55 protein-coding genes, 1 tRNA gene and 1 riboswitch (2 of these 57 only partly in view) are annotated in these 55618 nt (G+C 70.7%); of the genes, 39 read left to right on the top strand and 17 right to left on the bottom strand.

Annotated elements, in window-relative coordinates:
- Both N799_RS02880 and olsF read right to left on the bottom strand, forming a co-directional pair.
- A protein-coding gene (locus N799_RS02880; RefSeq protein ID WP_036207565.1) for a UDP-2,3-diacylglucosamine diphosphatase crosses the window boundary here: on the bottom strand, positions 1–626 show its 5' portion. The gene continues 196 nt to the left of window position 1, outside the view; only the first 626 of its 822 coding nucleotides appear in the window; the start codon lies at positions 624–626; the stop codon falls past the left edge of the window.
- Positions 623–2362 (bottom strand): bifunctional ornithine lipid synthase OlsF, encoded by a 1740-nt coding sequence (gene olsF, locus N799_RS02875; RefSeq protein ID WP_203225019.1) that lies wholly within the window; start codon positions 2360–2362, stop codon positions 623–625. The genes N799_RS02880 and olsF overlap by 4 nt, the downstream gene beginning before the upstream one ends.
- A gap of 197 nt (positions 2363–2559) precedes the next feature.
- On the opposite strand from olsF, the gene metK reads away from it, so the two are divergent.
- Entirely contained in the window at positions 2560–3771 is a 1212-nt protein-coding gene (metK, locus tag N799_RS02870; RefSeq protein ID WP_036207560.1) for a methionine adenosyltransferase, read from the top strand.
- 106 nt (positions 3772–3877) lie between these two features.
- Here metK and N799_RS02865 read toward each other — a convergent pair whose 3' ends face one another.
- Genes N799_RS02865 through N799_RS02850 form a run of 4 tightly spaced genes read right to left on the bottom strand, consistent with a single transcriptional unit; the run spans position 3878 to position 9564 of the window.
- Positions 3878–6547, bottom strand: a complete 2670-nt coding sequence (locus tag N799_RS02865; RefSeq protein WP_036207558.1) for a DEAD/DEAH box helicase — start codon at positions 6545–6547, stop codon at positions 3878–3880.
- Positions 6547–8079, bottom strand: coding sequence for a site-specific DNA-methyltransferase (locus tag N799_RS02860; protein WP_036207554.1), 1533 nt, complete (start codon positions 8077–8079; stop codon positions 6547–6549). The genes N799_RS02865 and N799_RS02860 overlap by 1 nt, the downstream gene beginning before the upstream one ends.
- 27 nt (positions 8080–8106) lie before the next feature.
- Entirely contained in the window at positions 8107–9210 is a 1104-nt protein-coding gene (locus tag N799_RS02855) for a HigA family addiction module antitoxin (RefSeq protein ID WP_160279949.1), read from the bottom strand.
- A 12-nt stretch (positions 9211–9222) separates the two neighbouring features.
- Positions 9223–9564 carry a type II toxin-antitoxin system RelE/ParE family toxin gene (locus tag N799_RS02850; RefSeq protein WP_036207548.1) on the bottom strand — a complete coding sequence of 114 codons (342 nt, stop codon included), beginning with the start codon at positions 9562–9564 and terminating at the stop codon, positions 9223–9225.
- Between the two features lie 224 nt (positions 9565–9788).
- Positions 9789–9868, top strand: a riboswitch (S-adenosyl-L-homocysteine riboswitch).
- 49 nt (positions 9869–9917) lie between these two features.
- On the opposite strand from N799_RS02850, the gene ahcY reads away from it, so the two are divergent.
- The 5 genes from ahcY (at position 9918) to N799_RS02825 (ending at position 14846) form a co-directional block, all read left to right on the top strand.
- The gene (gene ahcY, locus N799_RS02845) at positions 9918–11381 is read left to right on the top strand and encodes an adenosylhomocysteinase (protein WP_036207545.1); all 1464 of its coding nucleotides are present in this window, start codon (positions 9918–9920) and stop codon (positions 11379–11381) included.
- Positions 11382–11529: 148 nt separating this feature from the next.
- Positions 11530–12354 (top strand): methylenetetrahydrofolate reductase [NAD(P)H], encoded by an 825-nt coding sequence (gene metF, locus N799_RS02840; RefSeq protein WP_036207542.1) that lies wholly within the window; start codon positions 11530–11532, stop codon positions 12352–12354.
- Between the two features lie 107 nt (positions 12355–12461).
- Positions 12462–13097, top strand: a complete 636-nt coding sequence (locus N799_RS02835; RefSeq protein WP_036207539.1) for a hypothetical protein — start codon at positions 12462–12464, stop codon at positions 13095–13097.
- Positions 13098–13176: 79 nt separating this feature from the next.
- Positions 13177–13866, top strand: a complete 690-nt coding sequence (locus tag N799_RS15605; protein ID WP_160279948.1) for a hypothetical protein — start codon at positions 13177–13179, stop codon at positions 13864–13866.
- A 53-nt stretch (positions 13867–13919) separates the two neighbouring features.
- Positions 13920–14846 (top strand): branched-chain amino acid transaminase, encoded by a 927-nt coding sequence (locus N799_RS02825; RefSeq protein WP_036207533.1) that lies wholly within the window; start codon positions 13920–13922, stop codon positions 14844–14846.
- A gap of 9 nt (positions 14847–14855) precedes the next feature.
- Here N799_RS02825 and N799_RS02820 read toward each other — a convergent pair whose 3' ends face one another.
- The 6 genes from N799_RS02820 to N799_RS02795 all read right to left on the bottom strand — a co-directional run bounded on the left by N799_RS02820 (position 14856) and on the right by N799_RS02795 (position 20758).
- Positions 14856–16211, bottom strand: coding sequence for a sensor histidine kinase (locus N799_RS02820; protein WP_036207530.1), 1356 nt, complete (start codon positions 16209–16211; stop codon positions 14856–14858).
- Entirely contained in the window at positions 16198–16881 is a 684-nt protein-coding gene (locus tag N799_RS02815; protein ID WP_036207781.1) for a response regulator transcription factor, read from the bottom strand. Before N799_RS02815 ends, N799_RS02820 begins: the two co-directional genes overlap by 14 nt.
- 371 nt (positions 16882–17252) lie before the next feature.
- Entirely contained in the window at positions 17253–18158 is a 906-nt protein-coding gene (gene rimK, locus N799_RS02810) for a 30S ribosomal protein S6--L-glutamate ligase (protein ID WP_036207528.1), read from the bottom strand.
- A complete protein-coding gene (locus N799_RS02805; RefSeq protein WP_036207525.1) occupies positions 18155–18643 on the bottom strand; it encodes an ATP-dependent zinc protease family protein in 489 nt (162 codons plus the stop codon). Before N799_RS02805 ends, rimK begins: the two co-directional genes overlap by 4 nt.
- Positions 18644–18738: 95 nt before the next feature.
- Positions 18739–18812, bottom strand: a tRNA-Gly gene (locus N799_RS02800).
- 77 nt (positions 18813–18889) lie between these two features.
- Positions 18890–20758 carry an autotransporter domain-containing esterase gene (locus N799_RS02795; protein ID WP_036207522.1) on the bottom strand — a complete coding sequence of 623 codons (1869 nt, stop codon included), beginning with the start codon at positions 20756–20758 and terminating at the stop codon, positions 18890–18892.
- Positions 20759–20926: 168 nt separating this feature from the next.
- On the opposite strand from N799_RS02795, the gene thiS reads away from it, so the two are divergent.
- From thiS to N799_RS02775, 4 genes are all read left to right on the top strand, one after another.
- Positions 20927–21127: a sulfur carrier protein ThiS gene (gene thiS, locus N799_RS02790; RefSeq protein WP_036207779.1), complete on the top strand. Its 201-nt coding sequence runs from the start codon at positions 20927–20929 to the stop codon at positions 21125–21127.
- Positions 21128–21191: 64 nt separating this feature from the next.
- Positions 21192–21998: a thiazole synthase gene (locus N799_RS02785; RefSeq protein WP_036207519.1), complete on the top strand. Its 807-nt coding sequence runs from the start codon at positions 21192–21194 to the stop codon at positions 21996–21998.
- The gene (trmB, locus tag N799_RS02780) at positions 21998–22771 is read left to right on the top strand and encodes a tRNA (guanosine(46)-N7)-methyltransferase TrmB (RefSeq protein WP_036207516.1); all 774 of its coding nucleotides are present in this window, start codon (positions 21998–22000) and stop codon (positions 22769–22771) included. The genes N799_RS02785 and trmB overlap by 1 nt, the downstream gene beginning before the upstream one ends.
- Positions 22772–22783: 12 nt before the next feature.
- Complete coding sequence (locus N799_RS02775) at positions 22784–24622, top strand: SLC13 family permease (RefSeq protein ID WP_036207514.1); 1839 nt, start codon at positions 22784–22786, stop codon at positions 24620–24622.
- Between the two features lie 3 nt (positions 24623–24625).
- On the opposite strand, the gene N799_RS02770 is transcribed toward N799_RS02775, so the two are convergent.
- Entirely contained in the window at positions 24626–24955 is a 330-nt protein-coding gene (locus N799_RS02770; protein WP_036207512.1) for a Rieske (2Fe-2S) protein, read from the bottom strand.
- Between the two features lie 132 nt (positions 24956–25087).
- On the opposite strand from N799_RS02770, the gene N799_RS02765 reads away from it, so the two are divergent.
- The 5 genes from N799_RS02765 to N799_RS02745 all read left to right on the top strand — a co-directional run bounded on the left by N799_RS02765 (position 25088) and on the right by N799_RS02745 (position 29919).
- Positions 25088–25384: a hypothetical protein gene (locus N799_RS02765; protein ID WP_036207509.1), complete on the top strand. Its 297-nt coding sequence runs from the start codon at positions 25088–25090 to the stop codon at positions 25382–25384.
- A 47-nt stretch (positions 25385–25431) separates the two neighbouring features.
- Positions 25432–26148, top strand: coding sequence for a fumarylacetoacetate hydrolase family protein (locus N799_RS02760; RefSeq protein ID WP_036207506.1), 717 nt, complete (start codon positions 25432–25434; stop codon positions 26146–26148).
- 48 nt (positions 26149–26196) lie between these two features.
- The gene (gene mscL / locus N799_RS02755) at positions 26197–26616 is read left to right on the top strand and encodes a large conductance mechanosensitive channel protein MscL (RefSeq protein ID WP_036207503.1); all 420 of its coding nucleotides are present in this window, start codon (positions 26197–26199) and stop codon (positions 26614–26616) included.
- 126 nt (positions 26617–26742) lie between these two features.
- Complete coding sequence (locus N799_RS02750) at positions 26743–28176, top strand: M28 family peptidase (protein ID WP_036207502.1); 1434 nt, start codon at positions 26743–26745, stop codon at positions 28174–28176.
- Between the two features lie 9 nt (positions 28177–28185).
- Complete coding sequence (locus N799_RS02745; RefSeq protein ID WP_052101103.1) at positions 28186–29919, top strand: EAL domain-containing protein; 1734 nt, start codon at positions 28186–28188, stop codon at positions 29917–29919.
- A gap of 6 nt (positions 29920–29925) precedes the next feature.
- Here N799_RS02745 and N799_RS02740 read toward each other — a convergent pair whose 3' ends face one another.
- From N799_RS02740 to flgA, 4 genes are all read right to left on the bottom strand, one after another.
- The gene (locus N799_RS02740) at positions 29926–31167 is read right to left on the bottom strand and encodes an ATP-binding protein (protein WP_238978700.1); all 1242 of its coding nucleotides are present in this window, start codon (positions 31165–31167) and stop codon (positions 29926–29928) included.
- Positions 31164–31505, bottom strand: a complete 342-nt coding sequence (locus N799_RS02735) for a flagellar protein FlgN (protein WP_052101153.1) — start codon at positions 31503–31505, stop codon at positions 31164–31166. Before N799_RS02735 ends, N799_RS02740 begins: the two co-directional genes overlap by 4 nt.
- 20 nt (positions 31506–31525) lie before the next feature.
- Positions 31526–31837, bottom strand: a complete 312-nt coding sequence (gene flgM, locus N799_RS02730; RefSeq protein WP_036207499.1) for a flagellar biosynthesis anti-sigma factor FlgM — start codon at positions 31835–31837, stop codon at positions 31526–31528.
- Positions 31838–31958: 121 nt separating this feature from the next.
- Entirely contained in the window at positions 31959–32624 is a 666-nt protein-coding gene (flgA, locus tag N799_RS02725) for a flagellar basal body P-ring formation chaperone FlgA (RefSeq protein WP_036207495.1), read from the bottom strand.
- 139 nt (positions 32625–32763) lie between these two features.
- On the opposite strand from flgA, the gene N799_RS02720 reads away from it, so the two are divergent.
- From N799_RS02720 to fliG, 24 genes are all read left to right on the top strand, one after another.
- Positions 32764–33693 carry a chemotaxis protein gene (locus N799_RS02720; protein WP_036207492.1) on the top strand — a complete coding sequence of 310 codons (930 nt, stop codon included), beginning with the start codon at positions 32764–32766 and terminating at the stop codon, positions 33691–33693.
- A gap of 90 nt (positions 33694–33783) precedes the next feature.
- Positions 33784–34152: a flagellar basal body protein gene (locus tag N799_RS02715; protein WP_036207489.1), complete on the top strand. Its 369-nt coding sequence runs from the start codon at positions 33784–33786 to the stop codon at positions 34150–34152.
- Positions 34153–34163: 11 nt separating this feature from the next.
- Entirely contained in the window at positions 34164–34571 is a 408-nt protein-coding gene (gene flgC, locus N799_RS02710) for a flagellar basal body rod protein FlgC (protein WP_036207486.1), read from the top strand.
- A gap of 27 nt (positions 34572–34598) precedes the next feature.
- Complete coding sequence (locus N799_RS02705) at positions 34599–35267, top strand: flagellar hook assembly protein FlgD (protein ID WP_036207483.1); 669 nt, start codon at positions 34599–34601, stop codon at positions 35265–35267.
- Positions 35268–35353: 86 nt separating this feature from the next.
- Complete coding sequence (gene flgE, locus N799_RS02700) at positions 35354–36574, top strand: flagellar hook protein FlgE (protein ID WP_036207480.1); 1221 nt, start codon at positions 35354–35356, stop codon at positions 36572–36574.
- Between the two features lie 124 nt (positions 36575–36698).
- Complete coding sequence (locus N799_RS02695; protein ID WP_036207763.1) at positions 36699–37445, top strand: flagellar basal body rod protein FlgF; 747 nt, start codon at positions 36699–36701, stop codon at positions 37443–37445.
- Positions 37446–37475: 30 nt separating this feature from the next.
- Positions 37476–38261: a flagellar basal-body rod protein FlgG gene (gene flgG, locus N799_RS02690; protein ID WP_036207477.1), complete on the top strand. Its 786-nt coding sequence runs from the start codon at positions 37476–37478 to the stop codon at positions 38259–38261.
- A 2-nt stretch (positions 38262–38263) separates the two neighbouring features.
- Positions 38264–39019, top strand: a complete 756-nt coding sequence (locus N799_RS02685) for a flagellar basal body L-ring protein FlgH (protein WP_036207474.1) — start codon at positions 38264–38266, stop codon at positions 39017–39019.
- 20 nt (positions 39020–39039) lie between these two features.
- Positions 39040–40134 (top strand): flagellar basal body P-ring protein FlgI, encoded by a 1095-nt coding sequence (locus N799_RS02680; protein ID WP_052101101.1) that lies wholly within the window; start codon positions 39040–39042, stop codon positions 40132–40134.
- 9 nt (positions 40135–40143) lie between these two features.
- Positions 40144–41178, top strand: coding sequence for a flagellar assembly peptidoglycan hydrolase FlgJ (gene flgJ / locus N799_RS02675; RefSeq protein WP_052101099.1), 1035 nt, complete (start codon positions 40144–40146; stop codon positions 41176–41178).
- Positions 41179–41189: 11 nt separating this feature from the next.
- Complete coding sequence (gene flgK / locus N799_RS02670; protein ID WP_152597791.1) at positions 41190–43058, top strand: flagellar hook-associated protein FlgK; 1869 nt, start codon at positions 41190–41192, stop codon at positions 43056–43058.
- 21 nt (positions 43059–43079) lie between these two features.
- Positions 43080–44273 (top strand): flagellar hook-associated protein FlgL, encoded by a 1194-nt coding sequence (flgL, locus tag N799_RS02665; protein WP_036207467.1) that lies wholly within the window; start codon positions 43080–43082, stop codon positions 44271–44273.
- Between the two features lie 174 nt (positions 44274–44447).
- A complete protein-coding gene (locus N799_RS02660) occupies positions 44448–45611 on the top strand; it encodes a flagellin (protein ID WP_036207465.1) in 1164 nt (387 codons plus the stop codon).
- 259 nt (positions 45612–45870) lie between these two features.
- Positions 45871–47223: a flagellar filament capping protein FliD gene (gene fliD, locus N799_RS02655; protein WP_036207463.1), complete on the top strand. Its 1353-nt coding sequence runs from the start codon at positions 45871–45873 to the stop codon at positions 47221–47223.
- A 1-nt stretch (position 47224) separates the two neighbouring features.
- A complete protein-coding gene (gene fliS, locus N799_RS02650) occupies positions 47225–47638 on the top strand; it encodes a flagellar export chaperone FliS (RefSeq protein WP_036207460.1) in 414 nt (137 codons plus the stop codon).
- Positions 47635–47916, top strand: coding sequence for a hypothetical protein (locus N799_RS02645; RefSeq protein ID WP_036207457.1), 282 nt, complete (start codon positions 47635–47637; stop codon positions 47914–47916). Before fliS ends, N799_RS02645 begins: the two co-directional genes overlap by 4 nt.
- Positions 47913–48470 carry a PilZ domain-containing protein gene (locus N799_RS02640; protein WP_036207454.1) on the top strand — a complete coding sequence of 186 codons (558 nt, stop codon included), beginning with the start codon at positions 47913–47915 and terminating at the stop codon, positions 48468–48470. Before N799_RS02645 ends, N799_RS02640 begins: the two co-directional genes overlap by 4 nt.
- A gap of 236 nt (positions 48471–48706) precedes the next feature.
- Positions 48707–49339, top strand: a complete 633-nt coding sequence (locus tag N799_RS02635) for a response regulator transcription factor (RefSeq protein WP_036207451.1) — start codon at positions 48707–48709, stop codon at positions 49337–49339.
- Positions 49340–49571: 232 nt separating this feature from the next.
- Positions 49572–50957 carry an RNA polymerase factor sigma-54 gene (gene rpoN / locus N799_RS02630; protein WP_036207448.1) on the top strand — a complete coding sequence of 462 codons (1386 nt, stop codon included), beginning with the start codon at positions 49572–49574 and terminating at the stop codon, positions 50955–50957.
- Between the two features lie 13 nt (positions 50958–50970).
- The gene (locus tag N799_RS02625) at positions 50971–51363 is read left to right on the top strand and encodes a response regulator (protein WP_036207445.1); all 393 of its coding nucleotides are present in this window, start codon (positions 50971–50973) and stop codon (positions 51361–51363) included.
- A 6-nt stretch (positions 51364–51369) separates the two neighbouring features.
- Positions 51370–52797, top strand: coding sequence for a sigma-54 dependent transcriptional regulator (locus tag N799_RS02620; RefSeq protein WP_036207443.1), 1428 nt, complete (start codon positions 51370–51372; stop codon positions 52795–52797).
- A 106-nt stretch (positions 52798–52903) separates the two neighbouring features.
- The gene (gene fliE / locus N799_RS02615; RefSeq protein WP_036207440.1) at positions 52904–53284 is read left to right on the top strand and encodes a flagellar hook-basal body complex protein FliE; all 381 of its coding nucleotides are present in this window, start codon (positions 52904–52906) and stop codon (positions 53282–53284) included.
- A gap of 81 nt (positions 53285–53365) precedes the next feature.
- Positions 53366–55018 carry a flagellar basal-body MS-ring/collar protein FliF gene (fliF, locus tag N799_RS02610; RefSeq protein WP_036207436.1) on the top strand — a complete coding sequence of 551 codons (1653 nt, stop codon included), beginning with the start codon at positions 53366–53368 and terminating at the stop codon, positions 55016–55018.
- A protein-coding gene (fliG, locus tag N799_RS02605; RefSeq protein ID WP_081974663.1) for a flagellar motor switch protein FliG crosses the window boundary here: on the top strand, positions 55011–55618 show its 5' portion. The gene runs 415 nt beyond the window's last position; 608 of the gene's 1023 nt are visible here — the first part of the coding sequence; the start codon lies at positions 55011–55013; its stop codon lies off the right edge, out of view. Before fliF ends, fliG begins: the two co-directional genes overlap by 8 nt.

The raw sequence follows: 55618 nt of genomic DNA, 5'->3' as shown, positions 1-55618 counted from the left end.
CCGCAGACGAGTCCGTCCAGTCCGCGCCGCGCGGCGTCGTCAAACCCCGCTTGGACAAACCGTTCGACGTACCGCCCGGCGGCCCCGCTGCGCGCCTTGAGGAACTCCGCGAGCGACCAGTAGCGCAGTCCGAGCCGGCGCCGGGCATGGTTGAGCAGGCGGTTGCCGGCGAGGATGCGGTAGTACAACCAGTCGCCGAAGCGCTCCTGCAGGCCGCCGAACTGGGTGGCGGCGTCGTAGTCGTCGCCGTGGGTCACCAGCAGCCGCCGACCGTCGGCGGTGACGTGGATCGTGCGCCGGCGCACCTGCATGCGCGGCAGCACGAGGCCGCAATAGCGGCGCACCGGACGGTCGTGGTTGCCCGGCACGTAGATGATCCGGGTCCCGGCGCGGGCCAGTGCATGCAGGCGGTCGACCACCCGCTGGTGGGCGGCGCCCCAGGTCGCGCGCCGCTGCGCGAGCCACCACAGGTCGATGATGTCGCCGACCAGGTAGAGGCGGTCGCAGCGCAGCCCGGCGAGGAACTCGGCCAGTTCAGCCGCGTGGCAGTACGGCGAACCCAGGTGCACATCGGAGATGAAGACGCTGCGGTGGCGGACCGGCAGCGTGGCCACCGGCGCGGTCATCGCGCGTCCCCGCCGGCGGCCGCGACGGACTCCGCGGCCCGGCCCAGGTAGCGGGCACGCTTGCGCGGCCGCATGCGTTCGATATCCACCTCGATCAGGCCGTCGACGGCATCGCCGAAGCCGGGGTCGACGCCGAACGCGAGGAACCGGGCGCCACCGGGTTCGCACAGCTCGGTGTACTGCTTGTAGAGCATCGGCAGGGTCGCGCCGAGTGCATCGAGGTTGGCCCGCAGCACCTGGAAGCCGGTCGCCACGTCGAGGTGGTCGAATCGCGGCGGTGCCGCGCGGTACCGGAAGGGCCGCATCGATTCGACGTCACGCCGCTCGCTGCCGTGGTGCTGGGCGTAGTAGGCGACGATCTGCTCGCGCGCGGCGACCGGCAGCGCGTTGCTGATCGACACCGCGCCGAACAGGTAGCGGACGTTGCGATGGCGCGCGAGGTAGGCACCGATGCCCTGCCACAGGTAGTCGATGCTGCGCCCGCCCCAGTATTCGGGCGCGACGAAGCTGCGGCCCAGCTCCATGCCGGCGGCAAGGCGCGGGATGGCATCGTCGGCGTAACGGAACAGCGAGGCGGTGTACAGGCCGTCCAGGCCGCGGCTGGCCAGCACCGGTGCGCCCCGGGCAACCCGGTAGGCGCCGGCGACGCGCGCGGCCTGCTCGTCCCACAGCACGATGTGCTCGTACCAGCCGTCGAAGGCGTCCACGTCACGCGCGCGGCCGGTGCCCTCGCCCACCGCGCGGAAGGTGGACTCGCGCAGGCGGCCGATCTCGCGCATCAGCGGGTTGCCGGCATCGAGCCGGCCGGCGCGGATCTGCATGCCGTCGGCGGTGCGCCCGAGCAGCTCCAGCCCGAGGATCGCGATGCCGAGGGCCGCGGGATCCTCCGCCGCCGCCACCGGCCGGGGACGGGTTGCCACGGCCGGCGTCCGCGCCTGCGGGCCACGCCCGAGCGCCTGCAGCGCGGCACGGACCTCGCGCAACTGCCGTCGCGGGTCGCCGGTGGGCGGCAGTTGCATCGGCCATCCGATCCGCAGCGCCAGCGGCCGCGAGCGGCGTTCGAACATCTCGCGCGCCAGCAACGCGGTCCCGGCCGGCCGGAACACCGCCGACGCGCCATAGAACAGGGCCGAGTTGCGCGCGCGGATGTGCACCGGCACCACCGGCGCACCGCAGCCGCACGCGAACCGCAGGAACCCGCGCTGCCAGCGTCCATCGGTGACCCCGCGCCAGCCCATCCGCGCCACCTCGCCGGCCGGGAATACCACCACGCACTGCCCCGCCCCCAGCGCCGCGTCGATCGCACGCAGGCTCTCCACGCCGGGCCGGCCACCGAGTATCCGCACCGGCAGCAGCAGCGGCCGCAAGCCTTCCAGGCACCACAGCAGATCGTTGGCGACCACCCGTACGTCGCTGCGCACCCGCCCCAGCGCGTCCAGCAGCGCCAACGCGTCCAGCGCCCCGGAGGGGTGGTTGGCGACGACCACCAGCGGACCGTGGGCCGGAATCCGCCCCAGTTCGCTGTCGTCCAGCCGGTAGTGGACCTGCAGGTACTCCAGCGCGGCGCGGACGAAGTCCTGCCCTTGCAGGTGGGCGTTGCCGGCGATGAAACGCTCCAGCGCGTCGAACCGGGACCACCGCCCCAGGGTCCGCAGCAATGGCCGCGCCAGATGCGCACGGCGACCTTCGAACCAGCGTGGGAAACGGGCTTGGACCCTAGCCTGCAGTTGCAGCATGCGCGTATGGGGCTGGCGGCGTCGGGCGCAGGGTGCGCCGCGGATGCGACAGTCCGATGGCGCCACCACGACCGTCAGGTGACAGCGCCCGCCGCCTTAACCGCAGGCATACCCCGATGCGGGCACAATGCGACGGGCGCGCCGACTCTGTATGATTCGCGCCCATCCTTTTATCCGAATGCAAGGATATAGACCCGATGTCCAGCACCCTGTTCACCTCCGAATCGGTGTCCGAAGGCCACCCGGACAAGATCGCCGACCAGATCTCCGACGCCGTCCTCGACGCCATCCTGGCCCAGGACAAGCGCGCCCGCGTGGCGTGCGAGACGATGGTCAAGACCGGCGTGGCGATCGTCGCCGGCGAGATCACCACCTCCGCGTGGATCGACCTGGAAGCGCTGACCCGCAAGGTGATCCTCGACATCGGGTATGACTCCTCCGACGTCGGCTTCGACGGCGCCACCTGCGGCGTGCTGAACCTGATCGGCAAGCAGAGCCCGCACATCGCCCAGGGCGTGGACCGCAAGAAGCCCGAGGAGATGGGTGCCGGCGACCAGGGCCTGATGTTCGGCTACGCCACCAACGAGACCGACAGCTACATGCCGGCGGCGATCCACCTGTCGCACCGCCTGGTCGAGCAGCAGGCAAAGGTCCGCAAGAAGCGCAACTCGCCGCTGCCGTGGCTGCGCCCGGACGCCAAGAGCCAGGTCACCCTCCGCTACGAGGACGGCAAGGCGACCGCGATCGACGCGGTGGTGCTGTCGACCCAGCACGCGCCGGGCGTCAAGCACAAGGACCTGATCGAAGCCGTGCGCGAGGAGATCCTCAAGCCGGTGCTGCCGGCCAAGTGGCTGCACAAGGGCACCAAGTTCCACATCAACCCAACCGGCAAGTTCGAGATCGGCGGCCCGGTCGGCGACTGCGGCCTGACCGGCCGCAAGATCATCGTCGACACCTACGGCGGCTGGGCGCGCCACGGTGGCGGCGCCTTCTCCGGCAAGGACCCGTCCAAGGTCGACCGCTCGGCCGCCTACGCCGCGCGCTACGTCGCCAAGAACGTCGTCGCCGCCGGCCTGGCCGACCGCTGCGAGGTGCAGGTCAGCTACGCGATCGGCGTGGCCGAGCCGACCTCGATCTCGGTCACCACCTTCGGCACCGGCCGGATCCCCGACGAGCAGATCGAGAAGCTGATTCGCCGCCACTTCGACCTGCGCCCGTACGGCATCATCAAGATGCTCGACCTGGTGCACCCGATCTACCAGTCGACCGCCGCCTACGGCCACTTCGGCCGCAAGCCGAAGGAGCTGGGCTACACCGACTCGGCCGGCGTCACCCACACCGCGACCGCGTTCTCGTGGGAGAAGACCGACCGCGCCGACGAGCTGCGCAAGGCCGCGAAGCTGAAGTAAGCCGCACTTTGTGCCCTCTCCCGCCTGCGGGAGAGGGCCGGGGTGAGGGCGCTTTTGACTCATCGGAAACGGACCGCATCGCGGTCCGTTTCCTTTTGGCGGAGGCCTACCCGATAGCCGCCTGCATCTGCGCCTTCACTGACCGGCCGGCCGTCGCCACATCCGTAACCATCGCGAACACGCAGCGCCCGCCGCTCGCCGAAGCCCACACCTGACCTATGTCGCGCTTCTCGCGCGAATCGTCGTTGCTGTAGCGGTCGCCACCCTTGTACTCGACAACGAAAAGGCGACCGTCGCGTAGTTGAGCCACGAAATCCGGATAGAAACGGTCGGTCGAGGTCGGCAGCCAGAACGCCGCTGTCGGCTGTCGCTCCAGATTACGCACCCACCACTTCACCTCTGCCATGGCGTCAAACTCGATCGCACAGGCGGTTTCCTCGGCATCGTGTTCGGGTTTCAGCTCGCCGGGCAGCGGATAGTAGTGGCGACTGAAACGGTGCCGGCCGGCGTACAACCAGCGTGCCGGATAGCTGCGCGGGTCATAGCGGAAGCGAAAGGCATCGGCCAGCGTCGGCGGCTGGTCGCCCAGCAAGGCCTGCTGGAATACCTGCTTCTGCGCGCCCTGCAACAGCTGGGTCAGTCGCTGCGCGCAGGCATCGGCCAGCCGGTTGATATGGCGCGCCAGGTAGGTCAACTCGAAGCCACGCGCCAGCAGCCCGTCCAGCACCCGGCCCAGCCAATTGATCATGTCCGGTTGCAGGATCGGGTTGCGGCGCAGGCGCCGCTCCAGCTCGCGGATCACGTCCTCGCGACGGATGCCCTCGCTGGCCGCGTCGATGTTCAACTCGTACTGCGGCTCGTCCTCGCGCACGCGCAGGCGTCCGCGCTCGACATCGATCAGGTACGAGGTGGCCGTGTCCTCGCGCTGGAAACCCGACAGGTCGGTGGCGAGTCCGGCCAGCGAATAATCCATCAGTTCCGCCAGCAACCCCGATTCGAACAACAGCAACTCGTCCTGTACCGGCAGCACCAGTTGCGGCACCTCGGCGAAGGATTCCCCGCGCTCGCTGGGCGCGGCCGCGGTCAGCGCGCGGGCCTGGTGGCGCTCCAGCACGGCGCCAAGGGCGGCACGTTCCCGCTTCGGCACGGCATCGATCGCCCGCTCGATTGCCTCCGCCGGCAGCACGCCACGCAAGGTCAGGAGGGTCGCGCCGGCATCCGCGGGGTCGGGCAACGCCTGCGCCGCCCCGGGCAATGCCGCTGCCACGGCGCTCGCGACTGCGGCGGGCACATCGGCCACCGACTCCACCGCCTCCGGCCGTGGCGTGGGTTCGGCGAACAGATCACGGTCCAGATCCGGCTGCAGGAACTGTGCGACCTCCATCTGCTCGAAACCCATCTGCACCAGTCGGTCGCCAAGCTGATTGGCGACCCGCGCAGTGCTCGGCGCGCAGACGTGGGCGTAGGCGCGGCTGAGGTGTTCCGAGTGCCGCGGTCGCGCATACGGCAGCCGCAGCACCCGCCCGAGCAGCTGCTCCATGTCCTTGGCCGAGCGCACGTTCTGCACCGTGCAGAACACGTAGGCGAACGAGCAGTCCCAGCCTTCCTTCAAGGCCTCGACCGTGATCACGAAGTCGATCGGGCAACCGCGCTCGAACAGATTGATGTCTTCCAGCTCGCGCTGCTTGCCGGTCGCCACCGCGATGCGCGTGCGCGCAATCTGCAGGGTGTCGGTCAGGTGTGCCAGCAACACCTCCACCGGCGCCTCTCCGTCCTTCGCGTCGGCCTGGAACAGCACGATCGGCCGCACGTAATCGGTCTCGCCCTGCGCCTCGGTCGCCAGCGTCTCGCGGGTCAGCACCGCGTCGCGCACTGCCTCGTGCCAGTTGGGGTGCGAGGCCAGCACGATCGGCAGCTTGATCATGTGCTCGGCCTTCAACTCCTGCGCCGAGACGTGGTACAGCACGTTCTGCTCGCGCGCCGGAGTCGCGGTCCACTCGATCACGCAGGCCGGGCGGATACGGCGCAGCACCTCGAACGACAGATCCGAACGTGCGTTATGGGCCTCGTCGACGATCACGATCGGCCGATGCCATGACAACAGGTTGGCGAAGCTGCGCTTGACCTTGCCCAGGTCGGCGCGGGTCAGGTACGGCTGCGCGGCCAGGTCGCGCTCGCTCACGCGCTCGAAGAAGTCGGCCTCCGGCAGAGCGGCGAAGTGCGGCTCGAATGCCTCCTTGTAGGCGTAGACCTCGCGGCCCACGGTGTTCTCCACCCGCAGCGTCTGCAAGGTGCCGACCACCACCACCGCCGCGCCCTCCAGGTCCTGCGGGCGCAATTGCGCGCAATCGGCGATGTCGAGCACGCGCAATCGGTCGGCCGGGTAATAGCGCAACAGCGCCTCGCGGTAGGGGTGGCCGGGGGTCTTCAGCGCATCCAGCGTCTGCGTTCGGATCGCGTTGCTGGGCACCAGCCACAGCGCCAGCGGGGCGTGCGGGCGGCCAACGTACAGCCGCGCGGCGCGCTCCACCGCATGCGCGGCCAGCAGGGTCTTGCCGCCACCAGTGGGGATGCGGATGCAACATTGCGGCACCGACGGCAGGTCGGCCGGCGAGTGGTACGACACCCGCGGCGCGCTCTCGCCCAGTACCTCGGTGCGGGCGGCGTGGAAGGCGGCAGCCAGCGCGGCTTCGTCCTGCGCGCCGCGGGCACCAGTCAGGAACGACTCCAGCGCTGCCAGCGCGTTGTTCTGATAGGTCTTGAGGGTCAGCGCCATCAGCGGATGCCCAGCTCGTGCGGGATATAGCGGAAGTCGATGCCGGCGCGTTTGCAGGTGTCGGCCGCCAGCCGGCAGGCCTCGCCGAAGATGACCCAGGGGCCATCATGCCCCGGCAGCAGTTGCGCCACGTCCTGCCAGACGGCGCGGGTCAGCACGTTGCCACCTTGCGGGCGCTTGTCGCCTAGGATGCCGTTGTAGAGCAGCACGAACGCGGTGCCGTCGTGCACGCCGAGCAGCGGCGAGTCGAACCGGCCGTCCGGGTGCGGCGCGCGGGTGTGAGCGAACCACAGCCACGATGCCAGCGGCGCGAACCGCACGGTTTCGGCGATGCGGCCGTACTCGTCGAACACCTCCTCGCCGAGCTGCACGAACGAGAAGCCGCCGCCGCCCTGCCAGCCGACCGCCTGTGAAATGCCGCCCTGCTCGCCGGTGACTACCTTCTTCAGGCGCGGCAGGCAGTGGGTGCGGGCGTGCTCGCCCATCTCGATGCCGATCCAGCGCCGGCCCATCTTGTGCGCGACCGCGGCGGTGGTGCCGGAGCCGAGGAAGGAGTCGAGGACGATGTCGTTGGGCGTCGTCGCGATCTCAAGAACCATCTTCAACAATTTTTCTGGCTTTGGCGTATCAAACTTCAGGTCGATGCCCGCCGCCTCGGCAATTTCCTTGGCTTCCCGATTCGCCTCACGATTATCTCCGGCCTCTTGGTAGCCCCACCAAGTCCAAGGGACCATCTTGTTCTCCGACTCGTTCCAGAACTTCTTCCTTTGAGCCATGCCGTTGCCATCCAGCCCGAAATAGACCCTATTGTCTGCAACTAGTTCGTCGAACTTCTCCTTTGTCGTACTCCAACACCGTCCCTTAGGCGGCCATAGCGACCTGCCACCTGGCGTAAGGATCTCGTACGTCAGGTTCGGTCGAATGTTGGGCGCGTGGAATGGCACTGCCAACCAATCCCCTCTCGGGTCGTTGTCCCGATTTGTATAAGTGGCCCTTTGCTTTTCGCCCGCTTCCAGCTTATTGACCGCAAATTGATCGAACGACTTGGCGTATGCCAGCACATGATCGTGTGCATTCGATAAGGCGCGAGCGTCGTTCCGGCGAGTAAGCGTCTTCTGCCAGACAACGTTCGCGACAAAATTCCGCCGCCCAAACACCTCATCCATCAACACCTTGAGGTAGTGCGCCTCGTTGTCGTCGATCGTCACCCAGATGCTGCCGTCCTCGCTCAGCAAATCGCGCAGCAGCGCCAGTCGCGGAACCATCATCGACAGCCACTGGCTGTGTTCGAGGTTGTCGTCGTAGTGCTCGAACGCGCTGCGGGTGTTGTATGGCGGGTCGATGAAGATGCACTTGACCCGGCCGGCGTACAGCGGCAGCAGCGCCTTCAGCGCTTCGAGGTTGTCGCCCTGGATCAGGAGATTGCCGTTGGCGTCGTCGCCGACCTGCTCGACCGGCTGCAGCAGGCGGTGGGCGACGTGGCGGGCGGCACGGCGGGCCTTGCGGTCGCCCAGCCAGTTCAGTTCAGGCATCGCGGTTATCCAATGATCGGAGGGCGTTCAAGCGGCGCGGGTTTCATGCTGCCAGCGGAAGCTGGTTTTGAGCTTGCTCAACGGGCTGGCAAACGGCACCAAGCGCCGGTGTTGCAGCTGGCCGACGACGATGCCATCGGCCACACCCTGCGCCGCCGCGAACGCCTGCACTGCCGCACGCGAGAAGTCGCCGGAGGCGACGAAGCGGGTCATTTCCGCTGGAGCGATCAGCTGGCGCGCGGCGAAGTCGTTGGCTTCGCGCTCCTGTTCGCTGGGGTCGCGCGTGCGCTCGAAGTCGATGAACTGCTCGCGCTTGCCATGCAGAAGCACGTGCCCGAACTCGTGGAACAGGGTGAACCACAGCTGGTCGTCGGTCTTGTAGCGCAGGCTCAGCTGCACCAGCACCTTGTCCTTGGTCAGCCAGCGGGTAGCCCCGCAGACGCGGGCGCCATCCGGTGCCGGCAGCAACACGAGGACGACGCCAAGGGTGGCGCAACGGTCGACCAGCGGCGCGACGAATTCGATGCCGGGCAGGCGCGACATCGCCCGGATCTCCGGCAGCGCCGCGCGCAGGGCCGCGCCGTCGAAGGGTCGACAGGCGATGGCTTCGGCTTCGCGTTCGCCCTGTGCCAGCCAAGCCAGCATCGCCCACTCGTGGGAGGCGAACGCATCGGTCTTGCGGTACGCAGCCTGCACATCACCCCAGACCCCGGGCAGGAAGGCCAGCGAGCCGACACCGAAGAAGGTTCGCAGGGCGCGTACCAGTTCGGTCCCCCGCAAGCCCTTCGGCAGCCAGCCGAGCTTTGCCAGCGAACGATGCGGCAGCTGCTCCAGCCAGGGCAACTCGGCGGCCAGGCTCTGCTCCTCCATCGCGCGTGCCAGATGCTCGCGGTAGCGTGCTTCCATGCCGAGCCAGACGTGTGCCGGCAGGCCGAACACGGTTTCCAGCTTCAGCGCGGTTTCCGGGGTGACCGGCTCCTGTCCGCCCAGCAGGCGGTTCACGTGTTTGGTGGAAAACCCCATGCGTTGGGCCAGTTCGGCCTGGGTCATGCCGGCCGCGTCGCGGTGCTCGTCGAGCACCGCACCGGGCGCGACGGCATAGTTGGGCTGGAATCGGGTCTGGCTGTTCATGCACATGCCTGGTCAATGGGTGTCGGCGATCGCGACGATGAGGATGCGGGTGACCTGTCGCCAGTCGAGTCCGCCTTCATCCCGGGTGGGTGGCGGGTCGTGGTCGGGCCGCAGGATCAGGCGGTACGGCTGGTCGAGATCAATGGATAGCTGTCCTGCGCGGTCGCCGGTCAGTTCGTGACAACGCATCGGACCCCGGTAGGGCGGGCCGATGTCGGCCAAGGTGGCAGCGCTGGCAAGCACCGTTAGACGGGTCATCAGAAGCTTGGCCCGGCGCTCGCCGTGGCGTCTCTGCAGGAGGCGCGCATCGTTGCATTCCTTCTCCAGCCTGCGGTCGGCGAAACGGATATCCATCCATGGCCTCTGGTTTATAACCAATGAGGTTACACGAAATATGGCACTGGCGCAGGCCTCGGTCGCTCGCGGTCTTCGATGTAGCGGCGCCGCTGGGCCGCCCGGGCCTTTGAAGCCAGCCCCCATTCACTTTCAAAACTCGGCCCACTCGGGTGGCGGACTTTGAATCCAACCATTTCAATCCAGTCATGGGACACCGTTGTTCATCCCGGTACAATGTCGAGTCCACCGAGGGGCGCTGCGACCGCGACATAGAACGCGGCCAGGCTCGGTGGAATCCACGCATCAACGGCGCCCGGTTGCTTACACCAGCCCTCCCGCAAGTGGATCGGCGCATAACCGGAGCTTCACCCATGAACGCTGTAGCCAAGCCTGCTTCTACCAGGCAATTCTCGATGGATGGCGACTACAAGATCGCCGACATCTCGCTGGCCGACTTCGGCCGCAAGGAAATCGACATCGCCGAGCACGAGATGCCCGGCCTGATGTCGATCCGCCGCAAGTACGCCGCGCAGGCGCCGCTCAAGGGCGTGCGCGTCACCGGCTCGCTGCACATGACGATCCAGACCGCGGTGCTGATCGAGACCCTGAAGGACATCGGCGCCGACGTGCGCTGGGCCTCGTGCAACATCTTCAGCACCCAGGACCACGCCGCCGCCGCGATCGCCGCGACCGGCACCCCGGTGTTCGCCTGGAAGGGCGAGACGCTGGAGGAGTACTGGGACTGCACGCTGGAGGCGCTGAGCTTCCCCGACGGCAACGGCGGTTACCTCGGCCCGCAGTTGGTGGTCGATGACGGCGGCGACGTGACCCTGCTGATCCACAAGGGCTACGAGCTGGAACAGGGTGACGAGAGCTGGGTCAACAGCGCCTCGGGCAGCCACGAGGAGCAGGTCATCAAGAACCTGCTCAAGCGCGTGCACGCCGAGCGCCGCGGCTTCTGGACCACCGTCGTGCGCGACTGGAAGGGTGTCTCGGAAGAGACCACCACCGGCGTCCACCGCCTGTACCAGCTGGCCGACGCGGGCAAGCTGCTGATCCCGGCGATCAACGTCAACGACTCGGTCACCAAGTCCAAGTTCGACAACCTGTACGGCTGCCGCGAGTCGCTGGCCGACGGTCTCAAGCGTGCGATGGACGTGATGCTGGCCGGCAAGGTCGCGGTGGTCTGCGGCTACGGCGACGTCGGCAAGGGCTGCGCGCACTCGCTGCGGGCCTACGGCGCGCGCGTGGTGGTCACCGAGATCGACCCGATCTGCGCGCTGCAGGCGGCGATGGAAGGCTTCGAGGTCAACACCGTCGAAAGCACCCTGGGCCGCGGCGACATCTACGTCACCACCACCGGCAACAAGGACATCATCACCGTCGAGCACATGCAGGCGATGAAGGACCAGGCGATCGTCTGCAACATCGGCCACTTCGACAACGAGATCCAGGTCGACGCGCTGTACGCGCTGGACGGCGTGCAGAAGACCAACATCAAGCCGCAGGTCGACAAGTTCACGTTCAAGAACGGGAACAGCATCTTCCTGCTCGCCGAGGGCCGGCTGGTGAACCTGGGTTGCGCGACCGGCCACCCGAGCTTCGTGATGTCCAACTCCTTCGCCAACCAGACGCTGGCGCAGATCGACCTGTGGGCCAACAAGGACAGCTACGGCAACCAGGTCTACCTGCTGCCGAAGAAGCTCGACGAGGAAGTCGCGCGGCTGCACCTGGAAAAGATCGGCGTGAAGCTGACCCGCCTGAGCCAGCAGCAGGCCGACTACATCGGCGTGTCGGTGGACGGGCCGTTCAAGCCGGACCACTACCGCTACTGAGCGGCGGCTGCACGCACCACACGGAAACGGGCGCTTCGGCGCCCGTTTCTGTTTCCGGGCGTTGCGACGGGCGAAAGGCCCGGAAACTATTTTCATTCATCCCGATGAAGCGATATATTGCACCCACCTTTGCCGCCAGCGCACCCGAATGACTCCGATCAGCTTCGAGTTCTACCCGCCCAAGACCGACGAGCAGCGCGCGCAGCTGGACCGGACCGCGACGCGGCTGAAGGAGCTGGCGCCCGACTACGTCAGCGTGACCTTCGGTGCCGGCGGCTCCACCCTCAGCCACACGCCCGAGGCCATCCAGCGGCTGCGCGGCCAGCACGCCTACGACGCCGCGCCGCACATCACCTGCATGGGCGGTTCGCGCGAGGAGATCCGCGGGCTGCTCAAGCTGTACCGCGCCCTCGGCGCACGTCGCCTGGTGACCCTGCGCGGCGACCTGCCGTCGGGCATGGTCAGCCCCGGCGACCTGCGCTACGCCAGCGAGCTGGTGGAGTTCATCCGCACCGAGACCGGCGACCATTTCCACATCGAGGTCGCCGCCTACCCCGAGATGCACCCGCAGGCGCGCGACTCGCGGGTCGACATCGAGAACTTCGTACGCAAGGTCCGCGCCGGCGCCGACGGCGCGATCACCCAGTACTTCTACAACGCCGACGCCTACTTCCGCTTCGTCGACGACGTCCGCGCGGCCGGCGTCGACGTCCCGGTGGTGCCGGGGATCATGCCGATCTCCAACTTCAGCCAGATCCGCCGGTTCTCGGAGATGTGCGGCGCCGAGATCCCGCGCTGGATCGCGCAGCGGATGCAGTCCTACGGTGACGACGCCGCCAGCGTGCGCGAGTTCGGTGCCGAAGTGGTCGCGCAGCTGTGCCGGCGCCTGATCGACGGCGGTGCACCGGCGCTGCACTTCTACACCTTGAACCTGGCGAAACCGACGCTGAACGTGCTCGCGCGTTTGGGCTGAATTAAGCCGCGGTTGCCACGCGGTTCAGTCCCGCGGGCCTGCTGCCACAAGGCTTTGACGGTGCCGGGCGGAGCATTGCGGACACCCCCCGCAGCGCCCCCGCCGCCATGAACCGACTTCCCTTCAGTATCGCCGCCGCCACGGTGCTGGCCGCCTCGGCGATGCCCTGCAACGCACCCGCGCAGAGCGCCGGGATCCAACGCTGCATCGCCCCCGACGGCACCGCGATCTATACCGACAAGGCCTGCGCCGCGTTCGGTGCCGAGGCGGCGCCGATGTCCGGCGCACTGGTCAGCCGGCTGGTCCACGACGGCGCGGACACCGGTGCGATCAACTTCACCGGCCAGGACGGTCCGCGTCCTGTTGCCGTCGCGCGCCGCTCGGCAGCCAGCGGCTGCGCGCGCAGCACCACGCAGCTGGCGATGGACCTGCACGGCGCGTGGGGCCTGGGCGACGTCAACCGTATCGCCGAGAGTTACCACTGGGTCGGGATGGACAGCACGCAGGCGCGCTCGGTGATGGAACGCCTCGACCGGCTGTCCGCCGCCACCCTGTGGGACACGCAGTTCTTCGACGCACGCATCGGCAGCGGCGCGATGCAGTTCGCCGACGCCTCGGTCACGCCGGCCGCCCGTGACGGCAACGTCGGGATCATGCAGCTGGTGTTCGCCGAGGGCAGCGGCCAGCGCGTGCAGGACCTCGAGGTGCGCCGCTACCGCGGCTGCTACTTCGTGCGGTTCTGACCGCCCGAAAACCGGGACGCCTGCCGCAGTTCCGGCGCCCGCTCTTCACCCCTTCTTCACATCGGGGTAGGCTCGGCCGATGGTCCGTCTTTCCGCCATCCCGGTTTTGTTGCTGCTGGTGCTGTCCGCGCCCGCGGCGCTGCCCGCCTCCGCCCAGGTCAACACCTGCCAGCAGGCCGACGGCACCGCCGTCTACACCGACCGCGGCTGCGCCAGCATCGGCGCGATGGCCGCGGCCGCGCGCGTGCCCAGCCTCACCGGCAACCGCCGCGCCTACCGCGGCGGCTGCGCGCGCAACCTGCAGGACCTGATGTTCGAGATGTCCACCGCGATCGACGCGCGCGACGCCAACCGGCTCGCCAACGTCTACCACTGGGCCGGCATGTCCGGCCGCAGCGGCTACTCGGTGATGGACCGGCTCGACACCGTGGTGCGGCGGCCGCTGGTCGACATCGTCCCGGTGATGCCGGCGCGGCCCGACCCGTGGGCCACCGCGCAGCTGGCCTCTGCGGTGCTGCCGGCCGCAGCTGCGGTCGCCACCCGCGCCACCGCGACGCCGACGCCCGCCGGACCGGCCGCGGAAGCCGCCGCGGTGCTGGTGGAAACCCTCGGCGACGTCGCACCGGTCCCCATGCCGGCCAGCCTCCCGGCTCCCGCGTCGGAGCCGGTCGCGCTGCGGGTGGTGCAGACCCTCGAGGACGGGGTGACGCCCTCGGAAACCGTGTTCGACCTGCACCAGCACTTCGGCTGCGTCTGGATCAAGGGCTGACCACCCCTGCCCGCGCGCGCGGCCGCCGGGCACAATGGCGGTTTCCCGAGCGGATGACCGGCATGCAGTACCCCGAGTGGATCTGGCACAACGGCGCGATCAAGCGCTGGCAGGACGCGACCACCCACGTGATGGCGCACGCGCTGCACTACGGCTCGTCGGTGTTTGAGGGCATCCGTTGCTACGAGACGCCGTCCGGCCCGGCGATCTTCCGCCTGACCGACCACAACACCCGGCTGTACGCGTCGGCGCGCATCTATGACATGCCGATGCCGTACGGCCTCGACGAGATCAACGCCGCCTGCCGCGAGGTGGTCCGCCGCAACGGCCTGACCCGCGCCTACCTGCGGCCGTTCGCGTTCCGCGGGCTGGGCGGCTTCGGGCTGTCGGCCGAGACGCCGGTGGAGATGTCGGTGGCCGCGTGGTTCATGGGCCCGTACCTCGGCCCGGGCGCGCTGGAGGCGGGCATCGACGCCTGCGTGTCGAGCTGGCAGCGCTTCGCCCCCAACACCATCCCGGCCGGCGCCAAGGCCGGCGGCAACTACCTGTCGGGCCAGCTGGTCGCTCGCGAGGCGCGGCGGCTCGGGTTCGGCGAGGGCATCGCGCTGGCCTCGACCGGGCTGCTGTCGGAAGGCGCCGGCGAGAACCTGTTCCTGGTCTTCAACGGTGCGCTGCACACCACTCCGGTCAGCGCCGCGCTGCTCAACGGCATCACCCGCGACTCGATCATCACCCTGGCCCGCGAGGCCGGCATCCCGGTGGTCGAGCGCGACCTGCCGCGCGAGTACCTGTACCTGTGCGACGAGCTGTTCATGTGCGGCACCGCGGCGGAGATCACCCCGATCCGTTCGGTCGACGGCCGCCAGATCGGTGCCGGCGAGGCCGGGCCGGTCACCCGGCGCCTGCAGGAGTTGTTCTTCGGGCTGTTCGACGGCAGCACGCCGGACCGCCATGGCTGGCTGGAGCCGCTGGACCCGTAACCGCCGCGGCTAGCGCGAGGTGGATTCGGGCGCGTCGAAGCTCAGCGTCGCGACCACCCCGCGCACCTTGCCGGGCGCGACGCTGACGTTCCAGCCGTAGAGCACGCACAGCCGGCGCACGATCGACAGGCCGATACCGCCACCCTGCGAATGACCTGCATGGGTGCCGCGGTAGCCGCGCTGGAACAGCTGCGCCGCGTCCTCGGCACTGAGGCCCGGGCCCGAGTCGACCACCTCCACCGCACGCGGCAACAGCCGCACCACCACTTCGCCCTGGGTGGTGTACTTGACCGCGTTGCCGACCAGGTTGCCCAGGGCGACCGCGACCGCCGCCTCCGGCGCATCGACCACCAGTCCGCGCTCGCCCTCCAGCCGCAGTTCCAGCGCCTTGCCGACCACCTGGGTGCGGTGCACCTCCAGCAACTGCTCGGCGATCTTCGCCACGTCGGTGGCGCCGTGCCCGCGCTCGTTGCGCGACAGCAGCAGCAGCGCGCTGATCAGGTCGGTGCACTGCTGCTCGGCGCGCTGGATCCGCTGCAGCCGGGCGCGGGTCTTGTCGTCGATGTCGGGCCGCGACAGCAGCAGCTCGGCGGCGCCGCGGATCACCGACAGCGGCGTGCGCAGCTCGTGGCTCACGTCGGCGTTGAACTCGCGGTCGCGCTGCACCACCTCGGTCAGCCGCGCGGCGTAGTCGTCCAGCGCCTCGGCCAGCTGGCCGACCTCGTCGTCCGGGAAGTGCGCGGCCAGCGACTCGGGGTCGGAACTGCGCCCGGACTGCTTGAGCCGCGCCGCCAGCTCCGACACCGGGCTCATCACGCGCGACGCGGCCCACCAGCCCACCAGCAGCGAAAGCAGGGTGAACAGGAACACCGAGCCGTAGATCGCGCGGTTGAACTGCTGCTCCGCGCGCACCGTCTGGGTCATGTCGTAGGCGAGGTAGAACCACGCGTCCGGGGTCTTGCGCACGGCCAGCTTGTAGGCGAACTGCTCGCCGTCCTCGTCCACTCCGGTCATGCCGACGATGCCGTCGGACAGCTCGTACCACTCGGGCCGGTTGATCCGCACCGATTCGAACTTGTCCGGGGTGTAGACGAATGCGCGGATCTGGTCGACCGGAAACTCGGGGTTGTCGGGGTCCAGCTCGAACTGCAGCGCGGCGTTGGAGATGTTGCGGTTCATCATCTCCTCGACCAGCTGGTTCTCCACCCGCGAGCGCACCTCGTTGGTGGCCCAGGCGAACAGCGTGGTCAGCCCGAAGCCGAGCAGGACGAACGCGAGGATGATGCGGCTGCGCAGCCGCCGCCGGTACCGCTTGGCCCGCCGCGATGGCACGGCGTGGCCGTCGGCCGCCTCAGTTTCCGCCATCGAGTTCGGCGATCCGGTAGCCGATGCCGTGGCGCGTCTGGATCAGGTTGGTGTCGAACGGCTTGTCGACCACCGCGCGCAGCCCGTGGATGTGCACGCGCAGCGAGTCGGAGTCCGGCAGCTCCTCGCCCCACACGCGGGTCTCCAGTTCCTGCCGGGTGACCACCGCCGGCGAGGCCTCCATCAGCGCCTGCAGGATCTTCAGCGCGGTCGGGTTGAGCTGCAGCAGTTTGCCCTGCCGGCGCACCTCGAGGGTATCGAGGTTGTATTCGAGGTCGGCCGCGTTGAGCACCCGCGTCTGCACCCCGCGACCACGGCGCGAGAGCGCGTTGAGCCGGACCTCGACCTCCTGCAGCGCGAACGGCTTGATCAGGTAGTCGTCGGCGCCGGACTCGAAGCCGGCCAGCTTGTTGTCGAGGCTGTCGCGCGCGGTCAGCATCAATACCGGGGTCTGCTTGCGCGCCTCGTTGCGCAGCTTGCGGCACACCTCCAGGCCGTCCAGGCCCGGCAGGTTGAGGTCGAGCACGATCGCATCGAAGTCATGGACCACTGCCAGGTGCAGGCCGGTGATGCCGTCGGCGGCGAAGTCGACGGTATGCCCGCGGTCCTCGAGGAAGTCGCCGAGGTTGGCGGCAATGTCCTGGTTGTCTTCAATGACGAGAATGCGCATCGGGCCTTCCTGTTCGTTGGCCACCCGCTACAAAGGCGGGCGGCTGGCATGGGATGAGAAGCGCGGCATCGGCGATCCGCTGGATTCTGCCAGAGCGCACGCGCCACCAGCATGCCCCGGTGCCGCGTGACGGCCTCGTCGCCGCTGCGGCAGCGCGGGTCCCCATCGCGGAACCATAAAAAACCCAGGCGCGGAGCCACCGCGCCTGGGCCAAGGGTGTTGCCCCGATACCGCGACCTGCGGGTGTCCGGCTGCCGACTCGGCTGCACCGGTCACGGGCGAAGCTGCGGTTTGGGGAAGCCTACGCCGGGCCCGATTAAATGCCCGTTAAGCGCCGAAGGGTTCCGGCAAAACCATTCCGATTCAATCAGTTACGACTTCGATGCGCGTTTGGCCAGCCGTCGCTTGTGGCGCTCGGCGACGTACTCCACCATCGCCCCGGCCACGTCCACGCCGCTGGCGTCCTCGATGCCTTCCAGCCCGGGCGAGGCGTTGACTTCCAGCACCAGCGGCCCGCGGGCGGAGCGGATCAGGTCGACACCGGCCACGCCCAGCCCCAGCACCCGGGCGGCGCGGATCGCGACCTCCTGCTCGGCGAGGGTCGTGCGGGCCCCCTTCGCGCTGCCGCCGCGGTGCAGGTTGGAGCGGAAGTCACCCTTCGGCGCCTGCCGCTTCATCGCCGCCACGACCTTGCCGCCGACCACGAAGCAGCGCAGGTCCGCGCCCTTCGCCTCCGGGATGAACTCTTGCACCAGGAATTGCGCGTACAGCCCGCGCAGCGCCTCGATCACGCCCTTCGACGCCGACAGCTTCTCGGTCAGCATCACGCCGGCGCCCTGGGTGCCCTCGTTGAGCTTGATCACGTGCGGCGGCGGGCCGAGCATCGACAGCAGGTCGGCGGTGTCGTCCGGGTTGTCGCCGAACACCGTCGCCGGCATGCCGATCCCCTGCGCGGCCAGCAGCTGGTGGCTGCGCAGCTTGTCGCGCGCGCGCAGGATCGCGTCGGACGAGTTTGGGGTGAAACTCCCCATCAGCTCGAACTGGCGCAGCACCGCGGTGCCGTAGCGGGTCACCGAAGCACCGATCCGCGGGATCACCGCGTGGTAGCCGGAGATCGACTGGCCCTTGTAGTGCATCGCGAAGCCGTCGCTGGAGATGCGCATGTAGCAGCGCAGCGGGTCCAGCGTGCGGACGCTGTGGCCCTGCTCGCGCGCGGCCTCGACCAGGCGCCGGGTGGAGTAGAGCTTGGTGTTGCGCGAAAGGATCGCGAGCTTCATGGGTGGGTGCGGTGCGGGTCGGTTGGGGGGAACGCCGCGGCGAACGGGAGCGGCCCGGCGCGGCCATGCAGGAACGAGCGTGACGGATCCACCGTGAACGCCCTCGCCATCGCGGTCCGGCCGAGCAGCATCGGGAACGCCATGCCGTGGCGGCGGGTCAGGTTGACGTCGACCTCGCGCTCGAGCCCCGCCAGCCGCAGCGTGGTGCGGATGAAGACCCGCCGGGTGCCGTGGCCACCGGAATCGACCACGGTGCGCTCGTCGACCACCGGTGCGGCGCACTCGATCGCCTCGCCGGCGTGGGCCGGAGTCAGCCGGAACCCGACCCACGGGGCACCGCCCTCGCTGAAGCGCCACTGGTCGTCGACATGCAGCGCCGAGCTGCGCGCGCCGCTGTCGACCTTGGCCCGGACCGCGGGCACCCCCAGCGCGGGCAGCACCACCCACTCGCGCCAGCCGAGCACGACTCTGGACGGGATCGACATCGGTCGCCTCCACGGGGGATGGCCGGGCGCGGGCAACGGCCCGGGGCCGGAACGAAAACGGCGGCCCCGTCCGAGGAACGGGGCCGCCGTGGGTCTGGAGCGGGTGATGGGAATCGAACCCACGCTATCAGCTTGGGAAGCTGAAGTTCTACCATTGAACTACACCCGCATGACCGGGAGTCTACAGCCTGCCGGGGCGCGACAGGAAGCGCCCGCCCGCGCCGATGCGCAGGCGGGCGGGCCGGCTCAGAAGCGGCTGCCGACCGTCGCGAACACCGTCGTGTTGTGGCCGCCGGTCCGGCCGACCGTCAGGCTGGTGCCGAGGTTGGCGTCGAGCCCGAACAGCCGGGCGCGCGCGCCGAACAGCAGGCTGCCGTAGCTGTCGTCGAAGGCGACGCCCGCGACGGCGTAGTCGGTCGTGCCGGGCATCGACTGCAGCCGCGCGAAGGCCTGCTCCGGATGGTCCTCGAACTCGCGGTCGACGGTCGCCCGGGCGTACGGCTGGAAGTGGCCGGCGTCGTAGCGGACCTGCCAGCCGGCGCTGCCGATCACCGAATCGAAGGTCTGCTCGGGGTAGGCCAGCGACGTCGACAGGGCCGGCTCGCTCTCGGCGAAGCCGTCGATGTCGATCTGCTGTGCCAGCACGCCGATCACCGGGCCGTGGCGGAGGGCGCCGTCGCCGAACTCCCAGCCGGCATTGACGCCGAAGCTCAGGTTGTCGCCGTCGACGTCGGCGCGGTGCACGCGGGTGGCCTGGCCGAGGTTGGCGTTGCGCTCGATGTCGAAGCCCAGCTGGCCGTAGCTGGCCTGCGCATTGAGCCAGCCGCCGGCCCCGGAGGCCCAGCCCAGGTAGGCGCCGATGCTGGCCTCGTCCTGGTCGAAGCTGCCGCCACGGCGGCCCCAGTCGTGCTCCTGCCGGCCGTAGCCGCCGAACGCGCCGAAGGTCAGCGCACCGCTGCGCCAGTCGACGCCGACCGTCAGCGCCGGGCCGACGCCGTCGTACAGCCTGCCGTGGTCGTAGCGCTGGAAGTCGCCGCGCACGTCCGCCCACCAGCGGGTGCCCTCGCCGTCGGCCGGCACCGCCAGCTGCGCGGCGACGCGGTCCGCCCGCGCGCGGCCGGTCATCGCCGCCGAGTTCGTCAGCACCGCGATCTGCCGCGGCGCCTCCAGCACCGAGACCGCGTAGTCGGCGATCACCTCGTGGGCGCCGCCGGAGGGATGCACGCCGTCGGCGAACGCGTAGCTGGTGGTGGCACCCGGCGACACGTAGGTGCCCGGGTTGCAGGTGAGCGACTGGGCGGTGATCTGCGGTTGGCAGGCGGTACCGGTGATGTTGCTGAAGCCGAACGCGGCCGGGTCGGCGGCAACTTCCTGGAACAGGTGGAAGGTGTCGAGCGGGATCACCCGCAGGCCGGCCTGGGCGAACGCACCGAACAGCGCGTCGTTGTACGCCGCCGACAACTGGGTGGCGGCCGCCTGCGCCGCCGGGCCCTGCGCGCGGAACCCCGGGGTCAGGCCGATGTCGGGGATGGTCGGCACCAGCACGTACTCCGCCCCGGCACCCTGCAGCGTGCCGACCACGCCGACCTGCGCCGCCACCGCGCCACCGATCACCGGCGCCGGGTCACCGCCGGCCGCGGCGGTCGCGAGCGCGGCGAACACGTCGTTGTTGCCGCCCCAGACCGTATACAGCGCGTCGGGGTCGGCGACGCCGCCGGTGGCGGCGAGGTAGTTGCCGACCTGGGTCGCCATCGACGGCACCGGCAGGGTCACGCCCGGCGCCAGCGTCGCCGAGCCGTCGACGCCCGCGCGCGCGCCGCCGGCCGCGTAGTTGGTCCCGCCCTGGTTGGCCGCGGTCGCGTCGGTGCCGTAGAAGTCGGCCAGGTACTCCGACCACACCAGCCACGGGTTGGTGGTGAAGCGCCCGAGGATGCCCGCCTGCGGTCCCGCCAGTTGCACCAGCGCCGGCCGGAAGTAACCCGAGTCGGTCAGGCTGTCGCCGAAGAACACCGTCTGCGAGTACGGCTGGTCGTTGTTGGCCGGGTGGTCCTGGGCGAAGGCCGGCATGGCGGCCAGCGCGAGGGCGGCGGCGAGGATGGTGCGGGCTGGCTTCATCGGGTTGCTCCTGCAGCGGCCGGCGCGACATGCGCCTGCGAATGGACCGCATCGAAGCACGCGTCGCCGCACCGGGCAAGGCCCGCAGGTCGTGCACGCACCGCGTCGCGCCGCAACATGGAGACCCGGCCGCTGGCCCGCGGGCGCGTGGCGCGGGACAATGCCGGCATGGACATCACCCTCAATGGCGAACCCCGCCAATTCCCCGCCCCGCTGACCGTCGCCGGCCTGCTGGCGGCCGAGCACCTGGCCGAGCGCCGGGTCGCGGTCGAGGTCAACGGTGCGATCGTGCCGCGCAGCCTGCATGGCGAACACGCGCTCGGCGACGGCGACCGGGTCGAGATCGTGCACGCGCTCGGCGGCGGCTGACACCGGCCGCACCTGCGGCGCGGCCTGCCGGCCCGGCCGGTCGCGGCGATGCGATAATTGCCGGATGAACGCTCCCCACGCACCCAGTACCGCGCCCGAACCCCTCGTCATCGCCGGCAAGCCCTACGCCTCGCGCCTGCTGACCGGCACCGGCAAGTTCAAGGACCTCGACGAAACCCGCCGCGCCACCGAGGCCGCCGGCGCCGAAATCGTCACCGTCGCGATCCGCCGCAGCAACATCGGCCAGAACCCCGGCGAGCCGAACCTGCTCGACGTGCTGCCGCCGGACCGCTACACCATCCTGCCCAACACCGCCGGCTGCTACACCGCCGAGGAGGCCGTGCGTACCTGCCGGCTCGCACGCGAGCTGCTCGACGGCCACAAACTGGTCAAGCTCGAGGTGCTGGGCGACCAGCGCACGCTGTTCCCCGACGTGGTGCAGACCCTCGCCGCCGCCGAGACCCTGGTCGCCGACGGCTTCGACGTGATGGTGTACACCTCCGACGACCCGCTGCTGGCGAAGCGACTGGAGGAGATCGGCTGCGTCGCGGTGATGCCGCTGGCCGCGCCCATTGGTTCCGGCCTGGGCATCCAGAACCGGTGGAACCTGGTCGAGATCGTCGAGAACGCGAAGGTGCCGATCATCGTCGACGCCGGCGTCGGCACCGCCTCGGACGCGGCCATCGCGATGGAGCTGGGCTGCGACGGCGTGCTGATGAACACCGCGATCGCCGGCGCGAAGGACCCGGTGCTGATGGCCCACGCGATGAAGCTGGCGGTCGAGGCCGGCCGCGCCGCGTTCAAGGCCGGGCGCATCCCGCGCAAGCGCTTCGCCAGCGCGTCGAGCCCGGTGGACGGGCTGATCGGCTGATGGACGAGCGCGAGCAGGCGCCCGGCAAGGCCGCGCCGCCCAAGCCCTTCACCGTCACCGAAGGCCACCGCCAGGTGCGCAGCTTCGTGCTGCGGCAGGGCCGGTTCACCCCGGCCCAGCAGCGCGCGTTCGATGAGCAGTGGGCGCACTTCGGCATCGATTACCAGGGCGTGCCGCGCGACTACGACGCGGTGTTCGGCCGCTGCGCGCCGCGGGTGCTGGAGATCGGCTTCGGCAACGGCGAGGCGCTGCGGTTCGCCGCGCAACACGACAAGGCGCGCGACCTGATCGGCATCGAGGTCCATGCCCCCGGCGTTGGCCGCCTGCTCAACGCGCTGGCCGCCGACGGCGCCGACAACGTGCGCGTCTACCACCACGACGCGGTCGAGGTGCTGACCCACGAGGTTGCCGACGGCAGCCTCGACGAGGTCCGCATCTACTTCCCCGACCCGTGGCACAAGAAGCGCCACCACAAGCGGCGGCTGGTGCAGCCGGAGTTCGCCGCGCTGCTGGTGCGCAAACTCGCGCCCGGCGGACGCTTGCACCTCGCCACCGATTGGCAGGACTATGCCGAGCAGATGTGGGACGTGCTCGATGCGACCGCCGGCATCGCCAACCGGGCCGGCCCGCGCGGCGCGGTGCCGCGGCCGGAATGGCGCCCGCAGACGCATTTCGAGACCCGTGGCCAGAAGCTTGGCCATGGTGTCTGGGACCTGCTGTACGACAAGCCCTCCGCGACCGCTCCACCGGAGTCGCCGACCCAAGACGAGTAGCCGACCCCGGGCATGGAAACCGCGCTGACGCTCACCACCGACATGAAGCTCGTCCTCGGGCTGGTGGGCTTCACGATGGTGATGTTCCTGTTCGAGCGGATCCGCGCCGACGTGGTCGCGCTTGTCGTGCTGGTGCTGCTGGGCCTGTCGGGACTGGTCGCGCCCGAGGAGATCTTCAACGGCTTCTCCTCCAACGCGGTGATGAGCATCATCGCGACGATGATCCTCGGCGCCGGGCTGGACCGCACCGGCGCGCTCAACCGCCTCGCCGGCTGGCTGCTGCGGCGCGCGCACGGGGTCGAGCAGCGCCTGCTGCTGCTGACCGGTGCGATCGCCGGCATCAACTCCTCGGTGATGCAGAACCCGTCGGTGATGGCGCTGTACCTGCCGGTCGCCTCGCGGCTGTCGTCGCGCACCGGCCTGACCCTGCCGCGGCTGCTGCTGCCGCTGGCCACCGCGATCGTGATGGGCAGCTCGCTGACGATGGTCGGCAACTCGCCGCTGATCATGCTCAACGACCTGCTGCTGCAGGCCAACAGCAACCTGCCCTCGGGCGTGGCGACGATCGAACCGCTGAAGATGTTCGCGACGCTGCCGATCGGCGCGGCGTTGCTGGCGACCTCGCTGCTGTACTTCCGCTTCTTCGGCAACCGCCGGCTGCACGAGGAGGAAGGCAAGGGGGTCACGCCGGCGCGCACCCAGAGCTATTTCGCCAACGCCTACGGCATCGAGGGCGATGTCTACGAGCTGACCGTGACCGCCGACAGCCCGCTGGTGGGCATGTCGCTGGGCGAGGCCGAGGTGCTGCACGGCGCGCCGCTGGTACTCGCGCTCAAGACCAAGGAGGAGGCCCGGCTGTCGCCGCCGGCGGACGCGCGGATCTGGGTCGGCAGCGTGATCGGCGCGATGGGCTCGCGGCGGCAGGTCGCCGACTTCGCGCAGAACAACATGCTGCGCCTGAGCACCCGGCTGCGGCACTTCGGCGACCTGTTCAACCCGAGCCGCGCCGGCATCTCCGAGGCGGTGATCCCGGCGACTTCCAAGTTCATCGGCAAGACCGGGCGCGACCTGCAGCTGCGCAAGCAACTGGGACTGAGCCTGCTGGCGGTCAACCGCGACAAGAACGTGCTGCGCGAGAACGTGCGCGACGTGCCGCTGCGCGCCGGCGACATGCTGGTGCTGCACAGCATCTGGACCGACCTGGCCGATGCCGCCAAGGGCAAGGACCTGGTGGTCGTCACCGACTACCCCAAGGGCGAGCAGCGCCCGCACAAGCTCAAGATCGCGCTGGGCATCTTCGGCGTGGCGATGCTGCTGGCGCTGTCCTCGCGGCTGCCGGTGTCGATCGCGCTGATGACCGGCGTGGCCGGCATGCTGATCGCCGGCGTGCTCCACATCGACGAGGCCTACTCGGCGATCAACTGGAAAACCGTGTTCCTGATGGCCTGCCTGATCCCGCTGGGCTGGGCGATGGACTCCAGCGGCGCGGCGGCCTGGGTGGCCGGCCACACGATCGAGCAGTTGCCGGAGGCGACGCCGCGCTGGCTGCTGCAACTGGTGCTCGGCCTGCTGACGACGGCGTTCTCGCTGGTGATCAGCCACGTCGGCGCGGCGATCGTGATGGTGCCGCTGGCGATCAACATCGCGCTGGCCGCCGGCGGCAACCCGACCGCGTTCGCGCTGATCGTCGCGCTGTCGGCGTCCAACAACTTCATGACCGCATCCAACCCGGTGATCTCGATGATCACCGGTCCGGCCGGCTACACCGGCAAGGAGCTGTGGCGGGTCGGCGCGCCGCTGTCGCTGGCGTACTCGCTGATCGCGGTGCTGATGGTGAACCTGCTGTTCTGACGCCTACAGCAGCCAGACCGCGTCGTCCCGCACTTCCACCGCCACCTGCCGCAGCGACTCCCCGCGGCAGGGCCCGGCGGTGCACTCGCCGCCCTGCAGTTCGAAGCTCGCGCCGTGCGCGGCGCACACCAGCAGGCCGTCGCGGCTGGTGAGGAACTGCCCGGGCGCCCAGTCGAGCCGACGGCCGGCATGTGGGCAGATGTTCATCCACGCCCGGACCTCGTCGCCCTGCCGGTACAGGATCAGCGACTCGCTGTCGCCATCCACGGTGGCCTCGACCTCGCCGAAGCCGCCATCGGCCAGGTGGGCCAGCCGGATCAGTGGCTCGGTCATGCCGGGATGCCCGTCTTCACAACCCTGTCACACTTCGTGTGGTCGGAACTTAACGAAGTTCTCACAATCACCGTCGTGCCTCCGCCGATACTGGGGCGTCCGGCGCAAGCCGCATTGTGTCACGACGTATCGATGATCAGTTCCAGCTTCCGTTTCGACAGCCACCGGTTCCAGTCCCGCATGCGTTCGGCGTTCGAGCCGCGCAAGCCGCGCCACCGCGTGGTGCGGTTCGCGCTCGGGGTGGTCGGGCTGGGCCTGCTGGCGCTGCTGGTGATGTTTTCGGTGGCGCTGGGCGCGGCGATGGTCGTCGCCGGCCTGCTGTTCAAGGCCTGGCGTGGCCGCGGTCGGATCGGTGCCGCGCAGCGCGCCGGGCGTCGCGTGGTCGACGCCGAATACCGCGTGGTCGGCAAGCCGGTCCTCACCCGCTGACCTGCTGCGGCCAGCCACGGCCGCGCCCCCCTACCCTGGTTGGAACGATGACCGACGTGATCGCGGCGCCGCCGCAGCCGCGCCTCCCGATCCGTTCCGGTGACGGCGCCACCTTTCCGGTCCGCCGCATCTACTGCGTCGGCCGCAACTTCGCCGACCACGCCCGCGAAATGGGCGCCAGTGCGCCGGCTTCGAAGGCCGAGCGCGGCCGGCCGGTGTTCTTCTGCAAGCCGGCCGACGCGCTGGTGACCGACGGCGTGGTGCCCTACCCGCGCGGCACCGGCGAGCTGCACCACGAGATCGAACTGGTCGTCGCGCTGGGCGCCGACGCACCGCCCGGCGTGCTCGACCGCGAGGCCGCACCGGCGCTGGTGTACGGCTACGCGGTCGGCCTGGACCTGACCCGGCGCGACCTGCAGGCGGCAGCCAAGTCCAAGGGCCTGCCGTGGGACACCGGCAAGGCGTTCGACCACTCCGCGCCGGTCAGCGAGCTGGTACCGGCCGGCGAAGTCGGTGATCTGGCCAGTCGCGCGCTGACGTTGCGCATCAACGGCGAGGTCCGCCAGCGTGGTGCGCTCGCCGACCTGATCTGGGACGTGCCGGACATCCTCCACGAGCTGTCGCGGCTGTTCGCGCTGAAGGCCGGCGACCTGGTGTTCATGGGCACGCCGGCCGGGGTCGGTCCGCTGGTGGCCGGCGACGTGTTCAGCGCCAGCCTCGATGGCGTCGTCGAACTGTGCGGCCGGGTGGTCACGGCCGGCTGACGGGGATATATATTCACCCGCTGGGTCCACACTACGGAGAGCAAGACCATGAGCCTGGTCAGTGAGTTCAAGGCATTCATCAACCGCGGCAACGTACTCGACCTGGCGGTCGCCGTGGTCATCGGCGCGGCATTCGGCAAGATCGTCACCGCGATGGTCGACGGCATCATCATGCCGGTGGTCGGCATGGCGATGGGCGGGGTGGACTTCTCGCAGCTGTTCGTCGCGCTGGACGGCAACGACTACGCCAACCTCGCCGCCGCGCAGGCCGCCGCCGCACCGGTGATCACCTACGGCGCGTTCATCCAGACGATCATCGACTTCCTGCTGATCGCGTTCGTGATCTTCCTCGTGATCAAGGCCTACAACCGCATGAACCCGCCGCCGGAGGCCGTCGCCGCCGCGCCGGCCGAGGAAGTGCTGCTGCTGCGCGAGATCCGCGATTCGCTCAAGCGGCCGGGCCTGTAAGCGCGACCATCGAACTGCCAAGCGCGGCACAGCCCTGCGTGACTTGAGGCACCCCGGCACGAAGCCGCGAGTTGATACGCTCGCGGCTTCGTTCTTTCCGGGGCCGCGGCCCCTGCAGGAGACCTGATGCGCGCGATCCCGAACTTGCTCGGCACCACCCTGGCCGCCTCCCTGCTGCTGGCACCGGCCGCCCAGGCCGCCGAAGCCACCCGCATCCCCGACGCGGTGGTCGAGACCGCAACGCAGCTGCGCGAGACCGCGCTGGCCAGCGACCTCGGCTACCGCATCACCGAATCGCTGACCACCGAGATCGGCCCGCGCCTGCCCGGCAGCGAGGCCGACGCCCGCGCCGTGCAGTGGGCCAAGGCGAAGTTCGAGGCGCTGGGCTACGACAAGGTGTGGCTGGAACCGGTCACCTTCCCCAAGTGGGAGCGCCGCAGCGAGAGCGCGCGGGTCACCGGCCGCTACGCCCAGCCGCTGTCGGTCACCGCGCTGGGCGGCAGCCCGGGCGGTACGGTCGAAGCCGAGGTCGTGCGCTTTCCCGACCTCGCCGCACTGGAGGCCGCGCCGGCCGGTTCGCTCGACGGCAGGATCGCCTTCATCGACTACAAGATGGAGCGCGCCCGCGACGGCAGCGGCTACGGCCCGGGCTCGCGCGTGCGTTCGCGCGGGCCGTCGGCGGCGATCCGCGCCGGCGCGATCGGCTACCTGATGCGCTCGGCCGGCACCGACTCGCACCGCAACCCGCACACCGGCATCACCCGTTTCGACGAGGGCCTGGAGCCGATCCCGTCGGCCGCGCTGTCGGTGCCCGACGCCGACCAGCTGGCCCGCCTGCTGGCGCTTGGCCAGCCGGTCACGGTGCGGCTGGCACTGGACTGCGGCTGGGACGGCGAAGCCACCAGCCACAACGTGATCGGCGAGATCACCGGCAGCAGCAAGCCCGACGAGGTGGTGCTGATCGGCGGCCACCTGGACTCCTGGGACCTCGGCACCGGCGCGATCGACGACGGCGCGGGCGTCGGCCTGACGATGGCCGCCGGCAAGCTGATCGGCGACCTCGACCGGGCGCCGGCGCGCACCATCCGCGTGGTCGCCTTCGCCAACGAGGAGCAGGGCCTGTGGGGCGGCAAGGCGTACGCGGAGAAGTATGCCGACGAGGTCCGCAAGCACCAGATCGCCGCCGAGAGCGACTTCGGCGCCGGTCGCATCTACGCCATCAGCACCGGCGCGCCGGACTACGCGCAGGGCGCGGTGAAGCGGATCGCGCAGGTGCTGGCGCCGCTGGGCATCGAGTACGCCGGCGACAGGGGCGGCCCCGGTCCGGACATCAGCCCGTTCGCCGCCGGGGGCCTGGCCTGGGCGCGGCTGGCGCAGGACGGCACCGACTACTTCGACCTGCACCACACCCCCGACGACACCTTCGACAAGATCGACCCGGCCGCGCTGGCGCAGAACGTCGCCGCCTACGCGGTGTTCGCCTACCTCGCGGCTTCGGCCGAGGGCGACTTCGGCAGCGGCACCAAGGCCGACGCCGACGGAGACGCCGACGGGAAGTAAGCTGTGGCGATGTCGCAGCGCTATGACGATTTCGGGAGCATCGCCACCGACCCCGTGACCGGGGTCTACCGGCTCGGCGCCAACGGTCCCAACCTGGCCACGGCGCTGGCCGCCGCCGGCGCCACCAAGCGGCGGGTGGCGCTGCTCCACATCGACATCGACATGTTCCGTTCGATCAACGCGAACATGGGCGAGGACATCGGCGACCAGGCCCTGGCGGCGGTCGCCCAGCGGCTGCGCAAGGCGATCCCGTCGGATGCCTGGCTGTGGCGGCTCAACAGCGACGAGTTCATCGCCGGCATCGGCTACCGCGACAGCGAGCTCGACGGCGCCGGCCTGGCCGAGCGCCTGCGCGACGCGCTCGAGATCCCGCTGTCGATCCCGCCGTACACGTTGCCGATGACGATCTCGATCGGCATCGCGACCTACCCCGACCACGCCCACGACGCCGCCGGCCTGCTGTCCAAGGCCGAGCAGGCGCTGCGCCGGGTCAAGGAGGAAGGCCTCGACGCGGTCGGCCACTACTCGACCCGCCCGGCCCGCCCGGCCAGCGGCGACGGCTTCGCCGGACGGCTGGTGGAGGCGCTGGACAACGACGAATTCCGGCTGTTCTACCAGCCGCTGGTGAGCGCCAGCGACGGCGGCCTGACCGGCTTCGGCGCGCTGCTGCGCTGGCAGACCGACGGCGGCCTGCTGCGGCCGAACCGGTTCATGGACATCGTCGAGCGCGTCGGCCTGTCGGCCCGCCTCGGCGAATGGGTCACCGCGACCGCGGTCCGGCAACTGGCCGACTGGCGCGCGCAGGGCCTGGACTACCTCGGCATGTCGGTGCACCTGGCCGGCTCGATGCTGGCCCAGGCCGACTGCGTCGACCGCATCGGCGAGCTGCTGCACCGCGAGGGCGTGCCCGGCGGCGCGATGGAGTTCGAGATCTCCGAGAACGTGCTCGCGCTCGACGCCCGCCAGGTGTTCGACACCCTCAACGGCCTGCGCGACCTCGGCGCCACCCTCACCGTGCAGGACTTCGGCCTCGGCGGCCTGAGTTTCGCCGCATTGGCGCAGTACCCGCTGGACCGGCTCAAGATCGACCGCAGCTTCATCCGCAACGTGGCCAGCGACACCCGCAGCGCGGCGATCGTGCGCGGCATCATCGCGATGGGCCACCGGCTGGGCATGAAGGTCACCGCCAAGGGCGTGGAGAACGAGGCCGAACTCGGCTTCCTGCGCCGCAACCATTGCGACTTCTTCCAGGGCTACCTGTTCAGTGCGCCGTTGCCGGCCGACGAGCTCGACGACCTGATCCGGCGCCGCTTCCTGCTGCCGGGCGCGTTCGCCGCGACCCGTCCCGAGCGCACCCTGCTGCTGCTCGACGACGAGGAAAACGTATTGCGCTCGCTGGTCCGCCTGTTCCGCCGCGACGGCTACCGGATCCTCACCGCCAACAGCGTGAGCGAGGCGTTCGACCTGCTCGCCAGCAACGCGGTGCAGGTGATCGTCTCCGACCAGCGCATGCCCGACATGAGCGGCACCGAGTTCCTCGGCCGCGTCCGCGACCTGTACCCCGACACGATCCGGCTGGTGCTGTCGGGCTACACCGACGTGGCCACGATCACCGAGGCGATCAACCGCGGCGCGATCTACCGCTTCCTGACCAAGCCGTGGAACGACGAGGAGCTGCGCGAGCACATCCACGCCGCGTTCCGCGCGTTCGAGCGGCGCGCGGCGGGCGAAGCCGGGTTCTGAGCGGGGTTACGCCTGCGCGTCGGCGACGCCTGCCGGCTGCCGCACCGGCAGCACCACCCGGAACGTGGTGCCCACGCCGAGCCGGCTCGACACCTCGATCCGGCCGTGGTGCTTGGCGACGATGCTGTAGCAGATCGCCAGCCCGAGGCCGGTGCCGCGGCCGATCGGCTTGGTCGTGTAGAAGGGGTCGAAGATCTTCTGCAGCGACTCCTCTGCGATGCCGCAGCCGCTGTCGGCGATGGAGATCCAGGCCTCGTCATCCTCGCAGCCGGTCGCAAGGCTTATCGTGCCGCGCTCGGCGATCGACTGGCCGGCGTTGATCAGCAGGTTCATCAGCACCTGGTTGATCTCGGAGGCGTGGCACTCCACCAGCGGCAGTTCGCCGTAGTGCTTCTCGACCCGGACCTTGTACTTGAGATCGTTCCAGACGATGTTGAGGGTCGACTCCAGCCCGCGCTCAAGGTCCGACGGGCGCATCGCCTCGTCGCGGCCGACGCGCGAGAAGTCCTTGAGATCCTGCACGATCTTGGTGACCCGCTCGATGCCCTCGCGCGACTCCGACAGCAACTGCGGCAGGTCGCCGGAGATGAAGTCGAAGTCGAGCCTTTCGCGCATGCCGCGGATCGCATCGCGGCAGGACGCCGGGTCGTCTGCACCCAGCGCGTTGGCGTAGCCCTCGATCAGCGCCATCAGCGCGCCGGTGTACTCCTGCAGCGTGCCGAGGTTGGAGTGGACGTAGCCGATCGGGTTGTTGATCTCGTGGGCGACGCCGGCGGCGAGCTGGCCGATCGAGGCCATCTTCTCGGATTGCAGCAACTGCTCCTGTGCACCGGCCAGGCGGCGGTAGGTGCGCTGCAGTTCGTCGTGGCGCTGCTGCAGCTCGCCCTCGCGGGCCGAGCGGGCGGAGACGTCGGTGAAGGTGGCGAAGCGCCGGCCGGCGTGTTCGCCGCGACCGCAGTAGAGGCGTGCTTCGAGCACGATCGGCGGTTCGTCGACCACGAGGTCGCCGGACCAGCGTCCGTCAATGACCGCGGCGTCCCAGGCGGCGTCGGGCACGCGCGCCAACAGCTGCGCCGGGGTGGAGCCGTCGCCGAGCCGCATCGCCAGCAGGCGGGCGGCCTCGTTGGCATGGACCAGCGCACCGTCGGGGTCGACCAGCAGCACCGCGGTGTCGACCGCGGCCAGCGCCCAGAGCATGTCGTCGCTCCAGTCGCCGGGGTGCGTCGATGTGTCGGGTCGTTCGCTCATCCCACTCCGAGGCAGCGCACCTGCGGACGTGCGCCCGATTGCCCACCGGCATCGTACACGCCCGTCGATTCGACGCGGCCAAGGTGGCGGAGGGCCCAGTTCACCTCGCGGCGGCGGCGGGCGAGCAGGATGGAGTTGGCTCGGTTGAGCTCGCTCAGCGCGCTGACCCGTGCCGGGTCGTTGCCGCGCAGGGGCAGCGCCTCGACCTGCCGCAGCGCGCGCAGCTTGGCCTGGGTCGAATCGAGCAGCGCGTCGACGTCATGCGCAAGCAGCGCGCGGCGCTCGGCCTGCAGCGCCTGCTCGAGCGAGTCCAGCGCATCGGCCGCCGGCGCCGTCACCGGCTGGACGACCGCGGAGCTCACTGGCCGAGCTCGCTTTCGAGCGCCAGCATGCGGCTGGCGATCTGCTGCGGGTCGACGCGGTAGCTGCCGTCGGCCAGCGCGCTCCGGATCTCGTTGACGCGCGCCAGGTCGATGCCCGGGGCGCCGAGTTCGCGCTGCATCGCCTGCAGGCCCTCGGCCTCGCCGGTCAGGCGGACGCTGTCGGAGGCCGGCGCGGCCGCGACCGGCTGTGAACGGTCCTCGCCCGAACGCACCTGGGCGGCACCGGCCGCTGCCAGCTCGGCGGTACGGACGGCCGGCGGCGGTGCGCCGTCGATCTTGGTGGTCATGGGAATGCTCCTGGTGGCTCGGTCGAACCCGGTAACGGCGCCCGCCGGCCGAACTTTAGCGGCTTCCCTGAACCCACGTCGCGACCACGCCGGCCGGCGCGGCAAGCCCGTGCCGCCAGCCTCAACGCATGACCTCGACGATCCCGGCACCGGCCACCCGGCCGCGCACCACCCGCCGCGACTGCAGGTTCTCGACCGACACCGCCCCGCCCGGCATCGGCCGGCCGAGCACGCGGCCCGCCACCCGCACCTCGATCCCGCCGGCGCGCGAGACCAGCACCACCGGGTCGCCGCGGCGCAGCAGCGGCACGTCGGCAACGTCCACATCGGTCGGCGCGGCGCCCGGGGCCAGTCCGCGGTGGGCAGTCTGGCCGACCAGCTCGGCCGGGTTGGTGAAACCCTCGCCGGCGCCGGCCATGTCGCGCCGGCGCATCGCCAGCATGTCCGCGGTGATGGTCTGGCCGGCCTGCACCGGTTCGGTCAGCACCGCGACCTGTTCGACCCGGCGCACCTGCACCGGCACGTACAGGTGCCAGCCGGGCGCGTCGGGGCAACGCACCTGCACCACCCGGGTGCTGGTCGGCACCGCCTGCAACGGCGCGCTGCAGGCCGCCATGCGCAGGTTGGGGTCGACGGTCGCCTCGGCGCTGGACGCATCGCCACCGACCGCGGCAATCGCCGCGGCACGGATGGCCGCGGGCTCGGTGATCGCCCCGTCCGCGGCGGACGCCCGGGGAGGGACAAGGCCGACGGGCAGCGCCAGCACCAGCAGGAGGGACAACGACATCGGCCGCACGGAAGGCTCCGGGATCGGGTTCACCCCGGTGGAGGCAAGTCCCGTGCCGCGTCCGGCGGCGCGACGCCCGCAGGGATTCACGGACATCGCCCGCCCTCAAGAACCGCCCGCGGCGGCCGACAAACCCGCCATGAGCCGCGACCTGCTGGACCGCATCGATCAACGTACCCGCCTGGCGGGCCACAACCGGCTGGCCCTGCTGCTGTTCCGCCTCGGCACGCGTCAGCTTTTTGGCGTGAACGTGTTCAAGGTGCAGGAGGTGATCCCGCGGCCGCCGCTGTTCACCCTGCCGCAGTTGCCGTCGGCGTTCGCCGGCGCGGCCGACGTGCGCGGCCGCACCGTGGCGGTGCTCGACCTCGCCCGTGCGATCGGCCACGCCCACGACGGCGCCGAGCCCGGCTACCTGGTGGTGACCGAGTTCAACCGCACCGTCCAGGGCTTCCTGGTGTCGGGGGTGGAACGCATCGTCAACATCGCGGTCGAGGACATCCAGCCGCCGCCCGACCTCGGCGGCGACGCCCACTACCTGACCGGCGTGACCCGCCACCAGGGCGAACTGATCCAGCTGGTCGACGTCGAGAGCGTGCTGGCCGAGTCGGCCCCGCGCGCCAGCGACGCCGCCGGCATCACCGCCCTGCCGCAGGCGCCCGGCGTGCCACACGAGGTGCTGGTGGTGGACGACTCGCGCGTCGCCCGCAACCAGATCCGCCAGGTACTGGAGCAGCTCGGCCTGGGCGCGACCCTGCTGTCGGACGGCCGCCAGGCGCTGGAGCACCTGCAGCAGATGGCCGACGCCGGCCGCCCGCCGGCCAGCCGCTACGCGATGGTGATTTCCGACATCGAGATGCCGGCGATGGACGGCTACACGCTGACGACGGAAATCCGGCGCAGCCCGGCCCTGCGCGGGCTCTACGTGCTGCTGCACACCTCGCTGTCGGGCGTGTTCAACCACGCGATGGTGGAGCGCGTCGGCGCCGACGACTTCGTGCCCAAGTACTCCGAGCACGAGCTGGCGCAACGCATTGCGGTGCGGATGACGGCGCTGCAACGCGCCACCTGAGGCGCGCGCCGGGCCGGCCGGCCCGGCCCCGATCGACTGCGTGGCACGGCGCTTGCCTGATCCCGGGTGAACCAGACCCGGAGGGCAGCCATGCCTTCGCTCGATTCATCGTTCCTCGGTATCCACGGCACCGCGCTGGCCTTGCGCGAGCAGCGCCTGCAGCTGCTCGCCGGCAACATCGCCAATGCCGACACGCCCGGTTTCAAGGCGCAGGACCTCGACTTCCAGTCGGCCCTGAACGCCGCGCTGAGCCCGGTCGGCCCCGGTGACCGGATCGACAACGCGGTCGCCGCCGCGCAGTACGCGCCCGGCGCCATCCAGCCCAGCCTCGACGGCAACACGGTCGACGGCGAGCGGGCCAAGGCCGCGTTCGCGCAGGCCTCGCTGGAATACCGCGCGTCGCTGTCGTTCGTCGAATCCAAGGTGCGCGGCATGCTGACCGCGATCACCGGCCAGTAGGGGGCGCGACGATGAGCACGCTCCCCATCTTCGACGTCGCCGGCAGCGCGATGAACGCGCAGTCGGTGCGCCTGAGCACCGTCGCCAGCAACCTCGCCAACGCCGACACGGTGTCCGGCAACCCCGATGCGGTCTACCAGCCCAAGCATCCGGTGTTCAACGCCGCGCCGGTTGCCGGCGACCCGGCGCTGTCGGGCGTGCGCGTGGCCGAAGTGGTCGACAGCACCGCCGCCCCGCTCAAGCGCTACGAGCCCGGCCACCCGCTCGCCGACGGCGACGGCTACGTCTACGCGCCCGACATCGACCCGGTCGCGCAGATGGTCGACCTGATCTCCGCCTCGCGCAGCTACCAGGCCAACGTGGAGGTGTTCAACACCGCCAAGGAACTGGCCACCGCGACGCTGAACATGGGCAAGTGAGCCCGCTGACATGAAGGACACCACGCCATGAGCGCCATCCCCGGCACCAGCCTGGAAAACCCGTGGGGCTCGCTCGGCCTCGCCTCGCAGGCGCCCGCGCGCGACACCTCGCTCGGCCAGGCCGACTTCCTGCGGCTGATGACCGAGCAGCTCAAGAACCAGGACCCGCTCAAGCCGCTGCAGAACGCCGAATTCCTCGGCCAGCTGGCGCAGTTCTCGACCGTGCAGGGCATCGACAAGATGCAGGGCGCGCTGTCGTCGGTGGCATCGGTGATGGAGTCCGACCAGACCCTGCGCGCGGCCACCCTGGTCGGCCGCGAGGCGCTGGTGGAGGCCGACACCGTCGAGCTGGCCGCAGGCGCCGGGGTCAACGGCGAGATCGCCGCGACCCGCGCCGGCACCATCCAGGTCGAGATCGTCGACGCCTCCGGCGCCACCGTGCGCCGCACCACCGTCCAGGCCGATGCCGCCGGCGGCGTGCCGTGGCGCTGGGACGGGCTCGACGACAGCGGCAACCCGGCCGCCGCCGGCCGCTACGGCATCCGCGCCACCGCCGGCAGCGGCGAGGACAGCGAATCGCTCGCGGTCGGTGTCGCCGCCCGCATCGACAGCGTCTCGATCGAACCGCAGGGGCTGGTGCTGAACCTCGCCGGCCTCGGCAGCCACGCGCTGGGCGCGGTGCGGCGGATCGGCTGACCGGCCCCAACACCTCGGATCGCGGCTGAAGCCGCTACCACAACCACCTGCAACAACCACCGAACCCGCCCGACCGGAGCACCCGCATGAGTTTCCGCATCTCGCTCAGTGGCATGAACGCGGCTACCGCCGACCTCAACGTCACCTCCAACAACATCGCCAACGCCAACACCACCGGCTTCAAGCAGTCGCGCGCCGAGTTCGGCGACGTGTTCCCGGTGTCGGCCTACGGGCTGTCGAAGAACGCCATCGGCGCCGGCGTCCGGCTCAACCAGGTCGCCCAGCAGTTCGAGCAGGGCAACGTCGAGTTCAGCGGCAAGGCGCTGGACCTTGCAATCAGCGGCAAGGGCTTCTTCACCCTGTCCAACGGCGGCTCCACCGTGTACTCGCGCGCCGGCAACTTCGGCGCCGACCGCGACGGCTACGTGGTCAACCCGTCGGGCCACCGCCTGCAGGTCTACCTGCCCAGCGCCTCGGGTACCGGATTCGACACCGGCCGCATGAGCGACCTGCAACTGGCCACCGGCGACGCGCCACCGCGCCCGACCGGCGAGGTCTCGGTCGGCAGCAACCTGCCGGCCAACCCCCCGGTGCCGGTCACCGCCCCGTTCGACGCCAGCGACCCGACCAGCTACAACCACACCACCTCGCTGACCGTGTACGACTCTCTGGGCGCGCCGCACACGCAGCAGCTGCACTTCGTCAAGACCGCCAACGCCAACGAGTGGCAGGTCCACACCTCGATCGACGGCACCGCGGTCGGCGGCCCGGTCACGCTGCAGTACTCCGACACCGGCGCGCTGCAGGTACCGGCCACCGGCACCGTCGCACTGCCGGCGCACGACCCCGGCAACGGCGCCGCGCCGCTCACGGTCAGCCTCGACCTGGCCGACTCGACCCAGTACGGCGAATCCTTCAGCGTCTCCAACCTGGTGCAGGACGGCAACGCCACCGGCCGCCTGACCGGCATCGAGGTCTCGGCCACCGGCGTGGTGACCGCGAACTACACCAACGGCGTGTCGACCGCGCTGGGCCAGGTCGCGATGACCAACTTCAGCAACCCGCAGGGCCTGCAGCCGCTGGGCGACAACGGCTGGGCGGAGACCTTCGAGTCCGGCCAGCCGCTGCGCGGCGCCGCCGGCACCTCGGAGTTCGGCATGGTCCAGGGCGGCGCGCTGGAGGCCAGCAACGTCGACCTGACCGCGCAGCTGGTCAACATGATCACCGCGCAGCGCAACTTCCAGGCCAACGCGCAGATGATCTCCACCCAGGACCAGATCACCCAGACGGTGATCAACATCCGCTGACGGGATGACGCTGTAGGAGCGACGCAAGTCGCGACCTGTACATCGCCTCCGCCGTTCGGCGGGTCGCGACCGACGTCGCTCCTACAGCAAGCACCACCCTCAGTCCGACCGTGGAGATCCAATGATCGACAGAGCCCTCTACGTCGCGATGACCGGCGCCAGCGCCACGCTGAAGGCGCAGGCGTCGGTGTCGCACAACCTCGCCAATGCCAACACGGTCGGCTTCCAGGCCACGCTCAGCGGCACCGTCGCCGCGCCGGTGCAGGGCGAGGGCTTCGACTCGCGGGTGGCCGCCAGCCACCGCACGCTCGGCGTCAGCGCGGCGCCGGGCGCGATCAACCAGACCGGCAACGCCACCGACATCGCCCTGCACCAGGACCGCTGGCTGGCGGTGCAGGCACCCGACGGCGGCGTCGCCTACACCCGCGCCGGCAACCTGCAGCTGACCGCCAACGGCCTGCTGACCACCGCGTCCGGCCTGCCCGTGCTCGACCAGGGCGGCGCGCCGGTCGCGGTGCCGCCCAACGAGTCGATGCTGATCGGCGGCGACGGCACCATCTCGGTGGTCCCGCTCGGCCAGCCGCCGTCCACCCTCGCCGAGGCCGGCCGCCTGCAGGTGGTCGAGGCCCGCACCGACCAGCTGGTGCGTGGCGACGACGGCCTGATGCGGATGCCGCCCGGCGCCGACCCCGCCCCGCCGGCTGCCGGCAACGTCCTGACCGCCGGCGCGCTGGAGTCCAGCAACGTCGACAGCACCGCGATGCTGGTCTCGATGATCCAGCTGTCGCGCCAGTTCGAGATGCAGGTACGGGTCTTGCAGAGCGGGGACGAGAGCGCCCGTGCCAGCAATTCCCTGCTGTCCTCGCGCTGATTTCCTGACGCTTAACAGAGGTAACCCGCCATGACCCAGGCTCTGTGGATCGCCAAGACCGGCCTCGACGCGCAGCAGACGCGCATGGCGGTCATCTCCAACAACCTCGCCAACACCAACACCACCGGCTTCAAGCGCGACCGCGCCAGCTTCGAGGACCTGCTGTACCAGACCGTCCGCCAGCCCGGCGGCGCGTCCAGCGAGCAGACCCAGCTGCCGTCCGGCCTGTCGACCGGTACCGGCGTGCGCGTGGCCGCGACCGCCAAGCAGTTCACCCAGGGCAACCTGTCGCAGACAGGTAACGCGCTGGACGTGGCAATCAACGGCCGCGGCTTCTTCGAGGTGCTGATGCCCGACGGCAGCCCCGCCTACACCCGCGACGGCAGCTTCCAGATCAACGCCAACGGCGAGCTCGTCACCAACTCCGGTTATCCGGTGCAACCCGGCTTGCAGTTCCCCGAGGGCGCGCAGAGCGTGACCATCGCCGCCGACGGCACCGTCAGCGTGCAGGTGGCTGGCGAGCCCGAGGCGGTGCAGGTCGGCGCGCTGACCCTGGCCGACTTCGTCAACCCCGCCGGCCTGCAGGCCAAGGGCGGCAACCTCTTCGTCGAGACCGGCGCCAGCGGCCCGGCACAGGTCGGCGGCCCCGGCACCGGCGGCATCGGCCTGCTCGCGCAGGGCTCACTGGAGTCCTCCAACGTCAACACGGTCGAAGAACTCGTGTCGATGATCGAGACCCAGCGCGCCTACGAGACCAACGCCAAGGCGATCTCGACCGTCGACCAGATGCTCGGCTTCCTCAACCAGAACCTGTGACCATGAAGCGCCTCGTTGCCGCCACCGCCCTGCTCGCCCTCGCCGGCTGCGCCAGCTTCGTCGGCGACGTCCGGCCGTTCGAGCCGATTGCGCCTGTTGTGCCGGTCGCGGGCGTCGACCCGGCCCTCGCCGCCCAGGCCTACCCCGGCGCACAGCCGGCGCCGGCGGTCGGCGGCCATGCCGCCAGCGGTTCGATCTACGCCAGCGCCGCCAGCGGTGCGGCGTACGGCGGCAGCCGCTCGATGAGCCTGTTCGAGGACAACAAGGCGCGCCAGGTCGGCGACCTGCTGACCATCGTGCTGGTCGAGCGCACCTCCTCGACCAGCCGCGCGCAGACCGCGGTGACCAAGGACAGCGGTTTCAGCCTCGGCGCACCGGTCATCGCCGGGGTACCGGTGACCTACAAGGGCCAGTCGATCCTGCAGGCCGAGGTGGAAGCCGGGCGCGAGTTCGACGGCGCCGGCACCTCGTCGCAGAGCAACCGGCTCGACGGCGAGATCACCGTCACCGTGGTGCGCGCACTCGGCAACGGCAACCTGCTGGTCAGCGGCCAGAAGCAAATGCGCCTGAACCAGGGCGACGAGCTGGTGCAGGTTCAAGGGATCGTCCGGGTGGCCGATATCGGTCCCGACAACCGCATCACCTCCGACCGCGTTGGCAATGCCCAGATCGTCTATGGCGGTCGCGGCACGCTGGCACGTTCCAACGCGATGGGCTGGCTCGGCCGGTTCTTCAACTCCGCCGCCTTCCCCTACTGACACCGCCGAGGACGACCGCCATGCGCCTGATCACCTCCTCGCTCGCCCTGCTCGCGCTGCTGCTGGCCAGCGGCGCCGCGCAGGCCGAACGCATCAAGGACCTGGCCCAGGTGGCCGGCGTCCGCGGCAACCCGCTGGTCGGCTACGGCCTGGTCGTCGGCCTCGACGGCAGCGGCGACCGCACCAGCCAGACCCCGTTCACCGTGCAGAGCCTGAAGACGATGCTCGACCAGCTCGGCGTCAGCATCCCGCCGGGCGTGAACCCGCAGCTCAAGAACGTCGCCGCGGTCGCGATCCACGCCGAGCTGCCGCCGCACGCCAAGCCCGGCCAGACCATCGACATCACCGTGTCGTCGATCGGCAACGCCGGCTCGCTGCGTGGCGGCAGCCTGCTGATGGCGCCGCTGAAGGGCGCCGACGGCCAGGTCTACGCGATCGCCCAGGGCAGCCTGATCGTCAGCGGTTTCGGTGCATCCGGCCGCGACGGTTCGCGGATCTCGGTCAACGCGCCCAACAGCGGCAACATCCCCAACGGCGCCGTGATCGAGCGCGCGGTGCCGGGTGCGGCGCCGGGCGGCAGCATCACCCTGAACCTGCACGAGTTCGACTTCACCACCGCCGCGCGGATCGTTTCGGCGATCGACGCCGCGTTCGGTCCCGGCCGCGCGCAGGCGGTGGACGGCGTGACCATCGAGGTCGCGCCGCCGGCCGGCAACCGCATCGCCTTCCTCGCCCAGCTCGAAAGCCTGGAGGTCAGCCCCGGCACGGCGCCGTCGAAGGTGATCGTCAACGCGCGCACCGGCACCGTCGTGATGGGCGGCGAGGTCAGCGTGCTGCCGGCGGCGGTGTCGCACGGCTCGCTCACGGTGTCGGTGGTCGAAAGCGCGCAGGTCAGCCAGCCGGCGCCGTTCGGCAACGGCGCCACCGTGGTCGCGCCGCAGTCGTCGATCGAGGTGACCGAGTCGGGCAACCGCATGTTCGTGCTGGAAGGCGCGTCGCTGCAGGCGATCGTGCAGGCGGTCAACGCCGTCGGCGCGGCGCCGGGTGACATCGTCGCGATTCTCGAGGCGCTCAAGCGCGCCGGTGCCCTGCGTGCCGAGCTCGAGGTGATCTGAGCCACGGCCATGAACCTGCAATCCGCCACCGCGATGCCATTCACCCACGCAGCCGGACCCTCGCGGGACCGGCTGCGCGAGGCTGCGCGCGAGCTGGAAACGCAGTTCGCGCAGATGATGCTGAAGTCGATGCGCAGCACCGGCTTCGGCGACCCGATGCTGGGTGACAACACGATGTACCGCGAGATGTACGACCAGCAGCTCGCGAAGGAGATGGCCCGCGGCGACGGCCTCGGGCTGGCGCCGATGATCGTGCGGCAGCTCGAGCGCAGCCAGGGCGGCGGCGATGTCGAGGCGACGTTCGCCACGCCGGGCGGCCTGCCACTGACCCGCCAGTTGCCGATGGCGATGCCGTTGTCGGCGGCCTCGCCGGCGATGGCGTTGTCGACCGGGGCCGCCGGCCTCGCGCTCGCCCCAAGCGACAGCGGCGTCTCGCTCGGCACGGTCGCACCGCTGGCCGCGCCGTCGTGGCCGGAACCGGCATCGCCCGATCCCGCCATGCCGGTCGACCCCGACGCACGCATCGACGCCAGCAGCCCGGAAGCCTTCGTCCGCTCGATCTGGCCGCACGCGCAGCGCACCGCGGCCGAACTGGGCGTGCCGGCGCGCGCGCTGGTTGCGCAGGCCGCGCTGGAGACCGGCTGGGGCCGACGACTGGTCGGCGGCGACGGCTCGCACAACCTGTTCGGCATCAAGGCCACCGGCTGGAACGGCGCGAAGGTCAACTCGGCCACCCACGAGTTCGTCGGCGGCGTGCGCCACGACCAGCGCGACGACTTCCGCGCCTACGGTTCGATCAACGAGAGCTTCGCCGACTACGCCCGGCTGATGCGCAACGACCGCTATGCCGACGCGCTTGCCGCCGGCGACGACACCCGCGGCTTCGCCAACGCGCTGCAACGCGCCGGCTACGCGACCGACCCGTCGTACGCGGCCAAGATCACCGCGATTGCCAACGGCCCGACGCTGGACCGCGCGCTGGCGTCGATGCCGACGCGTGACGTGCGCAACGTCGCCGCCCTGCCCACCACTCCGCGAGGCTGACCATGAGCGGCATGCTGTCCACCGGTAGCTCGGCCCTGCTCGCCTTCCAGCGCGCGCTGGCCACCGTCGGCAACAACGTCGCCAACGCCGCCACGCCGGGCTACAGCCGGCAGCGCGTGGAACTGGAGACCCGCCCGGGCCAGACCCTCGGCGCCAGCACGGTCGGCACCGGCGTCAACGTCGCCCGGCTGCAGCGGCTGGCCGACGGGCTGGTGTTCGCACGGCAGGTCGACAGCAGCGGCGAGCTCGGCCGGCTGCAGCAGCTGTCGTCGCTGTCGGCGCGGGTCGACAGCCTGATGTCGGACTCGGCGACCGGGCTCGGCGCGCCGTGGTCGGCGTTCTTCGCCGCGGCCGAGGGCGTGGTGGCCGAACCGACCTCGACCTCCGCGCGCAGCCAGCTGCTGGCATCGGGCGAACAGCTCGCCGCGCGCTGGCGTTCGATGGACGCGCAGATGGCGACCATGGAGGACGAGGTCGACGTGCGTATCGAGGCGCAGGTCGCGGCCGCCAACAAGATGGCCAGCGAGATCGCCTCGCTCAACAAGCAGATCGTCGCTGCCGGCGGCAACGCCACACCGGAGCTGCTCGACCAGCGCGCGCTGCGGATCGAGAAGCTCGCCGCGCTGGTCGGCGCGGAAACGGTCGAGCAGGACAACGGCGCGGTCAACGTGTTCACGCCCGGCGGCCAGGCGCTGGTGCTGGGCAACAAGTCGATGGCGCTGTCGACCGCCAGCGACCCGTACCGCCCCGACCGCGTGCAGATCGCGCTGGAAAGCCCGGGCGGATCGATCCGGCTGCCGTCGTCGTCGGTCAGCGGCGAGGTCGGCGGATTGGTCGAGTTCCGTGAGCGCGTGCTCGACCCGATGCGCGCCGAGCTCGGCCGCCTCGCGGTCGCGTTCGCCCACGGCTTCAACGAAACCCAGCGCGCCGGCGTCGACTACAACGGTGCGCCGGGCAGCGACATGTTCTCGCTGCCGTCGCCGCGCGTGGACCGCCACGCCGGCAACACCGGCAGCGCGACGCTGACCGCCGGCATCGGCGACGTCGGCGCGCTCAAGGGCCACGACCTGGTGCTGCGCTTCGACGCCGGCAGCTGGAGCGCCACCCGCGCCGGCAGCGGCGAGGCGGTCCCGCTCACCGGCAGCGGCACCGCGGCCGACCCGCTGGTGGTCGACGGCGTGGAACTGGTGGTCGGTGGTACCCCGGCCAACGGCGACCGGTTCTCGCTACGTCCCACCTCCGGCGCGGCCAGCGGACTGCAGGTGGTGCTCGACGACCCGCTCGGCATCGCCGCCGCCAGCCCGCTGCAGGCCAGCGCCGACCCGGCCAACCTCGGCGGTGCCAGCGCCGGTGCGTCGCGCATCACCGACTCCGCCGCGTTCGCCGGCTTCACCGGCGCGACGGTCGAGTTCATCGACGCCACCCAGTACACGGTCGACGGCAACGGGCCGTTCGCGTGGACGCCGGGCACGCCGGTCAGCGGCGACGGCTGGTCGCTCGAACTCGACGGCGCCCCCGCCGCCGGCGACCGCTTCAGCCTCACCGCCACCCCGCCGCGCTCGTCCGACAACGCCAACGCGCGCGCGCTCGCCGCGGTCGACACCGACGGCATCCTCGACGGCGGCAGTGTCGGCCTGACCGCCGGCCTGGCGCAGCTGACCGGCCGCGCCGGCAGCGAGGCGCGCCACGCCGGCCTCAGCCTCGAAGCGCAGGACGCGATCCACGCCCAGGTGATGGCCGAGCGCGAGTCGGTGTCGGGCGTCAACCTCGACGAGGAGGCCGCCGACCTGCTGCGCTACCAGCAGGCCTACCAGGCCGCGGCGCAGATCATCAAGACCGCCGACGACATGTTCCAGACCCTGCTCGGCGCGGTGCGCTGAGGCCCACGTGAGGACCGCCGCATGAGACTGTCGACCGCGCAGATCCACAACCAGGGCCTGCAGGGCATGCTTCAGCGCCAGCAGGCCATCGCGAAGACGCAGCAGCAGATGACCACCGGCAGCAAGCTGGTCACCGCCGCCGACGACCCGGCCGCGTTCTCCAACGCGCAGCGGCTCGACCACGCGGTGTCGTCGCTGGAGCAGTTCGGCCGGAACAGCGGCCACCTCGAGCGCCGCCTCGGCCTGCAGGAGAACGCGCTGGCCGACGCCGGCGACCACCTGATCCGCGCCCGCGAACTGGTGATCCGCGCCAACACGCCGACGCTGTCGAACGACGACCGCAAGGTCATCGCGGTGGAGATGCGCCAGCTGCGCGCCGAGCTGATCTCGATCGGCAACCGCGGCGACGGCGCCGGCCGCGCGCTGTTCGCCGGCACCCGCGACGGGGTGGTGCCGTTCGCCGACAACGGCGGCAGCATCACCTACGCCGGCGACGCCGGCCGCAACGATGTCGACGTCGCCCCCGACCTGGCCGTGGCCGACACCGACCCCGGCAGCGCGCTGTTCCTGCGCGTGGCGACCGGCGACGGCATCGTCCGCGGCAGCGCCGGTGCCGGCAACAGCGGCAGCGGCGTGCTGGCCTCGGCCAGCGTGACCGACCACGGCAGCTGGAACGGCGCCGGCGTCACCGTCGAATTCCTCGACGGCGCCAACTACCGCGTGCTCGACGCCGGCGGCACCGAAATCGGCACCGGCACCTGGCAGGACGGACAGACCATCAGCGCCGGCGGCGTGCAGATGCAGCTCAACGGCGCGCCCGCCGCCGGCGATCGTTTCGGCGTCGAACGTGCCGGCGAGCGCGACATCTTCGCCACCCTCGATGCACTGGCCGACGCGATGGAAGCACCGGACGACAGCCCCGCCGACAGCGCCCGCCGCACCAACGTGCTGACAGCCGGCCTGGGCGACCTGGCAACCGCGCAGGAACACCTGCTGGCCGCGCGCGCCAGCACCGGCGCACGCCTGTCCACGCTCGACCATGCCGCCGAAAGCCGCAGTGCCACCTCGCTGGCGCTGGAAGGCACGCTGTCTGACCTGCGCGACACCGACTATGCCGAGGCCGCCAGTCGCTTCGCGATGCAGATGACCGCGCTGCAGGCCGCGCAGCAGGTGACCGTGCGCATCCAGGGCCTGTCGCTGTTCAACCTGCTGTAAGCGCATGGGCGGCGACGCCCTGCACGAAAAACACCGGAAATGCAAAAAATTTCCTAAAGGCCGGCAACCCCCAGCCGTTATCCATACCAGCAGCGGACAGGACCGGATCACGGCAAGCCCCTGCGACGCCAACCGGCGCGAAACGCCGGACTTCCGAATCCAGGAGACCTTCAAATGTCTGTCATCAACACCAACGTGATGTCGCTCAACGCGCAGCGCAACCTGACCGCCAACAGCGCGGACCTCGGCACCACCATCCAGCGCCTGTCCTCGGGCCTGCGCATCAACAGCGCCAAGGACGACGCCGCCGGCCTCGCCATCTCCGAGCGCTTCACCACCCAGATCCGCGGCATGGACCAGGCCGCCCGCAACGCCAACGACGGCATCTCGCTGGCGCAGACCGCCGAAGGCGCGCTGGGCGAGATCGGCAACAACCTGCAGCGCATCCGCGAGCTGGCCGTGCAGTCGCGCAACGCCACCAACTCGGCCGATGACCGCGCCGCGCTGCAGAAGGAAGTCGACCAGCTGAAGGCCGAGATCGACCGCGTTGCCGACACCACCAACTTCAACGGCACCAAGCTGCTCGACGGCAGCTTCACCGCGCAGTCGTTCCAGGTCGGCGCCAACCAGGGCGAGACCATCGACATCGCCGCGATCGCCGATGCCAACATCGAGTCGCTGGGTACCTACCAGTCGGTCGAGGTGGTGGGCGCTGCGCCGACCGACTTCGTCGCCGGCACCAACGACATCGCGGCGGGTGACCTGACGATCAACGGCGTGGACGTCGGCGCGATCACCGCCGCGGGCAGCGCAACCGCGCAGGGCTCGGCCGTGGCGGCCGCCATCAACGCCGTGACCGCCGAGACCGGCGTGACGGCCACCGCCGACTCGACCACCGGCGCGGTCACCCTGAGCAACATCGATGGCTCGGACATCACCGTAGCCCTGGGCACCTCCGCCACCACCGGCAACACCGGCCTGACCGCCGACACTTTCACCAAGGACACCAACGGCGTCGACAACACCGGTTTTGCCAATCTGGACATCTCCACCGCCGCGGGCGCCGACAAGGCCATGCTCGCCATGGACGCCGCGCTGAAGTCCGTCAACGACGCCCGCGCCGACCTCGGTGCGGTGCAGAACCGCTTCTCCTCGGTCGTGACCAACCTGCAGACCGGCTCGGAGAACCTGTCGGCCGCGCGCAGTCGGATCATGGACGCCGACTACGCCAAGGAGACCGCCAACCTGTCGCGCACGCAGATCCTGCAGCAGGCCGGTACCGCCATGCTGGCGCAGGCCAACCAGTCGTCGCAGAGCGTGCTCAGCCTGCTGCGCTGATCACCGCGCAAACGGAGACTCCTCGTCTCTCCGGACCGGCCAGTGGCTTCGCCCTGGCCGGTTTTTTTGTGCCCGGGCGCGGGCGGTGAGGACGCGCCGACGCTAAAGCCGCGGCGCCCGCGGCCGTTACCGGAAGCAAGGCAGGCAGCGGCCGTGCACCGCGTCAAAGCCCCGGCGGAACGGTTCTTGCCCCGGCGGTTCGAAGCATCACCGTCCGAAGCACCCGCCCCAACCCGTCCACCCGTCCCAGGAGACAGCAGTGGCCTCCCTTTCCAGCCCCGGTGTCGGTTCCGGCCTCGACGTGAACACGATGGTGACCCAGCTGGTCGCCGCCGAGCGCGCGCCGACCGAGAACCGCATCAGTCGACTCGAAAGCACCACCCAGTCGCAGATCTCCGCGTTCGGCAAGATCAGCAGCGCGCTGTCGGGCCTGCAGGACGCGCTGGCCAAGTTCGAAGGAAACGGCGCCCTGCCCGGCCGCAAGGTCCACGTGCCCGAGGACGCCGGCTTCACCGCGACCGCCGGCGCTACCGCCGCGCTCGGCCGCTACGGCATCACCGTCGAAAGCCTGGCCAGCACCCACAAGCTGCAGTCCGCCGCGCTCGCCTCCGATGCGCAGCTCGGCCACGGCAGCCTCACCATCACCGTCGGCGCGGGTGATCCGGTCACGGTCGACATCGCCGAGGGCGAAGGCTCGCTCGCCGACATCCGCGACGCGATCAACAAGCAGGCCGGCGCGCACGGCGTCAGCGCCACCCTCGTTCGCGGCGACGCCGGCGACGTGCTGGTGCTGGCCTCCACCACCACCGGCAGCGAAGGCCGGCTGACGGTCGCCGCCAGCGGCGGCGACGGCGGCCTGTCGGCACTGGCCACCAGCGGTGGCACGATGACCGTCGCCGACCCCGGCAACGACGCGGTGGTGGTGGTCGACGGCATCACCCGCACCAGCAGCAGCAACCGCATCGACGACCTGATCGACGGCGTCACCCTGGACCTGACCAAGGCCACTCCGGGCGAGTCGTTCGACCTCGAACTCAAGTCCGACCCGAGCACGCTCAAGGCCGGCCTGCTGGGCCTCATCAGCGCCTACAACACCGCGCTGTCGCAGTTGCGCACGCAGAGCGCGGCCGGCAGCGAGGGCACGCCCGGCGCGGCGCTGAGCGGCGACGCCGCCCCGCGCGGGATCACCCAGTCACTGCGCGGCTTCGTCAGCCAGAACTACGCCGAACTGTCCGCGCTCGGCTTCGAGACCGAGGTCGACGGCTCCCTGAGCCTCGACGGCGCCACCTTCGACAAGGCGGTGGCCGAGGACCCGCAGGCGGTACAGCGCCTGCTCGGCGACGAAGGTTCGCTGCGCGCGCCGCTGGCCGGCGCGCTCAAGTCCTGGCTGGGCGACGACGGCATGATCAGCGACCGCACCGAAGCGCTGGAATCGCGCATGGACCGCCTCGAAAACGACCGCCTCGCGCTCGACCGCCGGATGGACAAGGTCGAGGCCAACTACCTGCGCCAGTTCACCGCCCTCGACGCGATGGTCGCGCAGATGAGCTCGGTCAGTTCCTTCCTCTCCCAGCAGCTGGCCCGGCTGCCGAACTACTCGCAGAGTCCGTGACATGCACAGCGCCCGCGCCTTCGCCAACCAGTACCGCCAGACCAGCGCCACCAGCGCGATCCTCGACGCCAGCCCGCACCAGCTGGTCTCGCTGATGCTCGGCGGCGCGCGTGAACGCGTGCAGCTTGCCATCGCCTGCCTGCAGCGCGGCGACCTCGCCCGCAAGGCGCAGGCGATCAGCTCCGCCAGCGGCATCATCGGCGGGCTCAACAGCACGCTCGACATGAACGCCGGCGGCGAGATCGCCGAAGGCCTGCACGCGCTGTACGACTACTTCCAGCGCCGCCTGCTGGAGGCCAACGGCAACAACGACCCGGCCCCGCTGGCCGAGGTCGACGAACTGCTGGGCGACATCGAGCAGGCCTGGCGCGCCATCGACCCCGCGGCGCCGACCGTGGCGGGAGGCGCCGCGTGATCCCGCTGCTGCCGATCGCGACCGTGCGCCAGGCGCTGGACGCCGGCGATTTCGACCGCGCCTCGGCCCTGCTGGCCGAGCACGAGCGGCAGGTCCGCGCCGCGGTCGCCAGCGCGCCGCCGGACGCCGGCAGCCGCGCCAACTGGCTGGCCCTGCTGCAGGCCCAGCGCGAACTGGTCAGCGACCTGCAGGCCGCCCGCAGCCACGCCGGTTCGGGCCTGCAGCGCCTGCGCGACAGCCACCGCGGCGCGGCCGCCTACAGGACCGCCGCCGGATGAACGCCGACAGCGCCCGCGACGAGGTTTTCGGCGACTCGCTGGCCTGCGAGGAGGTGCGCCCGGCCGCGTTCGTGCCCGGCGCGCTGTCGCCGGCCGCCGCACGCACCGCCTGCCTGCGTGGCGAGAGCCTGCTGCGCTCGCTGGCGGTGGTCGAGGACAGCCGCGGCGACGACACCGACGAACACGGCGCCGCCGACGTGGTCCTGCACCGCATCGAGGCCAAGCTCGACCTGCTGACCGCGCTGGTCGCGAGCCGCTTCGGCGAGCATTTCGACCCGCGCCGGCCGTTGCGCTGGTCGTCACTGGGCGCCTGCCTGGAGGTCGACGAGGTGGTCGCCCCCGGCACTGCCGGCGCCTTGCGCGTGCAACCCTCCGACTGGCTGCCGGAGACCCTGCTGCTGCCGGCCACCGTGCTGGCCAGCGTCGCCCACGGCCGCGGCCAGCAGCTGTGGCTGCGCTTCGGCCCGCTGACCCCGGCGCTGGAATCGGCGCTGGCACGGCACCTGTTCCGCGTCCACCGCCGTGCGATCGCCGAGAGCCGGCGGGGGCGTTAGGCGCATCGACACCAGGCCACGGGTTTCCCGTAGGAGCGACGCAAGTCGCGACCCACTGGCAATCGGGTCGAGCGGACGCCCGGGGGTGGTGGTGGCGTGATCGGGCGAGCACGGATTCGCGTTGTCCGCGGCTTGACCGGGTGGTCAGTGGGTCGCGACTTGCGTCGCTCCTACAAAAGCGCGAGGCGCTCCGCTAAGGTGACCGGGCGCACATTACAAACAGGGACACCCTCCACGTGCGGGTACTGATCTGCGACGACCACACCCTGATCCGCGCCGGCCTGCGCCGGTTGATCGAGTCGTTCGACGGCATCGAGGTGGTGGCCGAGGCGGCCAGCGCCGACGAAGCGGTGATCCGTGCCGGCGAGGCGCTGCCCGACGTCGTCCTGCTGGACCTGTCGATGCCCGGTCGCAACGGCTTCGAGGCCCTCGCCGAGCTGCACCGCACCTGCCCCGGTTGCGCGGTCGTCATCATGTCGATGCACGACGACGCCAGCCACGTGCGCGAGGCACTGGCCCGCGGCGCCAAGGGTTTCGTGGTCAAGGAGGCCGCTCCGGCGGAGCTGGAGATCGCCCTGCGCGCGGCGTTTGCCGGCCGCACCTTCCTCAGCCCGCAGGTGTCGGCGCCGCAGCTGGCCACCACCCGCGCGGCCACGGCCGGCCAGGGCGGCGTGCATGCGCTGCCGCCGCGCCAGCGCGAGATTCTCGCGGCGATCGGTGCCGGCCGCAGCACCAAGCAGATCGCCGCCGACCTCGGCATCAGCGTCAAGACGGTCGAGACCCACCGCGCCCGGCTGATGGATGCCCTCGGCTGCCGCAACGCGACCGAGCTGCTGCGCACCGCGATGCGGATCCACGGCGACCTGTAGGTTTGCCGCCCGACGCCGGGCGGACCTGCGTCCCAATACCGGCAAGTCGTTGCGGCCGTCCAGCGTGACCGGCGTACCGGAAAAACGGCGGTTGTGTCGGGGATTCCCCCACACGGGTCGGGCCAACCCCGGCGGATGACGGGTTCCTCCCGATGCGATCGCCGGCGCGCCTTCTGCAGGATTCATGCCGCAGCCAGCTTCAAGACGGCGGCATGGACCGGGAGGGAGCGAAGTGAAGACCAGCGTCAGGGCCCAGCTCACGCAGGGCGTCAATCTCACGCCGCAGTTGCTGCAGTCGATCCGGCTGCTGCAGCTGACCGCGCCGCAGCTCGAGCTGGAGCTGCGCCAGGCGCTGGACCGCAACCCGATGCTGGAGCCGGTGGACGACGACGAGGCCGGGGAAGCCGACGCCGTCGATACCGCCACCGACGCCGAACTCGAGGCCGCGGCGTGGGACGAGCTGCCCGACCCGGTGTTCCTGTCGGGGGGCGGGACCGGCGGCGCCGACGACGACGCCTGCGCGCGCATCGCCGCGGGCGAGTCGACCGACTGGCGCGTGCGCCTGCTGCAGGAGCTGTCGTTCGAATGGGGGGACGGCGCCCTGCGGCAGGCGCAATGGTGGCTGGACCACTGCGACGACCATGGTCTGCTCGAAGGCGACCCCGGGGAGCTGGCCCGCGAGGGGGCGGCCGCCCTGACGACCACCGCCGCCGCGCTCGAAGCCGCGCGCCAGCGCCTGCTGCACGGCGCCTGGACCGGCGTCGCCGCGGCCAGCGCCGCCGAGTGCCTGCTCGCGCAGCTGGCGAGCCATCCGGCCGACGCCACCCGCTCACTGGCCGAGCGCATGGTCGGCGAGCAGATCCACGCACTCGCCGCGCACGACAATGCCGCGCTGGCCCACGCACTCGGCGCCGATGCCGACGCGGTTGCCGCCGCCACCGCGCTGGTGCTGTCGCTGCGTCCCTCGCCGGTCGAACCGCCGGCGGCCGAGGACGACGGCCACGTCATTCCCGACGTCAGCGTGCGCTTCCTCGGCGGCCAGTGGCGGGTCGCGCTGAACGGCCGCGCCACCCCGCGCATCCGCATCGCCGCCCATTGCGAGCAGGCTCTGGCCCACGCGCCGGGCGACCAGAGCGTGCTGCGCGGCCTGCTCGACGAGGCACGCTGGCTGGTGCGCGGCATCGCCATGCGCAACGACACCCTGCTGCGCACCGTGCAGGTGCTGGTGGAGCGCCAGCGCGCGTTCCTCGAACGCGGCGAGGAGGCCATCGCGCCGCTGACCCTGCGCGAGGTCGCCGATGCGATCGGCATGCACGAGTCCACCGTCTCGCGCATCACCAGCGGCAAGTACATCCAGACCCCGCGCGGCACCTTCGAGCTGAAGCGGCTGTTCGCCGTGCGACTGGAGGGCGCGGCGGTGTCCGGCGCGGCGGTGAAGGCGATGGTCAAGCGCCTGATCGACGCCGAACCGGGCCACGCGCCGCTGGCCGACGACGTCATCGCCGGCCTGCTCGCACGCCGCGGTGTCCGCATCGCGCGGCGCACGGTGGCAAAGTACCGGGACCAGCTGTCGATCCCGTCCGCGCGCCAGCGCTGCAAGCCGGCCCTCGCGGCCTGATCCGGAGACACCGATGAGCACCGTCAGACTGCTTCTGGTCGACGACCACGAAGGCTTCATCAACGCCGCGATGCGCCACCTGCGGCGCACCGAATGGCTCGACATCGTCGGTTCGGCCGGCAACGGCATCGAGGCGATCGCCCAGTGCGAGGCGCTGCGCCCCGACGCGGTGCTGATGGACCTGGCCATGCCGGAGATGGGCGGGCTGCAGGCCACGCGCCTGATCAAGGCGCAGGACAACCCGCCGTACATCGTCATCGCCAGCCATTTCGACGACGCCGAGCACCGCGAGCACGCACTGCGCGCCGGTGCCGACGCCTTCGTCAGCAAGCTGTCGTACATCCACGACGTGGTGCCACTGCTGCAGGCACTGGCCGACCGGCACACCACCGCCAGCCAGGCGTAAGCGACGATGAGCGAATCACGCATCCTCGTCGTCGAGCGCGACATGGACCGCGCCGAACACGTGGCGACGCTGCTGGAGTTCATGGACTTCAACCCGCGCATCGTGACCGAGGCATCCGACATCGACCTCTCCCGGGCGCGTGGCAGCGACTGGGTCGCGGTGGTGGTCGGCGACACCGGCGGCGGCGACGACTGGCTCGGCTTCGTCGACTGGCTCAGTGGTCAGCCGCTGCACCCGCCGCTGCTGGTATTGCCCGGCCACCCGCCCGACGCCGCCTGGCGCGAGCGCCTGCACCCCGAGACGCAATGGCCGCTGGACTACCCGCTGCGGCGCGTGCAACTGCAGGAGGCGCTGCGCCGCGCCAGCCTCAAGCGCATCGACGAGGACGAACGCCGCGAGCAGAACGCCGGTGGTGGCCCGACCGGCCGCAGCCCGGCGGTACTGGAGCTGTCGCGGATGATCGACCAGGTCGCCCCGTTCGACACCACCGTGCTGATCCTCGGCGAGTCCGGCACCGGCAAGGAGGTCGCCGCGCGCGCGGTGCACCAGCGCTCCAGGCGCGCCAACAAGCCGTTCGTCGCGATCAACTGCGGCGCGATCCCGCCGGACCTGCTCGAGAGCGAACTGTTCGGCCACGAGAAGGGCGCGTTCACCGGCGCCCTGACACAGCGCAAGGGCCGCTTCGAGATGGCCGAGGGCGGCACCCTGCTGCTCGACGAGATCGGCGACATGCCGATGCCGATGCAGGTCAAGCTGCTGCGCGTGCTGCAGGAGCGCAGCTTCGAGCGCGTCGGCGGCACCCAGCTGATCCACTGCGACGTGCGCGTGGTCGCCGCGACCCATCGCAACCTCGAGGCCCATATCCACGAGGGCAAGTTCCGCGAGGACCTGTTCTACCGCCTCAACGTGTTCCCGATCGAGATGCCGCCGCTGCGCGAGCGCGTCGCCGACCTGCCGGACCTGATCGCCGCGATCACCCGCCAGCTGGCCGAGAGCGGCCGCGGCCGGGTCAGCCTGGGCAGCGGTGCGGTGGCCGCGCTGGCCCACTACGACTGGCCGGGCAACGTGCGCGAGCTGAGCAACCTGCTGGAACGGCTGGCGGTGCTGCACCCGTCGGGCATGGTGAAGGCGTCCGACCTGCCGGCGCGCTACCGCGCGGCGATGCCGGAGACGATCGAGGACGACCTGCCGGCCGGGCTGCCGGCCGCCGCCAACGACGCCGCCCCGCCGCACCCGGCCAGCTACTCGCCGACCACCACCCTGCCAGCCGAAGGCCTGGACCTGCGCAGCCACATCGCCGAGATCGAGCTGGAACTGATCCGCGCCGCCCTGCAGCAGGCCGACGGCGTGGTCGCCCATGCCGCACCGCTGCTGGGCCTGCGCCGCACCACCCTGGTGGAAAAGCTGCGCAAGTACGGCATCGAGCGGGACTGAGAACCGCATCGCCGGGACGCGCCGGCGGCGCGACGGGTTCCCGGCACATCCGTGGCACGCGGCTTGCCTATGAACGGGCAGACCCGCCGGACGCGCAAGCCACGCCATGACCGACGCGATTTCATCGATCCTTTCCCAGATCCGCGCCCACGAGATGCGTGCGCGCGGGCCGCTGGCCGACGCGCCGGCCGGCAACGCGATCAACCCGCAGGGGCTGCGGCCGGAGGGGATCGGCCGCGCCGGCGAGGCCGCCGAGGCCGGCGCGCCGGGCTTCGGCGCCACCCTCAACAACGCGCTCGACAACGTCAGCCGCGCCCAGCGGGTGTCGGGCGAGTTGCAGGCGGCGTTCGAGATGGGCGACCCGCGCGCCGACCTTGCGCGGGTGATGGTGGCGATGCAGCAGTCCTCGGTCGCGTTCAAGGCCACCGCGGAGGTCCGCAACCGGCTGGTCCAGTCCTACCAGGACGTCATGAACATGCCGATCTGACGCACGGCCCCGCCCACCCCACTTCCCCGTCCCCACGCCCACGCCCCGCGCCCGCGGGGATGACGAGCCGAGACACCACGCATGAGCGTCATCACCCTTCCCAAGAACGCCGCCAGCAGCCTCAAGGACCTCGGTCCGCTGCAGGACATCCCGGCGGTACGCCAGATCGGCCTGTTCGCGCTGGTCGCCGCGGTCATCGCGCTGGGCCTGTGGCTGTTCTTCTGGACCCAGAAGCCGAGCTACGTGCCGGTGTTCGCCGGGCTCGACGCGCGCTCCACCGCCGAGGCCAGCGAGCTGCTGCGCACCGCGCAGATCCCCTACCGGATCGACCCCGGCAGCGGCGCGCTGTCGGTCGAGACCGACCAGGTCGGCAAGGCGCGGCTCGCATTGGCCGCGGCCGGGTTGCCGGCGGCCGAGGGCGGCGGCTTCGAGACCCTGCAGGGCGACCAGGGCTTCGGCACCAGCCAGTTCGTCGAGAACGCCCGCTACCAGCACGCGCTGGAGACCGAGCTGGCCCGCACCATCGCCAACCTGCGCCCGGTGCGCGAGGCCCGCGTGCACCTGGCGCTGCCCAAGCCGAGCGCGTTCACCCGCCAGAAGGAGCCGGCCAGCGCGTCGGTGGTGCTGCACCTGCGCAGCGGCAGCGTGCTCGAACCCGGCCAGGTCGCCGCGATCGAGCACCTGGTCGCCTCCAGCGTGCCGCAGATGCCGGTCGACAACGTCACCGTGGTCGACCAGTTCGGCCGCATGCTGTCCAACGACAACCCCGACAGCGAATCGGCGCTGACCGCGCAGCGCTTCGAGCAGCAGCGCCGCGCCGAGGCGGTCTACGTGCAGCGCATCCAGGAGCTGCTGGAACCGCTGGCCGGCCCGGGCCGCATCAGCGCGCAGGTCAGCATCGACATGAGCTTCGCCGAGACCGAGCAGGCCAGCGAGACCTACGGCCCGGACCCGGCGATGATCCGCAGCGAGCAGATCTCCGAATCCGGCGACCTCGCCGCGCTGCAGGGCCCGCAGGGCGTGCCCGGCGCGGCCAGCAACAACCCCGACACCGCCGCGGCCGCCGCCGCAGCCGCCACCCCGCAGGCTGCCACCGGCGGCACCGGCACCGGCGCGCGCACCGCGGTGCGCAACTACGAGATCGACCGCACCCTCACCCACACCCGCCAGGCACCGGGCCAGATCACCCGCGTCACCGCCGCGGTGCTGGTCGACAACGTCCCGCAGACCGCCGCCGACGGCAAGACCAGCTACCGCGCGCTCACCGACAACGAACTGGCACGCATCGAGACGCTCGTGCAGCAGGCGATCGGCTTCAACGCTACGCGCGGCGACACGGTGTCGGTGGTCAACGCGCCGTTCGCACGCGGCGATGCACTCGACGCCCCCGAAGCGCCGCCGTTCTGGCAGCACCCGCGCGCGCAGGAGCTGCTGCGCATCGGCCTGGGCGGGCTGGCGGTGCTGGTGCTGATCCTGACCGTGCTGCGGCCGGCGTTCCGCCAGTTGCTGGCGCCGCGCGCGCCGCAGACCGCGGTGGTCACCGTGCTGCCGGAGGACGAGGAAATCCCGGTCTCGCTGTCCTCGCCGGCCGAGAAACCCAAGCCGCAGCCACGCGTCACCGCCGAGGCGGCGATGAACTTCGACGAGAAGCTGACCGTCGCCAAGACCGCGGTCGCCAATGATCCCAAGCGGGTCGCCAACGTGGTGCGCAACTGGGTGGAATCCGATGGCTGAGGCAACGGCCGGCGGCCGCAAGCTCGACGTGTTGACCGGCACCCAGCGTGCCGCGGTGGTGCTGCTCTCGCTCGGCGAGACGCAGGCGGCCGAGGTGCTCAAGCACATGAGCGCGAAGGAAGTGCAGAAGCTCGGCCTGGCGATGACGTCGGTCGGCGGCATCTCGCACGAGTCGGTCGCGCAGGTGTTCGACGACTTCGTCGACGTGCTGGCCCAGCCCGGCGCGCTCGGCTCGGCCGACGACTACATCCGCGCGGTGCTGACCCAGGCGCTCGGCGAGGAGCGCGCCAGCAGCCTGATCGACCGCATCCTCGCCGGCCGCAACACCTCCGGGCTGGACACGCTGAAGTGGATGGAGCCGCGCGCGATCGCCGACCTCGTGCGCAACGAGCACCCGCAGATCATCGCCATCGTCCTGTCCCACCTCGACCCCGACCAGGCCGCCGACGTCATCAAGGTGCTGCCCGAGCGCGTGCGCCCGGACGTGCTGGTGCGCATCGCCACCCTCGACGGCATCCCGCCCAACGCGCTCAACGAGCTCAACGACGTGATGGCGCGGCAGTTCTCCGGCAGCCAGAACATCAAGTCGTCGTCGGTCGG

It is taken from the genome of Lysobacter arseniciresistens ZS79 (assembly GCF_000768335.1).
Lineage (GTDB): Bacteria > Pseudomonadota > Gammaproteobacteria > Xanthomonadales > Xanthomonadaceae > Novilysobacter > Novilysobacter arseniciresistens.
This window is presented reverse-complemented; position numbering and strand designations above follow the sequence as displayed.

What these genes read in the sequence shown, in the direction of transcription:
- N799_RS02625 (WP_036207445.1), top strand. Translation starts at nt 50,971, where the DNA reads ATGAGCACCGTCAGACTGCTTCTGGTCGACGACCACGAAGGCTTCATC.
- N799_RS02620 (WP_036207443.1), top strand. Translation starts at nt 51,370, where the DNA reads ATGAGCGAATCACGCATCCTCGTCGTCGAGCGCGACATGGACCGCGCC.
- metK (WP_036207560.1), top strand. Translation starts at nt 2,560, where the DNA reads ATGTCCAGCACCCTGTTCACCTCCGAATCGGTGTCCGAAGGCCACCCG.
- N799_RS02820 (WP_036207530.1), bottom strand. Translation starts at nt 16,211, where the DNA reads ATGGCGGAAACTGAGGCGGCCGACGGCCACGCCGTGCCATCGCGGCGG.
- flgA (WP_036207495.1), bottom strand. Translation starts at nt 32,624, where the DNA reads ATGTCGTTGTCCCTCCTGCTGGTGCTGGCGCTGCCCGTCGGCCTTGTC.
- N799_RS02805 (WP_036207525.1), bottom strand. Translation starts at nt 18,643, where the DNA reads ATGTCGATCCCGTCCAGAGTCGTGCTCGGCTGGCGCGAGTGGGTGGTG.
- N799_RS02680 (WP_052101101.1), top strand. Translation starts at nt 39,040, where the DNA reads ATGCGCCTGATCACCTCCTCGCTCGCCCTGCTCGCGCTGCTGCTGGCC.
- fliF (WP_036207436.1), top strand. Translation starts at nt 53,366, where the DNA reads ATGAGCGTCATCACCCTTCCCAAGAACGCCGCCAGCAGCCTCAAGGAC.
- N799_RS02765 (WP_036207509.1), top strand. Translation starts at nt 25,088, where the DNA reads ATGATCAGTTCCAGCTTCCGTTTCGACAGCCACCGGTTCCAGTCCCGC.
- N799_RS02835 (WP_036207539.1), top strand. Translation starts at nt 12,462, where the DNA reads ATGAACCGACTTCCCTTCAGTATCGCCGCCGCCACGGTGCTGGCCGCC.
- mscL (WP_036207503.1), top strand. Translation starts at nt 26,197, where the DNA reads ATGAGCCTGGTCAGTGAGTTCAAGGCATTCATCAACCGCGGCAACGTA.
- N799_RS02815 (WP_036207781.1), bottom strand. Translation starts at nt 16,881, where the DNA reads ATGCGCATTCTCGTCATTGAAGACAACCAGGACATTGCCGCCAACCTC.
- flgC (WP_036207486.1), top strand. Translation starts at nt 34,164, where the DNA reads ATGAGCACGCTCCCCATCTTCGACGTCGCCGGCAGCGCGATGAACGCG.
- flgJ (WP_052101099.1), top strand. Translation starts at nt 40,144, where the DNA reads ATGAACCTGCAATCCGCCACCGCGATGCCATTCACCCACGCAGCCGGA.
- flgG (WP_036207477.1), top strand. Translation starts at nt 37,476, where the DNA reads ATGACCCAGGCTCTGTGGATCGCCAAGACCGGCCTCGACGCGCAGCAG.
- N799_RS02770 (WP_036207512.1), bottom strand. Translation starts at nt 24,955, where the DNA reads ATGACCGAGCCACTGATCCGGCTGGCCCACCTGGCCGATGGCGGCTTC.
- N799_RS02785 (WP_036207519.1), top strand. Translation starts at nt 21,192, where the DNA reads ATGAACGCTCCCCACGCACCCAGTACCGCGCCCGAACCCCTCGTCATC.
- rimK (WP_036207528.1), bottom strand. Translation starts at nt 18,158, where the DNA reads ATGAAGCTCGCGATCCTTTCGCGCAACACCAAGCTCTACTCCACCCGG.
- thiS (WP_036207779.1), top strand. Translation starts at nt 20,927, where the DNA reads ATGGACATCACCCTCAATGGCGAACCCCGCCAATTCCCCGCCCCGCTG.
- N799_RS02740 (WP_238978700.1), bottom strand. Translation starts at nt 31,167, where the DNA reads ATGAGCGAACGACCCGACACATCGACGCACCCCGGCGACTGGAGCGAC.
- N799_RS02715 (WP_036207489.1), top strand. Translation starts at nt 33,784, where the DNA reads ATGCCTTCGCTCGATTCATCGTTCCTCGGTATCCACGGCACCGCGCTG.
- flgM (WP_036207499.1), bottom strand. Translation starts at nt 31,837, where the DNA reads ATGACCACCAAGATCGACGGCGCACCGCCGCCGGCCGTCCGTACCGCC.
- trmB (WP_036207516.1), top strand. Translation starts at nt 21,998, where the DNA reads ATGGACGAGCGCGAGCAGGCGCCCGGCAAGGCCGCGCCGCCCAAGCCC.
- N799_RS15605 (WP_160279948.1), top strand. Translation starts at nt 13,177, where the DNA reads ATGGTCCGTCTTTCCGCCATCCCGGTTTTGTTGCTGCTGGTGCTGTCC.
- N799_RS02705 (WP_036207483.1), top strand. Translation starts at nt 34,599, where the DNA reads ATGAGCGCCATCCCCGGCACCAGCCTGGAAAACCCGTGGGGCTCGCTC.
- flgK (WP_152597791.1), top strand. Translation starts at nt 41,190, where the DNA reads ATGCTGTCCACCGGTAGCTCGGCCCTGCTCGCCTTCCAGCGCGCGCTG.
- N799_RS02825 (WP_036207533.1), top strand. Translation starts at nt 13,920, where the DNA reads ATGACCGGCATGCAGTACCCCGAGTGGATCTGGCACAACGGCGCGATC.
- N799_RS02860 (WP_036207554.1), bottom strand. Translation starts at nt 8,079, where the DNA reads ATGCCTGAACTGAACTGGCTGGGCGACCGCAAGGCCCGCCGTGCCGCC.
- metF (WP_036207542.1), top strand. Translation starts at nt 11,530, where the DNA reads ATGACTCCGATCAGCTTCGAGTTCTACCCGCCCAAGACCGACGAGCAG.
- N799_RS02855 (WP_160279949.1), bottom strand. Translation starts at nt 9,210, where the DNA reads ATGAACAGCCAGACCCGATTCCAGCCCAACTATGCCGTCGCGCCCGGT.
- N799_RS02750 (WP_036207502.1), top strand. Translation starts at nt 26,743, where the DNA reads ATGCGCGCGATCCCGAACTTGCTCGGCACCACCCTGGCCGCCTCCCTG.
- fliS (WP_036207460.1), top strand. Translation starts at nt 47,225, where the DNA reads ATGCACAGCGCCCGCGCCTTCGCCAACCAGTACCGCCAGACCAGCGCC.
- N799_RS02850 (WP_036207548.1), bottom strand. Translation starts at nt 9,564, where the DNA reads ATGGATATCCGTTTCGCCGACCGCAGGCTGGAGAAGGAATGCAACGAT.
- N799_RS02660 (WP_036207465.1), top strand. Translation starts at nt 44,448, where the DNA reads ATGTCTGTCATCAACACCAACGTGATGTCGCTCAACGCGCAGCGCAAC.
- N799_RS02775 (WP_036207514.1), top strand. Translation starts at nt 22,784, where the DNA reads ATGGAAACCGCGCTGACGCTCACCACCGACATGAAGCTCGTCCTCGGG.
- flgE (WP_036207480.1), top strand. Translation starts at nt 35,354, where the DNA reads ATGAGTTTCCGCATCTCGCTCAGTGGCATGAACGCGGCTACCGCCGAC.
- N799_RS02795 (WP_036207522.1), bottom strand. Translation starts at nt 20,758, where the DNA reads ATGAAGCCAGCCCGCACCATCCTCGCCGCCGCCCTCGCGCTGGCCGCC.
- N799_RS02720 (WP_036207492.1), top strand. Translation starts at nt 32,764, where the DNA reads ATGAGCCGCGACCTGCTGGACCGCATCGATCAACGTACCCGCCTGGCG.
- fliE (WP_036207440.1), top strand. Translation starts at nt 52,904, where the DNA reads ATGACCGACGCGATTTCATCGATCCTTTCCCAGATCCGCGCCCACGAG.
- N799_RS02685 (WP_036207474.1), top strand. Translation starts at nt 38,264, where the DNA reads ATGAAGCGCCTCGTTGCCGCCACCGCCCTGCTCGCCCTCGCCGGCTGC.
- ahcY (WP_036207545.1), top strand. Translation starts at nt 9,918, where the DNA reads ATGAACGCTGTAGCCAAGCCTGCTTCTACCAGGCAATTCTCGATGGAT.
- olsF (WP_203225019.1), bottom strand. Translation starts at nt 2,362, where the DNA reads ATGCTGCAACTGCAGGCTAGGGTCCAAGCCCGTTTCCCACGCTGGTTC.
- N799_RS02760 (WP_036207506.1), top strand. Translation starts at nt 25,432, where the DNA reads ATGACCGACGTGATCGCGGCGCCGCCGCAGCCGCGCCTCCCGATCCGT.
- N799_RS02745 (WP_052101103.1), top strand. Translation starts at nt 28,186, where the DNA reads ATGTCGCAGCGCTATGACGATTTCGGGAGCATCGCCACCGACCCCGTG.
- flgL (WP_036207467.1), top strand. Translation starts at nt 43,080, where the DNA reads ATGAGACTGTCGACCGCGCAGATCCACAACCAGGGCCTGCAGGGCATG.
- N799_RS02865 (WP_036207558.1), bottom strand. Translation starts at nt 6,547, where the DNA reads ATGGCGCTGACCCTCAAGACCTATCAGAACAACGCGCTGGCAGCGCTG.
- N799_RS02640 (WP_036207454.1), top strand. Translation starts at nt 47,913, where the DNA reads ATGAACGCCGACAGCGCCCGCGACGAGGTTTTCGGCGACTCGCTGGCC.